A 51,023-nucleotide genomic window follows, 5' to 3' on the forward strand; every position below is an offset into this window, starting at 1 on the left:
GCGATGGCCCCATCGCCAGATGTCACGACTGACACACCGCCTTCGCGAGCAAGCCCGCTCCCACGTTCAGTTCGGCAGGGTGTCAGCGGTTGCCGTCTACTGGATCGATATCGGCCAACTCGGCCTCATCCAGGCCATTGCCGCCGCCGATCTCGTCTTCATCGACGATACTCAAATCGTAATCCGCCGGATGGTCTTCACCTGCTTCCTGCGCATCCCGCGCGCCATCCTCATGGATCAGCGTTTCCGGGCTCATGTCATCATCGGTTGAGTCATGATCGTCAGTGGAAGCACCGGTCATCCCGGCTTCGCGCACCCGTTCGTCGGGCATCAGGTGCTCACGCTCCCGAGGCGGAATTTCTTCGCCGATTTCCGCAGTCGGCTCCTCCTTGTCAAAATCCAGCTCGCGCATTTCGCCCATGCGATCTTCGTTGTCATCAATCGGTTCCGGCTGTGTAGCGCCGTAGGGACGTCGTGATTCAGTCATGGCGATTCCTCATACTGTGGGGCTTATAGTGTGTGGACAGGCATGGCTCCCCAAGATTCAAGAAATTGCCGCCGGCTATCTTTATTGTTGGCGTGACCCGGACGGGCGGTCGAGTGTCAAAACTGCGCATCATTCCTGAGGCTTTCCCTGATGAACGAACTACAAGACTTGCTTGATAACAACGAACGCTGGGCGGATGCGATCAAACAGGAAGATCCCGAATTCTTCGCCAAGCTCGCCCGCCAGCAAACCCCGGAATACCTGTGGATCGGCTGTTCCGACGCCCGCGTGCCGGCCAACGAGATCGTCGGCATGCTGCCTGGCGACCTGTTTGTGCACCGCAACGTGGCCAACGTGGTATTGCACACCGACCTCAATTGCCTGTCGGTGATCCAGTACGCAGTCGACGTGCTCAAGGTCAAACACATCCTGGTGACCGGCCACTATGGCTGCGGTGGCGTACGCGCCTCGATGCAGGACAACCAGTTGGGCCTGATCGACGGCTGGCTGCGCACCATCCGTGACCTGTACTACGAAAACCGCGACGTACTGGCCCAGTTGCCCACGGAAGAGGAACGCGTAGACCGCCTGTGCGAACTGAACGTGATCCAGCAGGTGGCCAACGTCGGCCACACCAGCATCGTGCAGAACGCTTGGCACCGCGGGCAGAGCCTGTCGGTTCATGGCTGCATTTACGGGATCAAGGACGGCCGCTGGAAAAGCCTGAACACCACCATCAGTGGCTTCGAGCAACTGCCGCCGCAATACCGCCTGCGCCCGCTGGGTGCGGTCTAAGGGCTTTTGCGTTCGCGCCACTGCTCCATGAATTGCTGACCCTCGGGATTCAACGGCTCCTTCATGCCGGTGATCCAGCCCCGACAGTTGAGCTCGCCGCACTGGCAGCGAAACTGTCGGAACAATACGTCCTCGGTGTGGGCGTAATCCATGGTCAGCAGGGCGCCAGCGGGAATGGGCTGAACGGACCACAGTTCCAGGTATGTCATGTCGAGAAACGCGTTCGGGTTGCATGAATGCGAAAGCAGGCCGCTGAACCAAGGGTCGTACAAGTGGATACGCGAGGACATCTGCACCGTATGCAGGCGCCGCTCATTCAATGCGTAGCCGGACACCCTGGCGATACACAGGCGGCGGTCAAAGGCGACGCGGGTCTTGATCCCGTCGCCTGAACCGTCTCGGGTACGCACCACTTCATAGTCGCGAGCGCGGGGGTAGCCGTGTTCGGCGAGGGCGGTCGCGAACGGGTAAAGACACTTGCTCACAGCGGTTTTAGCCTTGTCCATGGCTTGAGTTTTCATGACTCTCCAGGAGGGGCTGCATCGACCTGCCGGTGGTGTCTTGACTGCCAGTCTTGCAGCGGATGGGCGCGGCTCAAGACTCGCTTAAGTGGGAACCAATTTCTACTGTCAAATCTGACAGTAGAAATTGGCTATCTTTTATGTAGGAAAATGCCCTTCTTGCAGCCTGCTTCAGAGCGCCGGTGCTTCAATCGCCGGTTCTGGCACGGCGCTTTTCAATTGCCTCAGCTGGGTTTTGATCGCCGGCTGGGCACACTTGGCGTTCGCTTGATCGGGCGTCAGCTCGCGGATAGAGGTGTAGAACAGTTCGCAGGTCTGCTCCTTGCGCGTTACCTGCCAAGTGTTCATGCAGCCTTTGAGCTGTACATTCGGATCGCTGGCGGGCTTCTGGCCCATCGAGGCCTGCCAGCAGGCGGCGCTCAAGTCCTGGCCCATCACCTTCAAACCGGCCTCGTCGGCCTTTTGCTCGTCACCGTCATAGGTGTCGGGGTTGGCGGCATACCAGATGTAGCTCGGGTGATTGGCGCCCAGTACGGCGACCTGGCTCCCGACGGCCGGGCTGATTTGCGCCAGGCCCAGTACGGCAACGGTTTGCCCGTATTGCTGCTTGATCCAGCTGCGCACCGGCGCGCCGAAGGCCACCATCGGCAACGCGCCGCCCGCGTGCTGGCTCAGCTCCTTGACCATCCGGGTCTGGTAGTCGGTGAAGTAACCGTACACACCTTCCAGGTCCTTGCCCGCCGTGGCAGGGGCGGCGATCGGGGCGATGTCGATGATGGTCTGGTATTCCGGCGTCTGGGTCGCCGGGATGCCATTGGCCGTGAGCAAGGTCGCCCAGCGGTCGGTGGTGGCCGACTCCAGGTAGTCCTGGAAGTGGGTCAGGGAATAATCCGGCGGGAAGTGCAGCAGCTCGATGCTCTTGCGGTTTTCCAGGGCCATGCCCAGCGGCAGGAACAGGTACCAGTTGAACTGCCACTTGCCATCGCCATTGAGTTTGCTGGCGCCCTGGTAAGCCAGGTCGGCGGTATCGAGCAAGGTGGTCAACGGCTGGCCATAACCGTCTGGCACACCGCTGAACGTGGCCAGCACCTGGTCATGCTCGGTTTTGACGCTGACTTTGCCCCGGCTGTAACCGTCGCGTTGCAGGCTCTGGTTCAGGTAGTGCTCGACGGTCTGTTCCAGCGTCCAGGGACGAAAACAGATGACGCTGCAATTGTTCGGGTACGCGAACAACTGGGTGACCCGTTGCGGGGTACCCAGCGGTACGGTGATATCAGCCTGTACGACCGCACTCAAGGTCAGTGCGGCCAGGGTGAAGGACAACCTGGTGAGTTTGAACATGGATGGTTCCCTGTCAGCGAAAGCCCGTCTGCGCGGGGTGAATGCCCACCCTCACACAGTAGCGGTTGACCGGGAAAAGCGCGTAGAAAAACTGCGCGCTTGTCGCTTTTGAGCAAGTGCGTCTACACCTTGAAGTGCAGGGCGTTGGTCAGGTCACCCATGGGTTTCTGGCCGCGCGCGGTCATGGCATCGTCACGCTGCTTGAGCCCGTCGAGGGTTTCCAGCTGGAACACCCGGGTGATCAGACGCAGGATCGACGCGGTGTCGTAGACGGTATGGTCCACCGTGCCCTTGCGCGCGAACGGCGAGACCACCAGTGCCGGAATCCGCGTGCCCGGGCCCCAACGATCGCCTTTTGGCGGTGCAACGTGGTCCCACCAGCCGCCGTTTTCATCGACGGTGACGATCACCACCATGTTCTTCCACTGCGGGCTTTCCTGCAGCACCTTCAAGGCGCGGGTGATATGCCGGTCGCCCGAAGCGACGTCGGCGTAACCGGCGTGCATATTCAGGTTGCCCTGGGGTTTGTAGAAGGTCACCGCAGGCAGCTTGCCGGCCTGGGCATCGGCGAAGAACTTGTTGGTGCTGGCGTCATCCCCCAGGCCGCCATCGCGCAGGCGTTTATTGCGCTCAGCCGGGTTTTCCGGGCCTTGCTGCTTGAAGTAGTTGAAGGGCTGGTGGTGGTACTGGAAGTTCGGAATCTTCGGAATGCCGCCCGAGTCCTTGAACTGATCCAGCGTTGCTTGCCACGCACCGGCGTACCAGGCCCAGTCGACGTTCTTTTTCGACAGTTTGTCGCCGATGTGCTCGTGGGTTTGTGGCACCAGCACGTTAGGCAAGTCGGGCTTGGAGTAATCCGGGCGCTCGGGGTCGCGAATCCAGGTAGGCCAGTAAGGCGGGGCCAGGGTGTTCACGCCGAAACCGTCCGGGGTCAGTGCGCTGGGGCCGAATTGCGGCGGGCCGGTCATGGCGCTGGCCGGGGACTTGTCCAGAGGCTTGAGGCGCGGGTCGGTCGGGTCGTCGCTTTGCAGCGTGGCGATCTGTGCCTTGGCCACCGATTGCGCAGCGTTTGGGTACACCGGGGGGGTGGCGCTGATCAGGTATTGGTGGTTGAGGAACGAGCCGCCAAACGCGCCCTGGAAGAAGTTATCGCAGAGCACAAACTCCTTCGCCACGTCCCACAAGCGCAGGGCGTAACGGCTCTGGGCGTAATGGCCCATCAGCAGGCCGCCGGAGTCGCCCCAGGCGACGAACGCATCGTTTTTACCGCCATTGATCTGCATCTGGTTCTGATAGAACACGTGCCACAAATCCCGGGTGACCAGGCTCAGGGGCTGGTCTTCGCCGTTCGGGCCCTTCAAGGCGTAGGGGGCGTTAGGCAGGTTTTCCTGGTATTGCACTTCGCTGGGGTAGGTCACGCCATCGACGGTCTGCGGGCCGATTTGCAACACGCCGCCCCAGGTCGGGGGCAGGGTGCTCAGCAGGCTGCCGTCGCGGTCGCGCTGCTGATAGTCCGCAGGGGCGAGGGCCGACAATGGTTTCTCGACCCCGGGGAAATCCGCAAACAGGTTGTTGAAGCTGCGGTTTTCGGCGTAGATCACCACCACGGTTTTAACCTGTTCGTGCAAGGCCTTGTCCAGCTCTTGCGGCGTCAGCGGGCGATCCACCGGCTTGCCGGGTGCCTCGCTGGTATTGCCGCAGGCACTCAGGGTCGCACCCACGCCCAGCACGGCCGCGCCTCCCAGGAAGCGCCGCCGGCTGGTGTCGACTGGCGGTTTGGCTTCAATGTCTTGGGAAGGGCGGTCTTTGTGCTCGTCGCTCATTGCGGGGAGTCCATGCAGGTTAGTTGTTGCAATATGTTTCGCCGGAACGGTAGCAATGGAATGTGACGGAAAGAAGACAGCGGTGTGATCATGTGGGCATGCTTCCTGATCCCAAGCACTGCTAGACTGGCCCGATATTGCATACCGCAGAGGTGCCCCATGAAACCTTCAACTGCCCTGGATCTCAAGAGGGCTGCCGTGCGTGAAGTAGTAGGACGTTTCCATACCTCCAACCCAGGGGTGTTTGGGTCCGTTTTGTTGGGGACTGATAAAGACGGCAGTGATCTCGATTTACTGGTTGATGCGCTACCGGGAGCGACCCTTTTTGACCTTGGTGGGCTGCAGGTGGAGTTGGAAGACTTGCTCGGGGTAAACGTCGATTTGCTGACGCCTGGCGATCTGCCTCTGAAGTTTCGTGCTCAAGTCTTGGCTGAGGCCCGGCCCGTATGATCTCAAATCGGATTGGCGACTACCTGGAGCACATGCGCCAGGCATCGTCCGACGCGATCACCTTTGTCGAAGGGGTGAGCAACCTGAGTTTTTTGAAGACAAGCGTACCCAACAAGCCGTGATCATGAGTTTGATCATCATCGGCGAAGCGTCGACCAAAATAATGGATCAACATCCAGAGTTTGCAGCCGCCCAACCGCAGGTGCCTTTGCGCAGTATGCGCGGGATGCGCAACCGGATTGCCCATGGTTACTTCGACATAAATCTTGAAGTGGTATGGGACACGGTTCAGCACGCGCTACCTGAGCTGCTGAACAACCTGCCAGCCGCACCCGCCTGAAGAGCGGGTGCAGCTTCAGATAATTAAGGCATCACCGGCGGCAAATATTTAAGCGTCGTGCCCAACGCCCACAGCAGGAACAACACCAGCGGCGTATGCACCAGCAGCTGCACAAACGAAAAACCGATCAAGTCCCGCGCCTTCAACCCCAGCACGCCCAGCAGCGGCAGCATATAGAACGGGTTGATCAGGTTAGGCAGCGCTTCGGCGGCGTTGTAGATCTGCACCGCCCAGCCCAGGTGATATTCCAGGTCGTTGGCGACCTGCATCACGTACGGCGCCTCGATGATCCACTTGCCGCCGCCCGACGGGATAAAGAAGCCCAGCACCGCCGAGTACACGCCCATCAACAGCGCGTAGGTGTCGTGGGACGCAATCGAGGTGAAGAAGGTCGAGATATGGTGCGCCAGGGTCGCGCCGTCACTGCCTTTCACCACGGTCATCAGCGCGGCAATCGAGCCATACAGCGGGAACTGGATCAGCACCCCGGTGGTGGTGGGTACCGCACGGGCCACCGCATCGAGAAAACTGCGCGGACGCCAGTGCAGTAGGGCACCGACCATCAGGAACAGGAAGTTATAGGTGTTCAGCCCTGAGATCGCGCTGATCGCCGGCTTGGTCGAGAATTCATGGAACAACCAACCGGCGGCCAGCAACGCCAGCAGGATGGTCAGCAACGGGCTGTGCTCCAGCCACTCGCCCGGACGGGTCGGCGGTTGCGGCTTGGGCATGTTGAAGGCCGGGTCGATACCGCAAGCCTTGGCGTCACGGGCGGAGTTCGGCCCGGGCGCGGTGGCGTAGGCGATGATCAGCGACACCACGATCAGCGCCAGCAACAGCACGCCGGACTGCCACAGAAAGATGGTGTCGGTGAACGGGATCATCCCGGTGATCGACAGGATCGACGGCGGCAAACTGGCCGGGTTGGCCTGCAACTGCGCCGCCGACGACGACAGCCCCAGCGCCCAAACGGCACCCAGGCCGAGGTAGGCCGCAGCACCGGCCGCGCGGTAATCCATGCGCAAATCCGTACGCCGGGCCAGCGCACGCACCAGCAAACCACCGAACACCAGGGACAGGCCCCAGTTGAGCAACGAGGCGACCATCGAAATCAGCGCCACCCAGGCCACGGCAGAACGGCCGTTCTTCGGGATGCGCGCCAGGCGGTCGATCAACTTTACGGCGGGCGGGGAGCTGGCGACCACGTAACCGCCAATCACCACAAAGGCCATTTGCATGGTGAACGGGATCAAACTCCAGAAACCGTCACCAAACGCCTTGGCGGCCTCGGTCGGCGCGGCGCCCATGCCCAGGGTCGCCACGGCGACAATGATCACGGCGAGGGCGGCAAACACCCAGGAGTCAGGGAACCAGCGCTCGGCGAAGTTTGAACAACGCAGGGCGAATCGGGCGTAGCGGCTGTCTTCGATAGCATCGGCCACGTTCAGTACCTCTATTTGTATTTATTATGGGGGGCGGCAGTTTTGCTGCATGTTCCTCTACGGCTATTCATTTGGGAATGTAGTTATCTTCATTGATCAATGAGTAAAGCAAATATATCCAGCGTGATTGCCATCACTCGGCCCAGCTCATAACCTGCAGTCCATTTCGTTTGCCTGCCGAGCTTTTCCATGACTGCCACCTCTTATCCACAGGCGCAGCGTTTCTCCCGCTCCGACTACAAAACCCTGGGCCTGGCCGCCCTGGGCGGGGCCCTGGAAATCTACGACTTCATCATCTTCGTATTTTTCGCGCTCACCCTCAGCCAGCTGTTTTTCCCGCCGGAAATGCCCGAGTGGCTGCGCCTGCTGCAAAGCTTCGGCATCTTCGTCACGGGCTACCTGGCACGCCCGCTGGGCGGAATCCTGATGGCGCACTTCGCCGATCACCTGGGGCGCAAACGGGTGTTCAGCCTGAGCATCCTGATGATGGCGCTGCCGTGCCTGCTGATCGGCATCATGCCCACCTACGCACACATCGGTTATTTCGCACCGTTGATCCTGCTGGCGCTGCGCATCCTCCAGGGTGCGGCAGTGGGCGGGGAAGTGCCCAGCGCCTGGGTGTTTGTCGCCGAACACGCTCCGGACAACCATCGTGGTTATGCTCTGGGCTTCCTCCAGGCCGGGCTGACCTTCGGCTACCTGCTCGGCGCGCTGACGGCGACGCTGCTGGCGCAAGTCTTCACCCCGGCCGAAATCCTCGACTACGCCTGGCGCTTCCCGTTCCTGCTCGGCGGCGTGTTCGGCGTGATCGGTGTCTGGCTGCGGCGCTGGCTCAGCGAAACCCCGGTGTTCCTGCAAATGCAGGCCCGTCGCCAGGCCGGCGCCGAACTGCCGCTGCGTACCGTCCTGCGGGAACATCGCAGCGCGCTGCTGCCGGCGATGATCCTCACCTGCGTGCTCACCTCGGCCGTCGTCGTACTGGTGGTGATCACCCCGACCATGATGCAGAAAACCTTCGGCATGAGCCCCAGCCACACCTTCGCCCTGAGCGCGTTGGGCATCGTGTTCCTGAATATCGGTTGCGTGTTGGCCGGGCTGCTGGTGGACCGCATCGGCGCCTGGCGTGCGGTGTTGGTCTATAGCCTGCTGCTGCCGGTGGGGATTGCCGTGCTCTATGCGAGCCTGATTGCCGGTGGCGTGTGGCTGGGCGCAGCGTATGCAATTGCCGGCTTGAGTTGCGGGGTGGTGGGCGCGGTGCCGTCGGTGATGGTCAACCTGTTCCCGGCGCAGGTGCGCGTCTCGGGGATTTCCTTCACCTACAACATTGCCTATGCGCTGTGGGCGAGTACCACGCCGCTGATGTTGATCGCGTTGATGCCGACCAGCCCGTGGATCTGCGTGGGGTATTGCGTGGTAATGGGCGCGGTGGGCGCAGTGAGTGCGGCGCATTTTGGCACGCGCCTACCCACCTGATCGTTCCCACGCTCTGCGTGGGAATGCCTCCCTGGACGCTCCGCGTCCGCTCGTGTAACGCGGAGCGTCACGGATGCATTCCCACGCGGAGCGTGGGAACGATCATTACGTCAGGAAGTGCCACATCAGCAGCGTGCCCACCAGGCCCACCACCGACACAATGGTCTGCAACACCGACCACACCCAGATCGTCTGCTTCAGCTGCAAGCCGAAGTATTCGCGCACCATCCAGAAGCCGGCATCGTTGACGTGGCAGAAGAACACCGAGCCGGCACCAATCGCCAGGGCGACCAGTGAGCTTTGCGTCGCCGCCAATCCCGCCATCATCGGCGCGAGGATGCCCGCCGTTGTCGTGGTGGCGACGGTCGCCGACCCCGTGGCCTGACGCAGCGCCACCGCAATCAACCAGGCCAGCAACAGGTACGGCATGTGCGCGCCTTCGGCCACCTTGCTGATGGTCTGGCTCACGCCGGCATCCAGCAGGGTTTGCTTCAACCCGCCACCGGCGCCGATGGTCAGCAGCAGCACCGCGATCGGCGCCAGCGCCTTGCGCAGGGTGTTGCCGACATCGGCCCGCGGCATGCCGCTGGCCCAGCCCAGGCAAATCACCGCGGCAATCACCGCCAGGCCCAGCGCGATCAACGGCTCACCGAGGAACTTCAAGGTCAGTGCCACCGGGCTTTCCGGCGACATGGCAACCTTGGCCAGGGTGCTGCCGAGCATCAGGATCACCGGCAACAGGATGATCAGCAGCGACACACCAAAACTCGGCTGGCGCGGCGCCTTGGGCGGAGCACTGAACAGCGCGCCAATGTCGGCCGGCTCATCCACGTGCATGCGCTTGGACAGCCAGTTGCCGTACAACGGGCCGGCCAGAATCACGGCCGGTACCGCCAGGCAGAAGCCCAGCAACATGGTCAGGCCCAGGTCGGCGTGCAACGCGCTGACCGCAATCAGCGGCCCCGGATGCGGTGGCATCAAGGCGTGCAGGGTGGTCATCCCCGCCAGCGCCGGAATTGCGATTTTCAGCAGCGGCTGGTTCGAACGCTTGGCCATCACGAAGATGATCGGCACCATCATCACCAGGCCCACTTCGAAGAACAGCGGCAGGCCAATCACCATCGCCACCAGCGCCATCACCCACGGCAATGACTTGCCTTTACCCAACCCCAGCAGGGTGGTGGCGATACGATCGGCAGCGCCGGATTCGGCCATCAACGCGCCGAGCATCGAGCCCAGGGCAATGATGATCCCGGCTTCACCGAGAATCGCCCCGGCGCCTTTGCTGAAGGCCTTGGCCACTTCTTCCGGCGGCAAGCCCGCGCCGACACCGGCGATAAACGTACCGATCAGGATCGACAGGAAGGGCGGCAGCTTGGTCGCGCTGATCAACACAATGATGCTGGCGATGGCCAGTAATACGCAGAACATGAGGCGGGTGTCGTGAACCATCCACGCGGCAGTCGATAACTCCAAAACGGGACTCCTTATCGAACAGGTTGGCTAATATGTTTCTTTTTGTTTCCTGCTCGAAAAGCATACCTGATACAACGGTTCCAGAGCGTTCATGTTCAATTTTGGTGCGTATGGCTTAACGCTCAGCTGACGGCGAGATGACAATTTTGCAACTCGTGCCGGTGGTTTTGGCCTATAGCTCTATGATCAACCGGACGACCACCCACGAGGATATTTCATGAGCGCAGGACACAGCCACGCCCAGGTACGCGCCGGCCACGAACGGCTGTTATGGATCGCATTGGCACTGACCGGCAGCTTTATGATCGCCGAGGTGATCGGCGCCTTTATCACCGGCAGCCTGGCGCTGTTGTCCGATGCCGCGCACATGATGACCGACGCCCTGGCGCTAGGGATTTCCCTGGTGGCGATCCAGGTCGCCAAGCGCGCCGCCGACCGCAAGCGCACCTTCGGCTATGCGCGTTTCGAGATCCTGGCGGCAGCGTTTAATGCGCTGCTGCTGTTCGGCGTGGCGTTCTACATCCTGTATGAGGCGTATCAACGCTTGCAGGCGCCCGCTGAGATCCAGTCCACTGGCATGCTGGTGATCGCGGTGCTGGGGCTGGTGGTCAACCTGATTTCCATGCGATTGCTGAGTGCGGCCAGCGGCGAAAGCCTGAATGTGAAGGGCGCTTACCTGGAGGTCTGGAGCGACATGCTCGGCTCCATCGGCGTGATCATCGCGGCGTTGGTGATCATGTACACCGGCTGGGGCTGGGTGGATTCGGTGGTGGCGGCGGCGATTGGCTTCTGGGTGTTGCCCCGCACCTGGACGCTGCTCAAGGAAAGCATGAACGTGCTGCTGCAAGGCGTGCCGGATGGCATTGATATCGACAAGGTGGAGCAGGCGATTCGCGGCGTTCCCGGGGTCAAGGACGTGCATGATCTGCATATCTGGGCCCTCACCAGCGGCAAAAATGTGCTGAGTACTCATCTGGTGGCGGATTCGGCGCAAGGCACCGAGCAACAGATCCTCAGCCAGGTGACGGAGTTACTGCATGAGCAATTCGATATTTCCCACGCCACGATCCAGATCGAGGGCGAAGGTTTTCAGCATGACGAGCATGACGAGGTGCATGCCTGACCGTCACTCACGGTCTTCCAGCACATAACCCACGCCGCGCAGGGTATGGATCAACTTGCGCTCGAACGGGTCATCAATCTTTGCCCGCAGGCGGCGGATCGACACTTCCACCACATTGGTGTCGCAATCAAAGTTCATGTCCCACACGAACGAGATAATTTGCGTGCGCGACAGCACCACGCCGCTCTGGCGCATCAGCAGGTGCAGCAGGGCGAACTCCTTGGTGGTCAGGTCGATGCGCTGCAAACCGCGAAACGCCCGGTGGCGGCCCTGATCCAATTCCAGGTCGGCCACCCGCAACACATCCGGCACCGGCGAATGCACGCTGCGGCGCATCAAGGTGCGCACCCGCGCGAGTAATTCGGGGAACTCAAACGGCTTGACCAGGTAATCATCGGCGCCCAGGTCCAGGCCCTTGATCCGGTCGGCGAGGCGGCCCTGGGCGGTCAGCATCATGATGCGGGTGCTGCTGTTCTGGCGGATGCGTTGCAGCACGCCCCAGCCATCCATCAACGGCAAATTCACGTCGAGCATCACCAGGTCGTAGGCGTGCTGGCGAGACAAATGCAGGCCGTCGGCGCCGGTGGCGGCACAGTCGACGATATAGCCACTTTCGCTCAATCCCTGGTGTAGATAATCGGCGGTTTTAGGTTCGTCTTCGATAACCAGAATACGCATGTCGAGGATCCCGCTGGGCAGTGGAAAAGTTGCCCGGAGCTTAAAGCAAAAGCCCGCGCCAGAGCCGTTGCTAACGGATTTGTAATGTTCTGGCCACTCCTCTGATAAGTACCGAAAGTTACATTGCCCACCTGTTAATTCATGGGCATGGAACTCTTGTTATGCCAACTTTTGTCCGCACGTTTATCGGCGCTTCGGTGCTGTTGCTGATGACGGTCCAGGGCGCAAACGCGCAAACCCTGACCCTCGAATCGGCCCTGCAAACCGCCTTCGCCAACAACCCCGACATGGCCGCTGCGCAGTGGGAAATCGACATCGCCCAAGGCGGTCGCCAGCAGGCCGGTTTGATCCCGAATCCGGTGGCCTCCTGGGATGCCGAAGACACCCGCCGCAACTCGCGCACCACCACCGTAAAACTGAGCCAAACCCTGGAACTGGGTGGCAAGCGCGGCGCCCGGATTGACGTCGCCACCCGTGCCCAGGAGGCGGCCGCACTCACCCTGGAACAGCGCCGCAACGATCTGCGAGCGGAGGTCATCGACGGTTACTACGGTGCACTTCGCGCCCAGGAACGCCTCGACCTGGCCCAGCGCTCATTGGCATTGGCCGAGCGCGGCCTGGTGGTGGCCAATGGTCGCGTCACCGCCGGCAAAACGTCCCCGGTGGAAGCCACCCGCGCCCAGGTGCAACTCTCGGAAATCCGCCTGGAATTCAACCGCGCGCAGATGGGCCTGAGCGATGCCTACCGGCGCCTCGCGGCCAGTACTGGCGCGGCCAGCACCGATTTCCAGGCCGTCGCCACCCAAGCCCAGGCCGCCCCGGCATTACCGTCGCCCGCGCAGCTGCTGGCGCGCCTGGAACAGACCGCCGAACTGCGCCTGGCCGAGCTGCAAATCGTCCAGGGCGAAGCGGCCCTGGGCCTGGAAAAAGCCCAGCGCATTCCCGACCTCGACGTGTCCATCGGCAGCCAATACGACGCCAGCGTGCGCGAGCGGGTCAACGTGGTGGGCGTGTCGATGCCGATCCCGCTGTTCAACCGCAACCAGGGCAACGTGCTGGCCGCGAGTCGCCGCGCCGACCAGGCCCGCGACCTGCGCAACGCTGCCGAACTGCGCCTGCGCACCGAAACCCGCCAGGCCCTGGACCTTTGGCAAACCGCGAATACCGAAGTGCGCTCGTTCAACCAACAGATCCTGCCCGCCGCCCAAAGCGCGGTGGACAGCGCCACCCGCGGTTTCGAGATGGGCAAGTTCAACTTCCTCGACGTACTCGACGCCCAGCGCACCTTGATTGCGGCCCGCACCCAATACCTCGCGGCGACCGCCCAGGCCACCGAAGCCTGGGTGCGCATCGAACGAATTTACGGCGACCTCGCCCGGTTTTGATTTTTTCAGGAGCGTTCCATGAACAACAAACACAGGATGGCGCTGGCCGTTGCACTGATGCTGGCGTGGCCGGCCATCAGCGGTGCGGCAGAGGCGGAAGAGGAAGGCAAGATCGAGCTGACCGAACAGCAGGTCCAGGCCGCCGGTATTCAACTGGCCCCGGCGCAATCCCGGCAGATCAGCACTGTGCTTTCGCTGCCGGGCGAGGTGCGTTTCGACGAAGACCGCACCTCCCACATCGTGCCGCGTGCTGCCGGCGTGGTGGAGTCGGTGCAGGTCAACCTCGGCCAATCGGTGAAGAAGGGCGAGCTGCTGGCAGTGATCGCCAGCCAGCAGATTTCCGATCAGCGCAGTGAACTGGCGGCCAGTGAGCGCCGGGTGGTACTGGCCCGCACCACCTTCCAGCGCGAGCGCCAGTTGTGGCAGGACAGGATCTCCGCCGAACAGGATTACCTGCTGGCGCGCCAGGCGCTGCAAGAGGCCGAAATCGCCCTGAACAATGCCCGGCAAAAGATGAACGCCCTGAGCGGCAGCGCTGTATTGGTCGGCGGCAATCGCTACGAACTGCGGGCGCCGTTCGACGGCGTAGTAGTGGAAAAACACCTGGGTGTCGGCGAAGTGGTGAGCGAGACCAGCAACGCCTTCACCCTGTCGGACCTGTCCCAGGTGTGGGTGACCTTCGGCGTGTTCCCCAAGGATTTGAACAAGGTCCGGGTCGGCAAACCGGTGAAGGTCACGTCCTCGGAAATGGGCACCGAAGTGCTCGGTACCGTGGCCTATGTCGGCAACTTGCTGGGGGAGCAGACGCGCACGGCCACCGTGCGCGTCACGGTGCCGAACCCCGACGCTTCGTGGCGTCCAGGGCTGTTCGTTTCCGTGCAGGTCGCCACCGACACCTACCCGGCCAAGGTCACCGTCCCCCAGGAAGCGATCCAGACCGTCGAGGACAAACCCTCGGTGTTCGTGCGCACCAGCGACGGCTTCATGACCCGGCATATCGAACTGGGCGTCAGCGAAAACGGTTTCGTCGAAGTGCGCCAGGGCCTCGACGCCGGCGCGCAGGTGGCCACCGTCGGCAGCTTCATCCTCAAGTCCGAGTTGGGCAAGGCCTCGGCCGAGCACGCCCATTGACCCTGCGAGTGATTTCCCATGTTTGAGCGCCTTATCCAATTCGCCATCGAGCAGCGCATCATCGTGCTGTTGGCGGTGCTGTTGATGGCCGGTGTCGGTATCGCCAGCTATCAGAAATTGCCCATCGACGCCGTGCCGGATATCACCAACGTCCAGGTGCAGATCAACTCGGCGGCGGCGGGTTTTTCGCCGCTGGAAACCGAGCAGCGCATCACCTTTCCCATCGAGACCGCCATGGCCGGGCTGCCGGGCTTGCAGCAGACCCGCTCGCTGTCGCGCTCGGGCTTGTCTCAGGTCACGGTGATTTTCAAGGACGGCACCGACCTGTTCTTCGCCCGCCAGTTGGTCAACGAACGCTTGCAGGTGGCTCGCGAGCAACTCCCCGATGGTATCGAAAGCATGATGGGGCCGATCTCCACCGGGCTCGGGGAAATCTTCCTGTGGACCGTGGAGGCGAAAGACGGCGCGCGCAAGGAGGACGGCTCAGCCTATACGCCGACCGACCTGCGGATGATCCAGGACTGGATCATCAAGCCGCAACTGCGCAACGTGCCGGGGGTGGCCGAGATCAACACCATCGGCGGGTTTGCCAAGGAATACCAGATCGCCCCGGACCCCAAGCGCCTGGCGGCCTACAACCTGACCTTGGGCGACCTGGTCACGGCGCTGGAGCGCAACAACGCCAACGTCGGCGCCGGCTACATCGAGCGCAGCGGCGAGCAATTGCTGATCCGTGCGCCGGGGCAAGTCGCGTCCATCGACGACATTGCCAACATCGTCATCACCACTTCCGACGGTACGCCGATTCGGGTGCGCAACGTCGCTCAGGTCGACATTGGCCGCGAGCTGCGTACCGGTGCCGCCACGGAGAATGGCCGCGAAGTGGTGCTGGGCACGGTGTTCATGTTGATCGGCGAAAACAGCCGCACGGTGTCCCTGGCGGTCGCGAAAAAACTCGAAGAGATCAACCGTTCGCTGCCTGAAGGTGTGGTGGCCGTCACCGTCTACGACCGCACCAACCTGGTGGAAAAAGCCATCAGCACCGTGAAGAAAAACCTCTTCGAAGGGGCGCTGCTGGTGGTGGCGGTGCTGTTCCTGTTCCTCGGCAATATCCGCGCTGCGCTGATCACCGCGATGGTGATTCCCCTGGCCATGTTGTTCACCTTTACCGGGATGTTTACCAACAAGGTCAGCGCCAACCTGATGAGCCTCGGCGCGCTGGATTTCGGGATTATCGTGGATGGCGCGGTGGTGATCGTCGAAAACGCCATCCGCCGCCTGGCCCACGCCCAGCAGCGCCACGGGCGATTGCTGACCCGCAGCGAGCGCCTGCATGAAGTGTTTGCGGCGGCCAAGGAAGCGCGGCGCGCGCTGATCTTCGGGCAACTGATCATCATGGTGGTGTACCTGCCGATCTTCGCCCTCACCGGGGTGGCCGGGAAGATGTTCCACCCGATGGCGTTCACCGTGGTGATCGCGCTGCTGGGGGCAATGATTCTGTCCGTGACCTTCGTGCCGGCGGCCATTGCGCTGTTCGTCACCGGCAAGGTCAAGGAAGAGGAAAACCTGGTGATGCGCAGCGCACGCCGTGTCTACGCGCCGGTGCTGGATTGGGTGATGGCGCGCCGGCCGCTGGTGTTCGGCCTGGCGGTGCTGGCCATCGTTGCGTCGGGCCTGGTGGCCAGTCGCATGGGCAGCGAATTTATCCCCAGCCTCAGCGAGGGTGATTTCGCCCAACAAGCGTTGCGGGTGCCGGGCACCAGCCTGACGCAGTCGGTACAGATGCAGCAGCAACTGGAAAAGACCTTGATGGCCGAGGTGCCGGAAATCGAGCGGGTATTCGCCCGCACCGGCACCGCGGAAATCGCCTCCGACCCGATGCCGCCGAACATCTCCGACAGCTACGTGATGCTCAAGCCCAAGGACCAGTGGCCCGACCCGAAGAAGTCCCGTGAGGCAATCATTGCCGACATCCAGCGCGCCAGTGCGATTGTGCCGGGCAGCGTGTATGAACTGTCGCAACCGATCCAGCTGCGCTTCAACGAACTGATTTCCGGCGTGCGCAGTGACGTGGCGGTGAAGGTGTTTGGTGACGACATGGCGGTGCTCAACAAGACCGCCGGGGAAATCGCCGAGACCTTGCAAACCCTCAAGGGCGCCTCGGAAGTGAAGATGGAACAGACCTCCGGCCTGCCGGTGCTGACCATCAATATCGACCGCGACAAGGCCGCGCGTTTCGGCCTGAACGTGGGCGATGTGCAAGACACGATTGCCGTCGCCGTGGGTGGGCGCCAGGCCGGGACGATGTACGAAGGCGACCGGCGTTTTGACATGGTCGTGCGTTTGTCGGACGCGCTGCGCACCGATATCGAAGGCCTGTCGCGGCTGTTGATTCCGATCCCGGCGCTGGCGAATAACGCGGCGGGGCAGTTGGGTTTTATCGCGCTGTCGGAAGTCGCCAGCCTGGACCTGGTGCTCGGCCCCAACCAGATCAGCCGCGAAAACGGCAAGCGCCTGGTGATCGTCAGCGCCAACGTGCGTGGGCGCGATATCGGCTCGTTTGTCGAGGAAGCCGGGACGGCCATCGACACTCAGGTGAAAATCCCCGCGGGCTACTGGACCACCTGGGGCGGCCAGTTCGAGCAGTTGAAGGAAGCTTCCGAGCGCTTGCGCATCGTGGTGCCGGTGGCATTGCTGCTGGTGTTCGGCTTGCTGTTCATGATGTTCAACAACCTCAAGGACGGGCTGCTGGTGTTCACCGGGATTCCCTTCGCGTTGACCGGCGGGATCATGGCGCTGTGGCTGCGGGACATTCCGTTGTCGATCTCGGCGGGCGTGGGTTTTATCGCGCTGTCGGGGGTGGCGGTGCTGAACGGGTTGGTGATGATTGCGTTCATTCGCAACCTGCGGGAAGAGGGGCGCTCATTGTCGGTGGCCATCAACGAAGGCGCCCTGACGCGCTTGCGCCCGGTGTTGATGACGGCGTTGGTGGCGTCGCTGGGGTTTATCCCCATGGCCCTGGCCACCGGCACCGGCGCCGAAGTGCAGCGCCCGTTGGCGACGGTGGTGATTGGCGGGATTATCTCGTCGACGCTGCTGACCCTGCTGGTATTGCCGGCGCTGTATCACTGGGCGCATCGGCGTGAAGAACAGGAAGACCGCCCGATGCCTGGCCAATAACCTGTGGTGAGGGAGCAAGCTCCCTCACCACAATGGTTTATTGGCAGATAGCGTTGGTATGAAGGGGAAACACCAACCGAAACACAGTGAAATCTCCGGGCTCGCTGCTGACTTCTGCCCGGCCTTGATGCAGGGTCATGATTGACCGCACGATGGCCAGCCCCAGCCCGGTCCCCCCTTCGGAGCGGGCGCGGCTGCTGTCGACGCGGTAGAAACGCTCGAACAGGTTCGGCAGGTGGTGCGCTTCAATCCCCGGGCCCGGGTTGCCCACCGAGAGCGACACCTGCTGCCCGTGGGTTTCCACCTGCAACGACACCGTGGAAGCGTGTGGCGTATGACGGATGGCATTGGACAACAAGTTGGAAATCGCCCGCTGAATCATCAGGCGGTCGCCATGCACCGAGGCATCACCGTGAAGGCTCAGGCTCAGTTGCTTGTCTTCGGCACTCAGCGCAAACAGTTCCATCACCCGGCGTGCTTCAGCGGCCAGGGACACGGGCGCAAACGAAACCCGCGCCGCCGGGTGGCTGACCTGTGCCAGGAACAGCATGTCGGAAACGATCCGCGCCAGCCGCTCCATTTCTTCGGTGCTGGATTCCAGCACCGCCTTGTACTCCTCGGGAGGTCGCTCCCGGGACAACGTCACCTGGGCCTTGCCCATCAAGTTGGTCAGTGGCGCGCGCAGCTCGTGGGCCAGGTCATCGGAGAACTGCGACAACTGCTGCACACCGCCATCCAGGCGTTGCAGCATGAAATTGATGCCCTGCGCCAACTCGCCCAACTCGTTGGGCAAGTTATCCACAGCCAGGCGGTGGGTCAGATCCTGTGTGGTGACCTTGGCCGCGACGCGGCTGAACTGTTGCAGCGGTGCGAGCCCGCGTTGCACCACCCACCACGCGCCGATGCCGATCAGCAGCAACAGCAGCGGCAGGGCGATCACCGTGGAACGCAGGTAAGCACTGAGCAATGCCTGATCGTCCCTGCGGTCCAGGGACAGCAGCACCCGCACGCGTTCGCCGCTGGACAGGCGCATCAGGCTGGAGGCGCTGAGCACCTGGTTGCCGTTGCTGTCGTCCCAGTTCAGGTAACCGAGGGTCTGGCGTGGTGCGAAGTCGGTCAGCAACGGTTCCTGTGGCTTGGCACCGACGCTTAGCAGCACCGCTTCATCGGGTGCGGTGCCGACGATGGTCAGGTAGAAATTGTCATGCCCCATCACCAGGTCCATCAGCGAATGCGGGCGGGCTTTTATGTCGCGGGTGTCCAGGCCGAGGGCGAGGCTGTGCTGGATCTGCTCCATCTTGCTTTCCAGGCCCTTGCGCGCCAGTTTCTCAAGCTCGTGGGTCAGCGCCAGGTAGGCCAGTGTCGCGAGCAGCACCACCAGGCCCGCGCCCATCAGGCTCACCGTCAGCCCGAGGCGCATCGACAGGCTGCTGGCTTTCATTGGCGGGCCTCCAGCACATAGCCCACGCCGCGAATGGTATGGATCAGCTTGACGTCACTCTGGTCGTCGACCTTGGCCCGCAGACGGCTGATGGAGACCTCCACCACGTTGGTGTCGCAGTCGAAATTCATGTCCCACACCAGGGAAATAATCTGCGTGCGGGTCAGCACTTCGCCGGACTGACGCATCAGCACATGCAGCAGCGCGAACTCCTTGGTGGTCAGGTCAATGCGCCGGGTGCCGCGATAGGCGCGGTGGCGGCGCGGGTCCAGTTCAAGGTCCGACACGCGGAAGACTTCCGGCACCGGTATGTGCTCGCTGCGGCGCAACAGCGTGCGCACCCGGGCCAGCAATTCGGGGAATTCGAAGGGTTTGACCAGGTAATCATCGGCGCCCATGTCCAGGCCCTTGATCTTGTCAGTCAGCCGGCCACGGGCTGTGAGCATCATCACCCGTTGGTTGCTGTCGCGGCGCAGTTGCTCAAGCACTTCCCAGCCGTCCTTGGCCGGCAGGTTTACATCGAGAATCACCAGTTCATAAGCGTGTTGCCCGGCCAGGTGCAGGCCGTCCACGCCGCTGGCGGCGCAGTCGACCACGTAACCGCTTTCGGTCAGGCCCTGCTGCAGGTAGGCGGCGGTTTTTTGCTCGTCCTCAACCACAAGGATACGCATGGGGGTTTACCTTTTACTGATAGAGAGAGACTGAAATTCGAATTTTCCGAAGCCTGAAGGCTGAAGTAGCTACAGGGTCAATCAGCCAGTTTGTGACTGGTTGTTGCGTTGCAGAACGGGCGGGCAAAAAAAACGCCCCATCCGGGGCGTTAAAAATTCATCTCTTTCCAAAGGAGCTACACAAAAGCTTCAGAGATGAATGTGCTCGGTGTGCGCCGTTCAGATCGACTGCTTCTGTGCGTCGGCGGGCGCGGTCTCGGCCACGGACTGTTCACCGTGGACCTGTTGCTGTTGCTGGCGGAACTCGGCGAGGAACTGCCGGGAACGGTCGGCGCCGTCGTCGGCGAGTGCGAGGGTGGAAGTGGCGCCGAGAAAACTGATCAATAACAGGTGGGATGGCTTCATGACGTGTCTCCAAATAAGGCGTGTGCCGTTAGTTGTGACCAGTATATGAAGCGCAACTTAACGAGAAGGTGAGGCGCATATTACAGTTCTGACAGGCTTCAATTTGTGAACAGATGTTAGTCAACGGCAAATGAATGTAAGCATTTGCCGTTGTGTTCATTTACAGAGTTGCCAATGGGTATTCGACAATCAACCGAACTTCTTCCAAGTCCGACTCAAAGGCACTTGAGCGAACGGTCGCCTGGCGCAAACGCAGCGACAGGTCTTTCAAGTTACCGCCCTGCACCACGTACTTCGCCTCGATATCCCGCTCCCAGCGGCGTTGATCGGTCAGCGGGTCGCCGGCCGCGTCACGGCGCATGTACACGCTGTTGGCGTTGCTGTAGTCGGCGCCGGTACCTTTGCCATAGCGGGTCATGAAGGTCAGGCCAGGAATGCCGAAGGCCTGCATGTCGAGGTTATAGGCGAGCATCCACGAGCGTTCCCTGGGCGAGTTGAAGTCGCTGTACTGGATCGAGTTGTTGAGGAAGATCGAGTCCGACATGCGCAGGTAGTCAAAGTCGTCATCGCCGTTGTTGCGCTGGTGCGACAGGGCCAGGCTATGGGCGCCGACCTTGACCCCAAGCCTGGCGCTCCAGATGTTGTTATCGAACTCGCCAAGGCGTTTCTTGCCCTCGTCCACGGCCTTGTAATAGTTGAAGTCGCCAAACAGCGACACGTCATCGTTCAGCGGGTAGCTGGCGGCGCTGCCGAAGTAGTACTGGTCCCAGGCATCCTTCAGGCGGCTGGTGTACAGGCTGACGCTGAGGTGTTTGTTCACCTGGTAGTCGCCGCCGGCATAGCCGATCCAGGGTGAATCCACCTTGCCCGCATAAAACGTCGCGAAGCCTTTATCCATGCCGCTTTGGGTGGGCTGGCTCATGCCGCTCAAGTGCCCGGCCTGCAAGCTCAAGCCGTCAATGCTGGTGTTTTGCGCGGTGACGCCACGGAAGCTTTCCGGCAACACCCGCGAGTCGCCGTAGGCCACCACCGGGGTCAGCGGGAACACGTCACCGGCCTTGATCACGGTATCCAGCAGGCGCACTTTTACCGCGCCGCCGAGCTTGCTGTAGCCGTCCTCGGGGTGGTTGTCGCTGTCTACCGGCAGTACGCCGAACGAGCCCTTGCCGCCGCTGCGACCGGTGCCGGAGTCGAGTTTCAGGCCATACATCGCAAACGCATCGAGGCCGAAACCCACCGGACCCTGAGTGAATCCGGATTCGAACTTGCCGATAAAACCCTGGGCCCAGGCTTCGGAATAGCCATTGCCGGTGGGGCTCGACTGGCCCTTGCGGTCATCGCGGTTGAAGTAGAAGTTGCGGGCCAGCACGTTCAAGGTGCTGCCTTCGATAAACCCTTCGGGTTTTTCTTCCACGGCCATGCCTGACAGCGGGGTGAGCCCCGCCAGGGCGGCAATCATGGAGAGTGAAAATGTGCGGTTAGTGCTCATGTAGCGCTCCTCGGTAGTGGCAGCTATCAGCTTCTTATCGATGGGGCATTCTTGTTGTGATGGTGCCCGGGCAGATAGTTGCAAACACGAGATAACGGCGAGGTGGCGCACAGATTACAATTTTGGAATTTCAATAAAACATAACGGATAAGTAATCTTTCGGTGAACTTTGCGACAGGCTTGGTTAGTTATTCTTGCTCTGAACTTTTAATTCAATAAGTCAGACGAGGACGCCCTCATGAATACCCTGAAAACCACTGTCGCTGCATTGGCCCTGATCGTTTCCGCCGGCGCGATGGCCGAAGGTGGAGGCGACCGCACCTTCGCCCAATTGATGCAAAACAATGAGCAAGCCATGGCCGCCTACGCCGCCAGAAAGGGCAAGCCTGCGCCCGAGGTGCTGGTGTATCGCTACGGCATGAAGCTGGACATTGCCAGGGTGGTGAATGTCACGCCGCCGATCCGCTCGTGCAGCGCGGTGCCGTCACGCATGACCTACGAAGACTCCACCGGCAAGCTCAACACGCTCCACTACCAAGTGATGGGCATCTGCCGTAACAACGGCAGTTGAGGGGCTGAAAAAATATAGTGGGGCAATGGGCTAAAGCTCTCTTAAGAAAATGCCGGCAGCGCCGATGCAGGTCAGATCCCGCCCTCATTTGCCCACCGGTGCCTCCATGTTCAACACCCGTCTCAAGCAGGAGCTGTCTGCTCTTCGCGAAGAATTATCCAGTTTGCAGCAGGTCAAGGAGAGCCTGGAAAGCGAAATGATGGCCCTGACCCTGGATCCCGAAGGGCGCATCGAGTCCGTCAATGCCATCTTCCTTCAAGAGATGGCTTACCAGGCAAGCCAGCTGCAAGGCCGCCTGATCGAGGATCTGGTGCCGGCGCACGTCAAGCACGACACCTTTCAACTGCGCTTCACGAACGCCCTGGTGCGTGGCGAACACTTCGCCGGTTCCGTACGCCTGATGCGCGGCAACGGCAATGAGGCGTGGCTGCGCTCCATCGTGCAACCGGTGCGTGGCAGTGACGGGCGTATCAAGCATATTTCGATGTACTCCAGCGACCTGACCCGCACTATCGAGGCGTCCCGCGAGCACGAAAACCTGATCACCGCGCTGGTGCGTTCCACGGCAGTGATCGAGTTCGACCTCAACGGTAATGTACTGACGGCCAACGACCGTTTCCTCAACGGCATGGGTTACAGCCTGGCGCAGATCCAGGGCAAACATCACCGGATATTCTGTGAGCCGCAGGATGCCGGCAGCGTCGAGTACCAGCAGTTCTGGAAGCGCCTGAACGCCGGTGAATTCGTCGCGGGCCGCTTCAAGCGAGTGGACAGCCACGGGCGGGTGGTGTGGCTGGAGGCTTCGTATAACCCGGTGCTCGACGCCAACGAGCGGCTGTACAAAGTGGTCAAGTTCGCCACGGTGATCACCGACCAGGTCAACCAGGAACAGGCCGTGGCCGACGCGGCCAACATCGCCTACAGCACCTCGCTGCACACCGACAGCAGCGCCCAGCGCGGCACCACCGTGGTCACCCAGGCGGTGGAGGTGATGCGCGACCTGGCCAAGCACATGGAGCAGGCGGGTGAGGGCATTGAAGCGCTGAACGCCCAGTCCCAGGTGATTGGCAGCATCGTCAAGACCATCAGCGGCATCGCCGAGCAGACCAACCTGCTGGCGCTCAACGCCGCCATCGAAGCCGCCCGTGCCGGTGAGCAAGGCCGTGGTTTTGCGGTGGTGGCCGACGAGGTTCGGCAACTGGCGTCGCGTACCAGCAAGGCCACCGAGGAAATCGTCGGCGTGGTGCGCCAGAACCAGGACATGGCCCGCGATGCAGTGGCGCTGATGACCGATGGCCGCCTGCAGGCCGAGCAAGGGCTGGCATTGGCGGCCGAGGCGGGCACGGTGATCGTCGAGATCCAGGACGGCGCCCAGAAAGTGGTCAGCGCTGTAGGGCAATTCGCCAATCAACTGAGCAGCTAGTCACCCGGGCTCATGCTTGAGGTATCGTAGGTTTTTTTTCCGAGCCTTTCGTCCATGAGCCCTAACCATCGCCGTCCCGTCCCGCTGTCCAAGGCCTACCGCTTGCTCAACCACGGCCCGACCGTACTGGTCAGCGCCGCGCACAACGGCCAGCGCAACATCATGGCCGCGGCATGGGCGATGCCGCTGGATTTCGAGCCGCCCAAAGTCGCCGTCGTGCTGGATAAGGCCACCTGGACCCGGCAACTGCTCGAAGGCGCCGGCACTTTCGTGCTCAACGTACCGTGTGCGGCCCAGGCCGATATCGTGCAGACCGTGGGCAACACCACCGGCAGCGAGACCGACAAGTTCGCCGCATATGGCTTGCAGACGTTCAGCGGCGAACACACCGAAGCGCCGATGCTCGAAGGCTGCGTGGCGTGGCTGGAGTGCCGCTTGCTGCCGGAACCGCATAACCAGCAGACCTACGATCTGTTCCTCGCCGAAGTGGTGGCCGCCCAGGCTGATGAGCGCGTATTCAGCGACGGTCGCTGGCATTTCGAAGGGCAGGATGCGCTGCGTACCTTGCACCATGTGGCGGGCGGGCATTTCCTGACGATTGGTGAGCCTATTGATGGGCGACAGCTTTAAGCCCAGTGCCAATTCTTCCGGTAAAGCCTGGTTTTGTGGCGAGGGAGCTTGCTCCCGCTGGAGCGCGAAGCGGTCCCATTGTTTCCTTCCAATACACTTGGTCGGTAGATATACGACTGCTGCGCAGCCGAGCGGGAGCAAGCTCCCTCGCCACAAAGGTTGTGTTACCACTGGGTTTTGCTGAGTGCCTCGGCAAACGCCATCAACTTCGGCGAGTACTGCCGCGATGGCGGATACACCAGCGATATCGCCCGACTGCGCCCGGCAAATTCCTCCAGCAAGGGCACCAGGCGCCCGGCCGCCAGATCTTCCCGCACCGCAAAGTCCATCACCTGGGCGATGCCGAATCCGCCCAGCGCACCGTCCACCAGCGCATCGCCGATATCAAAGATCAACCGCCCCTCGACACTCACGTCCTGCACCCTGCCATCGAGCATGAACTGCCAGTCCACCAGCCGGCTGGTGCGCAGGTTACGTACGGTCAGGCAGTTGTGGTCCTGGAGTTCATCGACGGTTTGCGGCGTACCAAAACGCGCGAGATAAGCCGGGGCGGCCACGGTGACCCAGCGCAGCGGTGGCAGTGCCCGGGCGATCAGGCGTTGGTCCTGGATGTCGCCGGTGCGCAGCAAGGCGTCAAAACCTTCGTCGACGATGTCCACCAGGCGGTCGGTCATTACCGCTTCAATGCGCAGATCGGGGTATTGCAGGGTCAGCTCGCCGATCACCGGCATCACCACCTTGCGGCCAAACAACGAGGGCGTGCTGATCTTCAGCAAACCGGACGGTGAGGCACGGCGGTCGAGCATTTGCCGCTCGGCTTCGGCCAGTTCAGCCAGCAGCGGCGCGCTGCGTTCATACAGCATCTGCCCGTCGGGCGTGAGGCTGACGCTGCGGGTGTTGCGTTGCAGCAGGCGCACACCCAGCTGGTTTTCCAGCCGGGAAATGGCCCGGGACAAGCCCGATTGGGTCAGCCCCAGGTCTCCGGCGGCGCGAGTGAAACTGCGGGTTTCGGCGACGCGCACCAGCAGGCGAACAGCATTCAGATCCATGATTAAAGTCATTACTGAAAGAGTGATAGGGGTATTTATCATCTGTTGGGCATGAAAGAAACTGGCGCCTCTCATTTTCAGGCAGGACACTGTGATGTCTTCTTCTCGACCCTCTGGCTGGATGCTGTTGCTGCTGGCAACCGCGCAACTGATCATCGCCCTCGACGCGACCATTGTGTTTGTCGCGCTGCCCCAAATCGGCAGCCACCTGGGGTTTTCTGCCCAGCAATTGCAGTGGGTGGTCAGTGCCTACAGCGTGGCGTTTGGTGGCTTCCTGTTGCTGGGCGGTCGGGCGGCGGACCTGTTGGGCAAGCGGCGCTTGTACATGCTTGGCCAGTCGCTGTATGCGCTGTCTTCCCTGGCGGCGGTGCTCGGTGGCAGCGCCTTGCTGCTGGTGCTGGCGCGGGCGGTGCAGGGTGTGGGTGGGGCGCTGTTGTTCCCGGCCACGCTGGCGCTGATCAACACCCACTACGCCGAAGGGCCCGCGCGTAATCGGGCGTTTGCCGTGTGGAGCGCGGCGTCTGCGGCGGGCCTGGCATTGGGCGCGTTGCTCGGCGGCGTGCTGACCCAGGCCTGGGGCTGGGAAGCGGTGTTCCTGGTGAACGTGCCATTGGCCGGTGCCTGTGCCCTGGCGGCGCGCTACTGGATTCCCGCCGATGGCGAGCGGGCCCGCGGGCGCAACTTTGATATCAGCGGTGCGTTGACCGTGACGCTGGGCGGCACCTTGCTGGTGTTCTCCCTGGTGCAGGGGCCGGAGTGGGGCTGGGCGGCGCCGTCGACCCTGGGCTGCATGGCCCTGGCGTTGGTGCTGCTCGGGTTGTTTGGGTGGATCGAACACCGGGGCCGTGATCCGTTGATGCCGCTTCGCTTGTTGGGCTATCGCGAGTTGCGCATGGCCATGGTGTTGACGGCGGTGTTCATGAGCAGCTTTGGCGTGCAGTACTACTTTCTGGCGGTGTACTACCAGCAGGTCTACGGCTACAGCGTGTTGCAGGCGGGGTTGGCGTTTTTGCCGGCGACGCTGGTGTGCACCGCGGGCATCTGGCTGGCGGAGCGTTCATTGGCGCGTCTGGGGTTGCGCAACACCCTGGTCAGCGGCCAGTTGGCGGGCGCGGTGGGTATCGCTTTGGTATGTGTGGCGTTGCCGACGGGGGCGGGGTTCTGGTCGTTGCTGCCGGGGATTTTCATCCTGAGTATTGGCCAGGGCATGACCTGGACGGCGATGTGGGTGGCCGCCGGGCTGGGCATCCGGCCGGGCGAGCAGGGCGTGGCGGCAGGCATGGCGTCCACCAGCCAGCAGATTGGCGGTGCGTTGGGGCTGGCGTTGCTGGTGTCGTTGGCGAACGCCGGTGGGTCGATGGGCGCGGCGCAGGCGGGCGGGATTGAGCTGGCGTTGTGGTGGAGCGCGGCGATTGCCCTGGCGGGGGCAGTGCTGGCGTTAGCACTTAAAGAGCGAGCCCCAGCGTCGAATACGATTTCGGCAGCGACATAGTTCAAATGTGGGAGCGGGCTTGCTCGCGAAGGCGGTGGATCAGTCAATGCATTCAGTAGCTGACACACCGCATTCGCGAGCAAGCCAGCTCCTACAGGTTGATCGCATTTCAAGGCGGGATTTCAGCGCCCGAGCATCTTCACCCAGCGCGACGGCGGCATGCCGAAAGTGCTGCGGAACTGGCGGGTCATGTGGCTCTGGTCGGTGAAGCCGGCGGTCAGTGCCGCATCTACCAATGACTGGCCCTGGCCCAGCAGGCTGCGCACCAGGTCCAGGCGGCGCATGGTCAGGTAGCGATAGGGGCTGGTGCCGAACAACAAACGAAAATCCCGCGACAACGCCCAGCGGTCGCGGTTGGCGTATTCCGCCATTTCATCGAGGGTAATCGGCCGGCCCAGGGCACTGTGGATAAATTCCCGTGCGCGCTCGGCGGCCCGGTAGTCGAAGGTCTTGCGATTGACCGTGATGCCCGACGCGTTATTCAGCGCCTGGGCCAGGTCAAACATTGCGTCCTGTTCCTGCAACGGATCAATCGGGCAATCCAGGCTTTGCAGCAACACTTCACTGGCGCGGTACAGCCACGGGTCGCTGGACAATCCGCCGGGGATGAACGGTAACGGCTTGCCGCCGAGCACCTGCTGGATCAGCGCCGGCTCCACGTAAATCATCCGGTATTTGAAACCTTCCTCGCTGCCGGCCCAGCCGTCATGCACTTCATCGGGATGGATCACCATGGTCCGCCCCGGCAGGCTGTGTGTCATGCCGCCGCGATAGTGAAAGCTCTGCACGCCGAACAAGGTGCGGCCGATGGCGTAAGTGTCGTGGCGATGAGGGTCGAAGCCAAACCCGGCAAAATACGCCTCGATACGCTCCAGCCCACTGGCGTGGGGCGCGCGGTGCAGCCAGTCGAGAGAGGGTTTGATCATGGTGTCAGTCGCAGGTCGGGACGCAAATACGTTACCCCAGTGTGACCGGGCTGTCTGCTGCGGTCTTGAACGATTGTGCCACTGCTGAAATTTCGGGGGCAGTACCGGCTTTGCGTTAAGGTATCGCTAATCATTAAAAAATGATTGTTTTACGATAATTAATCGTTTATTTTTCCGCCTCAAATTTCTCAGAGGCTTATCCATGAATTCCCAACGTCTTGCCCAGCTCAGCCAGCGCATGGCATTGCTTACCCTGTTGTTGATCGTCGCCATACTGCTGCTCAATACCGCTGCGTGGCTTTACCCGGTGCAAAGCGCTTCGTTCGGGTTTGGTTTCGCCCTGAGTGGTCAACAGATCGAGGGACGGGCGGAGATCGTTGCGACGTTCCCTTGGTGGCAGACACTGGGCGGCGTCCTGCTCTCCAGCATTCCCTTGATGGCGCTGGTGTCCGGTTTGAATCATTTGCGCCAGCTGTTCCAGAACTATGCTCGTGGGGAGTATTTTTCCAGCGCCGCCGCGCAGCACTTGGGTAAAGTAGGCCGGGCCGTGGCACTGTGGGTGTTGCTGGATTTTCTGTGTGAGCCCTTGCTCAGTGTCTGGGTCACGATGAACGAGCCGGTTGGCCAGCGGCTGCTCACCTTGAGTTTTACCCCGCCCAGCATCGTGGCGCTGTTTCTCGCCGGCTGCATCTCGGTGATCGCGCGTATCCTGTGGCAGGCCAGTGAAGTGGATTCTGAAAACCGCACGTTTGTTTGAGAACAGCATGTCTATTGTGATTGAGTTGGACGTTATGCTCGCCCGGCGCAAGGTCAAGTCCAAGGACCTGGCCGCCGCCATTGGTATCACCGAACAAAACCTGTCATTGCTCAAGCAAGGCAAGGTCAAGGGCATACGGCTGGCGACCTTGGATGCAATCTGCAAGTATCTGGAGTGTCAGCCGGGCGACCTGCTGGTGCATGAACCCGAACCTGAGCTGTAAACGGCAAGGATCTTTAATTCCCTGAAGGATGGATCAACCGATGCTTTTCCCAAGCCTGCCGTACGCCGCGCCTCTTCTGTCGCTGGCCTTGCTCTGGACCGTCGCGGTCGTGACGCCAGGCCCGAACTTTTTCAATACCGCGCAGTTGGCTGCCAGTTGCTCACGTCGCCATGGCGTAGTGGCGTCCGCTGGCGTGGCCACTGGCACCGTGATGTGGGGCCTGGCCGGCGGCTTGGGGATCAAGTCATTGTTTACCGCAGCGCCGATGTTGTACCTCGCGTTCAAGATCATCGGCGGCTGCTACCTGATTTACCTGGGGTTGAAACTGTTCCGGCGCTCGGCACCGGCCATGGCCCAGAACCTGTTGCCCGACGAACCTCGGCGTTCGTTGTTTTCCGCCTGGCGCCTGGGTTTATTGGGCAACCTGTCCAACCCCAAGGCGGCGCTGTTTGTCGCGACGATCTTTGCGTCCACCATGCCCCCATCACCGTCGCCGATGCTGCTGACCCTGGCCGTGATCACCATGGCGACGCTGTCATTCAGCTGGTACACCTGCGTGGCACTGGTGTTTTCCAGTGAACGGATGGCCAACGCCTACAGCCGCTCGCGCAAGTGGCTGGACCGGTTTGCCGGTGGTTGTTATGTGCTGTTCGGCGCCACGCTGGTAGCGAATCGCTGACGGCTCATGGTAAGAAGCCTTACTTTCAAACGTGAGGCCGATCATGAGCAAGCTGCGGGTAGGGATTATTTTTGGTGGCCGTTCGGCCGAGCATGAAGTGTCGCTGCAGTCGGCGCGCAACATCGTCGATGCACTGGACCGTTCGCGCTTCGAGCCGATCCTGATCGGCATCGACAAGGCCGGCCACTGGCACCTCAACGACACCTCGGGCTTCCTGCTCAACGAAGAAAACCCGGCGCTGATCGCCCTCAATCAATCCAATCGTGAACTGGCGGTCGTGCCGGGCAAGGCCAGCCAGCAACTGGTGGAAACCGCCAGCCAGGCCTCGCTGGAACACGTCGATGTGATCTTCCCGATCGTCCACGGCACCCTCGGCGAAGACGGCTGCCTGCAAGGCCTGCTGCGCATGGCGGACCTGCCGTTTGTCGGCTCCGATGTGCTGGGTTCGGCGGTGTGCATGGACAAGGACATCAGCAAACGCCTGCTACGCGATGCCGGGATTGCCGTGACGCCGTTCATTACCCTCAACCGCAGGAATGCGGCGCGTACCACCTTCGAACACGCCCAACAGAAACTCGGATTGCCGATGTTCGTGAAACCGGCGAACCAGGGTTCGTCCGTGGGGGTGAGCAAGGTGGGCAGCGAGGCTGAATATCACGCTGCTGTAGAGCTGGCACTTGGGTTTGATGAGAAGGTGCTGGTGGAGTCGGCGGTAAAAGGCCGGGAAATTGAATGTGCCGTGTTGGGTAACGAGAACCCCATCGCCAGCGGCTGTGGCGAGATCGTGGTGCGCGACGGGTTCTATTCCTACGACAGCAAATACATCGATGACCAGGCAGCCCAAGTGGTGGTGCCGGCGGACATCAGTGTTGAAGCCAGCGAGCGCATTCGTGCGTTGGCCATCGAAGCGTTTGAAACCCTGGGCTGTGCCGGGCTGGCGCGGGTGGATGTGTTTCTGACGGATGAGGGTGAGGTGCTGATCAACGAGATCAACTCGTTGCCTGGGTTCACCCGCATCAGCATGTACCCGAAGTTGTGGCAGGCGGCAGGCATGAGCTACAGCGAGCTGGTGAGCCGCTTGATCGAGCTGGCGCTGGAGCGGCATGCGGGGCGCAAGGGGTTGAAGATTAGCCGGTAGACCAGTAACGCCATCAGGCGTTACTGAGGACTTCTCGAAAAACGTCTGGCCTGATGGCTGCTATGTGCAGCAAGGAACGTGCTGCGCCGGAAGGAGAACGGCGCCCTTGCTCCCATTCTTGAAGCGTTCGTACAGAGACCCCCAGCAGTTCGGCAAACTTGGGCTGTGACAACCCGGTCTTGCTGCGCGCCTCAGCCGCTTGGGTAATTTCGACGTGATGGACGTGACCATGACGCGCTTCCTTGACGTCGATAACGGCAGCCAGCAATTCCTCGCCGATGTTGCGCTTGGCGTCACGTTCCTTCAGCTGTTTCTCAGTGAGTGGCATGGTTCATCTCCTTGGCGATTTTGTAGAGGACATGCGCGGGAATATTCTCGGTGGCACCTTTGCCATAAATCAGCAAGGCAACTAGTGCGCCGCACGCCAATTGCGTTGTGTAAATGATCCGTACTGAGCTGCTCTTGCCCCGGCCTTCCAAGCTCCAGCGTACTTTTCGGCAACCACCAGAACCTGGAATGACAGTACCTGAATCGGGGTGGTTGGCTAGAAAAGCCATAAAAATACCCCGTTCTTCTTCGGTCCAGTAATCGGGCCATAGCTTGCTGAATAATGGTGACTCGATGATCGTTAACACGCAAAAATTCTACGTCTTTGACGTAGCCTCTGGCAAGAAGGGGCGGGGCCAGAAAATGTCAGCGGATGGAGAGGGATTCAAGAAACGTTGTTTCGCAAAAAATGACAGCCCACAGATTTTCTAAGGCTAATAGCTAAGAGAGCTGTGGGCGTCGTCCCATTACACTGCGCGAGCAACCCACGAGTACAACAACGTCTTCCTCTCCGTACTGTCATGGGTCCTTCTGCGATAACTCGCAAACGCCGGCGAGGTGCAATACGTACACACTTCGCTTACCTCAACCTGCTCACGTTTTATCCCTGCCGCCTCCAGCAAGATCAGCGCATAGCGGCTCAAATCAAACCACGCACTCAAGGCCTGCCTGGGTTCTGGCGGCTGAATCTCCGGTGCCAACAAAGGCCCCGGCTGCTCGAACGTCCACGGCGCATTTCCATCCCGCCACAAATGCCCCTGACTCGCCTGCAACTGCGCCACAAACTCGCCACTCACCTCATAACAACAAGGCTTGATCGAAGGCCCAATCGCAATCCGCAACTGATCCAGCGCCACACCCTCGGCGGTAAACCGTTGCATGGCATTGGCGATGATCCCGCCTTGCAGTCCCTTCCAGCCGCCATGAATCGCCGCGACAAAGTCCCCGTCCTCCGAGGCCATCAGCAGCGGCAGGCAGTCGGCGGTAATCACCGCAATCGGCTGCAGATCCCGGCTGAAAACCCCATCGGCTTCAACCGTATTGGCGGCGAGCTCCGGGCGCCATTCAATGGTCGTGGCGCTGTGCACCTGCTTGCAGATGAACACCTCGTCAGGCCGCAACGGATCGTCAATCGAACAAAATCCATGATCGACGCCCATCAGGGCGCCGAGGTTATTTGCCTTGTGCACGCGCAGCTCTCCAATGAGTCAACTTAATCCCCCAGTGCTTCGCCTTCACGGCGTGGATCAGCCCCGCCGATCAACGACGCTTTGCCCTGCGCATCGCGCACCCGGACGATCGCCTGGGCGCCGCTGGTCATGTCGATTTCGCTCAGGGCGTGGCCCTTGTCCTTCAGCGCCTGTTTCAACGGTGCGCTGAACAACCCGGCTTCCAGCTCGGTCGCGCCGTTGCGGCTGCCAAAGTTGGGCAGGCCGACGGCCGCTTGCGGGTCGAGGTTCCAGTCGAGCATGGCCACCAGGGATTTGCTCACATATTCGATGATCTGCGAACCGCCCGGCGAGCCAACGGTGGCCACCAGCTCGCCGCTCTGACGATCAAACACCAGGGTCGGCGCCATGGACGAACGCGGGCGCTTGCCCGGCTCGATCCGGTTGGCCACCGGCTGGCCGTTCTCTTCGGGGATGAAGGAGAAGTCGGTCATCTGGTTATTCAGCAAAAAGCCCTGGACCATCACATGAGAACCGAACGCCGCTTCCACCGTAGTGGTCATCGACACCGCGCCACCCAGGTCATCCACTGCCACCACTTGCGAGGTGGAAATGCGCAGCGGCGAGCGATCCGGCGCATAGGCCACTTCAATCCCGGCCGGCTTGCCCGGCTTGGCGACGCCCATGCTGCGCTCACCAATCAACGCAGCGCGGCTGGCCAGGTAATTCGGAGCGATCAGTCCGGCAACTGGCACCGGCACGTAGTCCGAATCGGCCACGTACTGGGCGCGGTCGGCGTAGGCCAGGCGGTCGGCCTCGGCGATCAGGTGCACCGCTTCGGGCACCGGCTCCAGGCCTGCTGGTGAGTCGCTCTTCACCGGCTTCAACGACGCGAGGGCCATGCGCGGGTCGCGGGCTTCCAGGGCCTGCAACGTGCCGAGGATCTGCGCAATGGCGATCCCGCCCGACGACGGCGGCGGCATGCCGCAGACTTTCCAGCGTTTGTAGTCGGTGCACAACGGCGCCCGCTCAACCGCGCTGTAGCCCTTGAGGTCGGTCAGCGTCAGGCTGCCGGCGTTGCTGTTGCCCTGCACCTTGCGGGTGATTTCTTCGGCAATCGGGCCGTAGTACAGCGCGTCCGGCCCTTCCTTGACGATGCGCTTGAACACGTTGGCCAGCGCCGGGTTTTTCAGCAGCGTACCGGTGGCCTTCGGGCTGCCATCGGCGTTCAGGAAGTACGCGGTCATTTCCGGCGAGCGGGTGATGTAGCGGTCGGCGGCAATCAGGCTGTGCAAGCGCGCGGAGATCGGGAAGCCCTGTTCCGCCAGGCGAATGGCCGGCTCGAATAAGGTTGCCCATTGCAGATGGCCGGTCTTTTTGTGGGCCATCTCCAAGGCGCGCAACACGCCTGGAGTTGCCACGGACCGCCCGCCAATCTGTGCCTCGGGGAAGGCCATCGGCGTACCGTCGGCCTTCAGGAACAACCGCTCGGTAGCGCCCGCCGGTGCGGTTTCGCGACCGTCGTAGGCGTGCACCTGCTTGCCGTCCCACAGCATGATGAACGCACCGCCGCCGATCCCGGACGACTGCGGTTCCACCAGCGTCAGTACGGCCTGCATGGCAATCGCGGCGTCGATGGCCGAGCCGCCCTTGCGCAGGATTTCCCGCCCGGCTTCGGCGGCCAGCGGGTTGGCGGCGGCGGCCATATGGCGCTCGGCGTGGCGGGTGCTCATGTCGGTGCGATAGCCCGAGCCGAGTTCCGGGGCGGGCGGCAGTTCAGGCGCGGTGGCGCTGTGGCAGGCGGCGAGGGTGAGGGCGGCGGTGATCAGCGAGAGGGTGGTAAGGCGTTGGCGGTGGAAAATCGAAAGCACGCGATGACTCCGTTCATTTGAGAATGATCTGTTGTCCGTGGGGAGGGAATGTACCTCAGTGATTTGCTGGAAGGGAGATTGATCTGCATATGGTTGTGCGATACAACTATATCTCTTCATTCGGGCAAGAGGTTTTCCACGTGAACCGTTCCAGGCCAGATCTTATCGATCAGATCCGCTGTGCCTCACGCCTCATGGTGCGAGAGCTGGGTTTCATGCAGCCGAAGTTGGCAGCCAGCCGTTATCCACCGTCGTCGGTGCACACGATTGTTGAAATCGGCGAGCGTGGCGCACTGACAGCGGCTGAACTGGTCACCTTGCTGGGCCTGGAAAAATCGTCGGTGAGCCGCATGGTGCGCAAGCTGATCGAGGCGGGCGAGCTGGAAGAGTTTGCCAACGAGGACGATGCCCGTTCGAAAAAGCTACGGCTCACCACACGAGGCCAGAAGACGTTACGCGACATTGAAACGTTTGCCCGGCGCCAGGTGGGCGAGGCCATTGGCGGCTTGTCCAGCGAACAGCAGCAGGCCGTCAGCCGCGGGCTTGATCAGTACGCCGCAGCCCTGCAAACCCAACGTACCGGCGCCCGGCAGCCGAGGCACTACCGCATTGCCCAAGGCTACCGGCCAGGCATCATCGGGCGTATCGCGCAGATGCACGCCGAGTACTACGCCCAGCATGCGAATTTTGGCCAGCCGTTTGAAAGCCTGGTGGCGGCGGACATGGCCGAGTTGATGGGGCGCCTGGCCAACCCGCGCAACCAAGTCTGGGCAGTGCTGGACGCAGAGCAGATCGTCGGTTCGATCGCGATTGATGGCGAGGGCGAAAACGGCGAGGCGATCCTGCGCTGCTTCATCCTCGCCCCGTCGGCTCACGGCCAGGGCTTGGGTAAACGGTTGTTGAAAGAGGCGCTGGATTTCTGTGACGGGCACCGGTTCCCGGCGGTGCGGCTGTGGACGTTCAAGGGCCTGGATGTGGCGCGCAAGCTTTATGAAAGCGCGGGCTTTGTGCTGGAGTCGGAACAGGAGGGGCAGCAGTGGGGCAAGTCTGTGGTGGAGCAGTGTTTTGTGCGGCAAGGGGTTTGACATACAGCGCCCCAGTAAGAGGCGCTCAGTGCTGATGCCGGTAGCGGGGAATGTTATGCGTCACCTTCTTGTGGTTCGCCAGCCAGGCTGGCATTCACATAATTCTTACCCGGGCACAGCTATGATGCTCGTCCTTATGCAATAAGCCTGACAGGGCGACCCATTATGAATGTGAGCATTCTCTACGCGTTGGCGGCGGCGGCGTTGTTCGGCGCCAGCACTCCGCTTGCCAAGCTCCTGGGGGTGGATACGCCGCCCATCCTGTTGGCCGGGCTGCTCTATCTGGGCAGCGGCCTGGGCCTGGCCATCGTTCGGTTTGCTCGCGACCACGGCTGGAAACAGCCCGGGCTTGCAGCCGGAGAGTGGCCCTGGTTGGTGGGCGCCATTGTCTTTGGGGGCGTGCTTGCGCCTGTGGCGCTCATGTACGGGCTCACCCGCACAGCGGGCGCCACCGCATCGCTGATGCTCAATCTTGAGTCGGTGCTCACGGCCGTGCTGGCGTGGGTCGTGTTCAAAGAGAACGCAGATCGCCGCATCGTGATCGGCATGATCGCTATTGTTCTGGGCGGGATCGTTTTGTCATGGCCGCACGGGACAGCGACGGCTCATGATTGGACGGGGCCGTTGGCCGTGGCTTTCGCCTGTTTTTGTTGGGCCATCGACAATAACCTGACCCGTAAGGTCTCTGCCTCGGATGCGCTGTTTATCGCCGGCAGCAAAGGCTTGGCGGCGGGTGTGGTCAATTGCTGTTTGGCGTTGGCCATCGGGTCGCAACTGCCAGCGGTGGCCACGCTCGGGTCAACCATGGTGGTTGGGCTGCTTGGGTATGGCGTGAGTCTGGTGCTGTTTGTGCTCGCTCTGCGCGGGCTTGGCAGTGCGCGCACCGGCGCCTATTTTTCCACGGCTCCTTTCCTGGGCGCGGTCATCTCGATCCTGATCCTGGGCGAGTCAGTTTCGCTGATGTTCTTGCTCGCGGCCGCCTTGATGGCCATCGGGGTGTGGATTCATCTGATGGAACATCATGCGCACGAGCATCAGCACGATCCCCTCATGCACGGTCATCGCCATACACACGATGAGCACCACCAGCATGTGCATAACTTTGCGTGGGACGGTACCGAGCCACATAGTCATGCCCATGAGCACGCACCGATCCAGCACAGTCATGCGCATTTTCCCGATGTGCACCATCGGCATAAACACTGACGTCGTGGGGCAATAGGGCGGTTTACTTTTCTGCAGGCATAAAAAAACGGCCTACCTTTCGGTAAGCCGTTTTTAGTACTTGGTGGTACACAGTCATTTGAACCACAACCCTAACTTTTTGTATTTTATATATTTATTTTCTTTTCGATCAGTTAGGCATACACATAGGCATACACGCCGTTGGGGGGATGTACGTTCTTCCCTCATATCTGAGCTTGGCATGATGCCACCCGTCTTGACGCAACGAGATCGCGACCTCGGAGACTGATCCATTAAAAACGGCCAATCTGGATTGGACGTTTTAACCGTTTGCCGCCTTTTACAAGTGAGTCCCTTTACATGGGAATGCGGAGCCTTCCCATGTACAGGGACTTGGCCTGAAGAGCGCAGACAAGTAGGGGCAAGTGCGGCAGTTGCTACTCTGTTGCCATGCTGCATGGATTATGCGTTTTATCGTAATCCAATAAGCCGGCGACCTATTGGCCGCCAAACCCTCCGATCAAGCGATCTTTGATCGCGCCGATCGGAGGGTTCACTCGCTTTTTCTCGAAGCCACCTCGTTCCACTTCCCAATTTTCAAATTTGATTAGCGCCACGCTCGCTTTCACCCTCCAGTAACTTCCCGCGATTTCTATAGCGGGCAGCGTCATTTCAGCGTAAGTTCGGATCTTTTCGTTGGGCATGTATGCAGTTGTGTCGACAGCGGCGACGCCGGCGACAACCCACGTGGAACGTGGTCTGGAGCATGGCGACAAAAGTGGCGACAGTCGCCACTTTTTGAGCGCTTTGGTAGTGATGCTTGACCGCCATTTCGAGTGGGTATAAAAATTGGCGCACGGACCGCTGTCGTTGACAGCACCAGCCCAGGTAGCCAGAACCTTCAAGGCTACGCCACTTGCGTGGTGGTTCTCCCAAAGTGCGATTAGCATCCGGCGGCTCGCACGATCACTCCCCAAGAGTGATGGACGCCTACTCGACTTATCTGTCCACTGCGACAGACGATGGACCTTCCTCGCTGCATTGCAGCAACCTCACCTCTCGGCACAATTCGCTGCGCCAGACCGCGCCCGTCTCTTTCTCCTGGAAAGATGCGGGCGCTCTTAACACTGCTGCAAGCCACGTCGTACTAGGCATTGCCGCAACTCTCCTCGTGACAATCGGCATGACAAATCCGATTTATCGCTATCCGCAACGACACAGATAGCCATCTTCGAGAATCACCGTACCGCTTGATGTGGTGCGCTGACCCATGCTAGTCCAATCATCTAAGATTTTTAAACCTAGCGGCCTTGCTCCACGAATGCTAGTTGCGGATTCCCGGTTTCATCGATGACTAATACTCCAAGCCAATGGGCAAACATAGATCCTGTGCAGTAGCTTTTACGACCATTGATGACTAAGCCGCTGGAACCTGCATGCAGAGTAGTTCGAACATCTTGTACGTGCTCACCAGAGCTCTCTGAAATTGCATTGGCGAAGCGGTTGCCTTTTAAAACTAATTTGTAATAAAACTCCTTTTGAGCTTCTGTGCCATGACGCCGTAAATCCTCCAGCAAACAGAAATGGTTCTGTGGAAGTTGCCCAATTGACGAGTCAGATGCGGAGAGCATAGCAATAACTTCCACCACTGTCGCATAGGAAACATCTGCGCCGCCATACTCCCTCGGCACCGTAATTCCCCAAAGACCACTATGAGAAAAAAATCAATCACTTCATTGGGTGCACTTCGGCTCTGACCACGAGCTGAGTCATTACAGATCAGAGCTGCGGCCACCTTGCCTGCAACATCAATAGCATCAGCGTCGTCGCGAATGATATAGGCGTTTGTGCTTTGGTTAGAGAAAGTTGAAAACAGATCTGACATAGCAAAATCTCCTCGATTAATAGCCATCAGAGGCCAGCAGGACTCGTGCCAGAAGAAATCAATGGATGGAGCTAACAAAATCGTCTCAACTGTTGAAAACCAAACATACTGTTAGCCCCCTGTTGCCCAGCCAACACCAAGGCACAATAAATGAATAAAAAATAAGAAAATCACCAGTTATAGAGTTATGAAAATAAAATATAACGATAGCCCACTTTTCTGGATTACATTCTGAGATGTGGTTACGCCTTCTAAAAGACGAGTCATGGCACTGGCGAATTTATCGTAAAGTGTTCACGCAACTCGGTTTAACATTTCAAAACGTAGACGCTATGACACCCGATCCGACAACCACGGCGCTTGTCTCAGCATTAACGGAAGCGGCAATAGCAGGACCAGTTGAATATGCGGCAGCACTTGTATTTATCGAGCGCCCCCCCATGGTTGCTTGCATAGAAGAGGATCCCTTGTATGGCGCGCTCCTTCTCAAATACGGTCTTGAAAGAAAATCTGTACAACCATTGTGGTGGCACGCGCTCGAAAATCGTCACTCCGGTCATTCCTCCCTGCCAGCAGTAATAATTTCCAACAGACTCCATATCGCCAGAGAAGTTGTAGGCGATGCGTGTACTCGTGCTACCCAGGTGGTGGCGGTCGTTGGACGGTGGCAGCAATCGATTCTAAGCAGAACGCCGCACGAGGCTTAACCTAGTGAAATCATCCCATCGAATTGTGCCGACCCCACTTGAAGGTTTTTCCTCGTGGTCGGGCCTGCCGCTCGTGACATATGGCCAAGGAACATTCTGGGCTGCTGGTCGAGGAAGGACGCTTAACAGCAGGTTGAATAGTTCCCAAGGTGAGTCGGTCGAACGAGCAACTATTGCTAATCGCACCTCTGGTCGACTAGCCCCTAGAAAAGCGCTCAGAGGCGCTGTAATCGAACCATATGAGCTTGGTCTAGATCTAGATTGGGAAAGACCTTTCGGAGTAGTCCCTTTCGATAAAAATACCAACGTTCGCTGGGAAGAATATATTTCCATTCATGATCAAAAGATAGCTTGGGTACATGAGCCTTTAGAAAAAGAGCTCGCATTTTATCGACTAACTAGCAATGGCGCCGCAGTTGGTCGATCAGCCGAGCATGCCGTACGTTCAGCTATTAATGAGCTGATTGAGCGAGATGCGTTTATGGCTTGGTGGTATGGCCTGTCGGGCGCAGTGAATATCGATGTATCGGTTGCTCAGCTCTCCAAAGGCTATGATCTGTTAGAAGACGTCCAATGGGAATACGATGCTATCCGGTTGAACTCTCGACCAGGCTATTGTGTCGTTATGGTTTGCGTATTCATAGAAACCCGGAGCAGTCCCTCCGGGGTGGTTGTGGGTTGTGCTGCCGAGCCGGAAGAAAAAGGAATTGTGCTGCCTACGCTAAGGGCATTTGATGAGTGCGTTCAGGCTGTGGACATAATGAGGCTTAATCAATCCGTCACCGGATCAGCACCACCTGGCGTACTGGGGAAATATTATTGCAGTCCCGCACGCGCAATACGCATCAGGGATCATTTGAAAAAATCCCGCCTAAATAACACTATAAATATTCTGGCACAAACGGCTGACATCTTTTTTAGATTATCTCGCAGCGCTGATACTGACTACTGGTTTGCACGAGCTGTATCACCACACACAATTCCCTTTAATCTATCACCCAAGGGTGCTAGACGTCAGCATTTTATGCTCAGAAATATGAAGCTCCGAAGCCCGTCTAAACTCCCCGTCGAGGAGCATCCTCTTGGTTAACAATGATCATCAGAACATTTGGCATGGTAAATTCATTATATTATTTACAGCATATACTATTTCTTCAGTCGGTGATCGGCTGAGCTTTGTCGTACTTCCATTTCTAATCCTGGCAGCAGGTGGCGGCGCAACAACAGTTGCGCTAGCTCTAGGCTCCCGATCGGTAGGGTTCGCCATCAGCGTTCTTGCCGGAGGAATTTTAGCGGACTCGTTAGGCCCCCGGCGAGCACTATTAATCAGCGAAATTTTGCGTTCTATAGTTCAACTAGGAGTAGTGCTAGTTTTCCTCTCACCCTCATTTTCAGCTACTATTCTCTGTTTACTAGCGGGCATCTATGGTTTGGCGGAAGGCATTGCGACACCATCATCACGCGCCCTATTGCCGCGCGTGGTCGCTGACCGTGATCTCGAACAAGCTAACGGCTACATGTCAGTATCCTACACAAGTGGCCATCTAATCGGTCCTGTCATAGCTGGGGTTTTAGTGGCCTCAGATCTCGGAGTTTTGGCTATCGCGATTGACGCAGTTTCGTTTGTTATTGGCGCTGCATTAATCTTTACGTTAGAGGATAAGTCAAGTGGAGTAGCCGCTAATAGTCGTCATTCGGCTCTAAGGCTATTTAATGAAGGAGTAGAAACAGTCTTCGCAAGGCGCTGGCTAATATGGTTGTTTTTGGCGAGCTTGGTATTGCATCTTACGAGCTTGCCTGCGGTTTATGCGCTTGGGCCAGTCTGGTCCGATACCTCCCTCGGCGGGGCGACAGCTTGGGGTACTCTGGTTACTGTGTTTGGTATAGGTGGAGTACTGGGCGGTTTGGTGGCTACTAAGCTACGTTCAAATAGGCCCATCTGCTGGTATTTTATTAGCCTAATTCCTATAGCCGCTCAGCCGATTTTCATTGGGTCAGGATACCCACTATGGGCGATCGCCGCTCTGCAATGCATTGCAGGATTTTCGCTGTCCATTCTCAGTGTAATGGAAGATGTCAGCATCCAGAGGGGCGTGCCTTCAGCTTTAGTAGCAAGAGTTGGCTCCTTAGCGACGTTTGTCTCAACGGTGACGTTGCCAATTGGATACGCACTAGTTGCCTGCATCGCTGATTATCTCGGTATTCAAATGGCGATGATTGGTATGGGGGTTGTTTGCTTTATTTTTGCTGTGTTTAGCTTAGCATTTCCCGGCGTCCGCGAAGTTTTACATCCTCAGCAGCCTGAAGACACACCCCTATCGCGGCCCCCTTCAGGAGTTACCCTTAAATGAATTGGCATTGTGAATATTGCTCGTATGCGTCGCATACTAATAACATCTACATTCGCGAGACGCCATGGAGCATTATTAAAAAGCTGTCCAATGACAGATGGGTAAAAAGAAATGCGGATATTCGACAAAGCCATTTAGAACTGGCCATTCTCTGTGAGCTTTCCAAAAAATTTTCTTGCCACGTCCCGCGAGTTACAGGTAGCTGCATGAAATGCGGCGCGATTGAGCTTGAAAATATTAATTTTGTTGATTCCCAAATTGACGGAAAGGAGGCCGCAACCCTCTGCGCGAAGATGTGTAAACTTATAGCGTATTCGAACGTTGAGGCCGCACTGAATCGCCCCGGGTTTTCTAGACACTCTCCAGGCTCGCTGCGTAACGCTTTTCAAACTCTACCGGTGACAGCTGATTGTTGAAACTGTGGCGTCGTTTTGGGTTGTAAAACATCTCGATATAATCGAACACATCATCCCGAGCATCCTGGCGTGTAGTGTAGATTTTACGCTTGATCCGTTCCCGCTTTAGCAACTGGAAAAAGCTCTCCGCCACAGCGTTGTCGTGGCAGTTACCTCGACGACTCATGCTGGCTACCAGGTTGTTAGCTTTCAAGAAGCTTCGCCAGTCTGAGCTGCTGTACTGACTTCCTTGATCCGAGTGGATCATCACCTCTTGCTTCGGCTTGCGTCTCCAAACCGCCATCAGCAGTGCATCAATGGCTACGTCGCTGGTCATCTGCGACTTCATTGACCAACCAATGATCTGGCGTGAAAACAGATCGAGCACCACGGCCAAATACAACCAGCCTTCATATGTTCGGATGTAGGTAATGTCTGTGACCCAGACTTTGTTGGGTTCTCTGACATCGAATTGGCGCTTCAGTAAGTTCGGTGAGGCAACGGCTGGTTTACCGCCATATTTTCCCGGCCTCCGTCGATACCCAGTCTGAGAACGTAAACCTTCAATGCGCATCAACCTAGCCACCCGGTGACGGCCACAGCTCTCTCCAACCTCTCGCAGGTCATCATGGATCTTGCGATAGCCATAAACACCACCGCTTTCCAGCCAGGAGTGTTTGATCAACCCAAGCAGTCGCTGATCGTCCTTGGCTCGCGCAGATTTTGGTTCTGATAGCCACGCGTAGTAGCCGCTGGGATGAACCTTGAGCGTCAGGCAAAGCCGTCGAATCGCGTAGTGATCCGCTTGCTGCTTAATAAAGGCGTACTTCAGCCGCACTCCTTGGCAAAGTACGCGGCGGCCTTTTTTAAGATGTCTCGCTCCTCCGTGACCCGTTTCAGCTCGGCACGTAGACGACGAACCTCTGCGCTCTGATCATCCTCTTCAACGCGCTGTTCCTGGGGCTTGGTGTAGCGCTTAACCCAGGCATAGAGGCTGTGCACGGACACACCCAATCGTGCAGCCACCTCCGAGACAGGAAGCTGCTTTTCGGTCACTTGCTTGACCGCCTGGATTTTGAATTCTTCGGGATAACGCTGGTTGCTCATGGCACCTCCTAATGGGCCTCATTTTAAGGCTTGGAGGTGTCTACGAAACTAGGGGCGATTCAGTCATGAGTTGGGACATAACCGCATCGATGTGGTGAGTGCCTACATCGGAGGTCGGCGATGAAGTCCAAGTTCGACATAGCGTTGTTTCTGCGCCCGTGCTTAAAGGTGCGCATGCCACGCGGCGGCGGCGTAAGCGGATGGCGAACACATCTTTACTTCGCCCTCACATCTATCCGCTTTCAACTTCAATAAGGCCTCGTCTCGCTAAGATATGTGAGTAGGTCGTGGAAGCGATGCGATCATTTGATCAAAGGTCGCCACCGCATATCTTCCATCAAGGCTTTTCAAGGTTGGCATTTCTGAAGAAAACCCGAATCGCACTCTACCGGGAAGCACTTTATCCATAGCTGAGTACCAGGTCAGCAGAGCTTGTTGGAGGCGCACGTGTAGCTCGAATCCACTCCGTCGGCGGGTGGTGTCTGCTTTTGCTCGTTCTCGCGCGAGCTGAGGATCTATGCGGCCAACAATGTAACAGTCAGCAAAGCCAATACGTCCTTGTGCGATTGTTTCTCTTGTGGCGTCCAACTCTATTCGCCAGTTGTGTTCGCTCGCCTCTCCGATCTGCCAAAGGCTCCAAATGTAGTGGAGCTTGAGAGGGTCGCTGTCACACAAAGCCCACGAAGAAATGTCTTCCATAGCCAACGCTTTTTGCCAGCGATCCACGTTTCGCTCTGCCCAAAAAGTTGCTGCTCCGACTGGATCTTTTATCCGATCCGGCTCGTTTTCAAAACGGCCGTTTTCAGGAATGACATGTTGCCCTCCATGCTTAGCGCACCAAGTCGTTTTTCCGCTGGCGCTGATTCCTTCAACAACCAAAATCATCGTTATGACTACTCCGTTAATTGGTAACCGTCCGGCCAAGTCACCGTATGCGTCCGGCCAAGTCATCTACCCAGCCCCGCAAGGCCAAGACATGGTGTGCACTTAAATTTAAGTGGACACCAGTTCTAGCCTTTTAAGCGGGTATTTCATGCAGCCAACACGCCGTTCCTACTCCAAGTCCTTCAAAGCCCAGGTCATTCAAGAGTGTGCCCAGCCCGGTGCTTCGATTGCCAGCATCGCACTCAACCATAGCCTCAACGCAAACCTCGTCCACAAATGGATTCGTCTGCAATCGCAGAAAAGCACAGCGCTGCAACCTGCATTTATTCCGTTACCCGTGCCGTTGGCCGGGACAAGTTTGCACCCAGCATCATCGAACATCTGCGTTGAAATACAGCACCCGCGCGGCACCGTCACGGTGAACTGGCCCACTGAAAATGCTGCTGCCTGCTCGACCTTTCTCCGAGACCTTCTGCGATGATTCGCATCGACTCCATCTGGCTCGCCACCGAGCCGATGGACATGCGCGCCGGTACCGAGACGGCATTGGCCAAGGTGATAGCGGTGTTCGGTGCGGCGCAGCCGCACTGTGCTTATCTGTTCGCCAACCGCCGCGCCAATCGCATGAAAGTGCTGGTGCATGACGGCTTCGGGATATGGCTGGCACCGCGCCGGTTAAACCAAGGCAAGTTTCACTGGCCTGGCGTTCGCCACGGTTCTGAGATGGAGCTGGATACCGAGCAACTTCAGGCATTAGTGCTGGGTCTGCCATGGCAGCGCGCAGGTTCTGGAGGCTCGATCACACTGCTTTAATGGCTGCCATTAGCCTATCGATCTATCGCCGGGAATTGCCTGCTCTGGCAAAATCGGCCCCATGACTTCGCTGCCCAATCTCGATCACCTGCCCCCTGAACAACTGCGCGCCTTGGCGGCGCAGTTGATGCAGCGTGTCGAGACGCTCGACCACCAGGTCGACACGCTGGGCAAGACGGTAGAAACGCTCGACCAACAAGTTGAGACGATGGGTAAAACCGTTGAGACGATGGGCAAGAAGATCAACCGTGATCAAACGCTGATCGAGAAACTGACCCACGAGATCGCACAACTCAAGCGTTTGAAGTTTGCCAAACGCAGTGAGCGGATGAATCCCGAGCAGGCCAGTTTGCTCGATGACCTGATCGACACCGATATCGCAGCGATTGAAGCAGAGCTTCAAAGCTTGCAGGCCGTGATAACTCCCGCCGAGAAAAAGCAGAAGCCCAAGCGCACCGCATTACCGGCTGAGTTTCCACGCACACTGATCCATCACGAACCGGACAACACTCACTGCCCATGCGGCTGCGCCCTCAAGCGCATCGGCGAGGACGTCAGCGAGAAGCTGGACTACACGCCCGGCGTGTTCACCGTTGAGCGCCATGTGCGTGGCAAATGGGTCTGCGATGACTGCGAAACACTGATCCAGGCACCCGTTCCAGCGCAGGTCATCGACAAGGGCATCCCGACTGCGGGCCTGCTGGCCCACGTCATGATCGCCAAGTTTGCTGACCATCTGCCGCTCTATCGTCAGGAATCGATCTTCGGTCGAGCGGGCCTGGCGATTCCACGCTCAACCCTGGCGCAATGGGTGGGCGTGACCGGGGTTCAATTGCAGCCGCTGGTCGATGCGCTGCGCGACGTGGTAGTCGGGCAGCAGGTCATTCATGCCGATGAAACAGCGGTGCAGATGCTCATGCCGGGAACGAAGAAGACTCACCGTTCCTATGTCTGGGCCTATGCGACCAGCCAGTTCTCAGACGTGGCAGCAGTGGTTTACGACTTCAGCCTCAGTCGTGCCGGAGAGCACGCCCGAAACTTCCTGCAAGACTGGAAAGGCAAGCTGGTCTGTGATGATTTTGGCGGTTATAAAGCCAGCTTCGAACTTGGCGTGACCGAAATCGGTTGCATGGCCCATGCGCGCCGCAAATTCTTTGAACTGCATGCCACGAACAAAAGCACGCTGTCTGAGCAAGCCCTGCGTTATATCCAGTTGTTGTACGAAATCGAGAGCGAAGTCCGCGATCTTGAGCCGGATGCGCGACGCCGGATACGGCAAGAAAAAGCCGTCCCCGTGATGGAAAAGCTGAATGCCTGGATGATTGCCCAGCGCGATCTTGTGCCCGAAGGCTCAGCCATCAGCAGAGCACTCGATTACAGCTTGAAACGCTGGGCAGCGCTGTCGCGCTACCTCGATGACGGGGCCGTACCCATTGATAATAATTGGGCCGAGAATCAGATCCGACCTTGGGCTCTTGGACGCAAGAACTGGCTCTTTGCAGGATCGTTACGCAGCGGCAAACGAGCGGCGGCGATCATGAGCCTGATCCAGTCATCGCGGCTGAATGGGCATGACCCGTACGCGTATCTCAAGGACGTGCTAACCCGATTGCCAACACAGCGGGCCAGTGAAATCGATCAGCTACTGCCGCACCAGTGGATGCCGGGCTGACCTGTGTGAAGTATATTCCGAGCACCCTTACATTTTATAGTGTATCCGATGGAGCTTGTTATGAATGAAAGAGTCCGATATCAGCTATCAGTGTCTGTATTCGTCATGCTCATAAGAGATGGCGAAATCTGTATGCTTAGACGGTGTGGCACTGGTTGGATGGATGGCTCATTCAGCATCCCGGCAGGTGGGCTTGACGCTGGTGAAACACTAGCTGCTGCGGCTATCCGTGAGGCGAATGAGGAGGTGGGCGTTCAGATCTCCCCGGAGAACTTGCACTATGCTCACACTCTCCACAGCAAAACTGAAGGGCGGACGTGGTTAGGACATTTTTTTCAAGCTACAGAATGGGAAGGTATCCCTACTCTGTGCGAGCCCGAAAAACACAGCGATCTTCAGTGGTGTCCAATCACCGTGCTTCCTGCCGAGACCATTCCCTATGTTCGGCAAGCTATACAGTGCGTTATTGCTCAGAATCTGTACTCAGAATACGGCTGGGACTGATAACTTCATTCTTTTTCACGGGTATCCATTCGTGTTGCCTATTTAACTGACTGCGTCAAGGCGATTTCGCTGGACGCTTACAAGTCACCTACCGAACTCCAGCATTAAGAGCGATGGTGTCCGCGTATTTTTTAGCGAACGCGATCGTAAGCGTCCGGCGAATTCGCCTCTACAGTCCAAACAACAAGACAATGGTGCCCACCTCAGTTTTCCGGACTGGTCAATTAATTCGCCGGCGCTGACAAATTTAAGAGCTGGGGAGCGTCTGGCTCATAGGTCTTGCACCTCAATCTTTTAGGATTGCATCCAGCAAATGGGCCGGTTGCTCGACTAGCTTGTCGGCACCGCACTCAATCAGCTCTGTGCGGGTGCCGTAGCCCCAAAGGACGCCAATGGCAAGTAATCCGTTTTGATGGGCGGCGATAATATCGTCGCGTTTGTCGCCGATCATGCAGGCGGATTTAGGACGGATCGCTTTTAACGCCAGCATTGTATCCAGCAAGCGGGATTTGTCGTCCAGTTTACCGTCCGGCGAAGTACCGAAAACGCTTTGAAAATGCCCTCGCAGCCCTGTATCGCTCAGAATGCGCTCGGCAAACCCCTGACGCTTAGAGGTAGCAACATGCAACGCATATCCTTGTGTAACCAGCGAATCAATAACTTGTCTAATTCCGGTATAAACCAATGATCCAGTGATGCCGTACTGCCCATAATGTGTCCGGTACAACTCGACGCCCTGGTCGATCCGGTCATCTCCATAAGGCTCTAGCAGCTGCGCCATTACCTGACTCATCGGCGGCCCCAAGAGGTGCGTGATTCCGGCATAGGGTGTGAAGTCATGGCCTAGAGCCCGAACGGCGTGTGTCAGGCTGACGACGATACCTGGTGCGGAATCAACGAGAGTGCCGTCTAGGTCGAAGATCAGATTTTTCATAGCTTCCTTTGTCGTACTGTGCGCTGCTGGGGTATGCGCCAGGCATAGTGTCTTGCGTGATTAAACCAACTGCCACTTATGCAGACGCAGATGCTCGATCTCTCTCGCCCGGTGCGTCGGAAGGCGCTTGAGGATCCTGCCGTGTTAGCAAAAGAATCGATCCATGTGTAAGGTACTGCCAATACAGAATAACCCTCCCGGCATCCCACCTTGCGCTGAGGTGCTAACGATTTACTGATCGTTGCGATCCGACGATTCACCGGAATTGCTTACCAAAAAACCAGCTAAGTCCTCAGCAGCCTCCTCCGCCAGTAAGCCGACAACGACTGTAATGCCTGCATCTCGTAGCATTCTTATGCCCGCTCCCGAGTTTCTCGGATCGGGATCAAGCAACCCAACAAAAACTTTATCGACCCCGCTGTTTATCAGTGCCCGAGCGCATGACGGAGTTCGGCCATGAAAAGAGCATGGCTCAAGCGTGACAAATGCAGTCACCCCGGAGCAGTCATTCGCTAATCGGCTTAACGCCACCGCTTCCGCGTGATAGAGCCCAGGTGCCTTTGTATGGCCTTGGCTGATCACCACGTTGTCCTTTACCAGCACGCAACCTACTGGCGGGTTTGGAAGGCAGTCAGGTAAGGCTAAGCGCCCTTGGGCAAGAGCAAGCCGCATGAAATCGGCATCAGAGGTAAGACTAGTCATATTCGATTGGTACTCATCCTTGGTGGCCGAATCTTGGCACATTGAATTAGGTATCGCTGTACCCGTGAAACTATCTACTTGCCGCGATACTGCGCGGGCGTCCATTTATGCGGCAGCAGCTCCGAAATTGCACTTGCTCGTTGCGTCGGCATACGCACGAGAATATCTTTCAAGTAGACGTACGGATCATACCCATTGAGTCGCGCCGACTGGATCAGACTCATGATCGCCGCCGCCCGCTTGCCGCTGCGCAGCGACCCGGCAAATAACCAGTTCGACCTCCCAAGCGCCCATGGCCGGATTAGGTTCTCGATTTGATTGTTGTCGATGGGCACAGCACCATCTTCCAGGTTACCAGGGCAATCCAAGTACCAGCGCTTGAAGTTGTTCGGGGTCGAGTTCGACCTCCGTCCCACGATGGATGCCTGGCCAATGAAACTTACCTTGGTTCAAGCGCCGTGCAGCCAGCCAGATACCGACGCCGTCGTGCACCAGGACTTTCATGCGGTTCGCCCGGCGGTTGGCAAAGAGGTAAGCGCAGTGCGGCTTCGCCGCACCGAACACCGCGACCACTCGGGCCAACGCAGTCTCAGTGCCGGCGCGCATGTCCATAGGCTCGGTGGCGAGCCAGATGGCATCGACGCGAATCATTGGGCCAGGCCACGAATAAAACACGCGCAGCCGTCCGGATCCGAGGCTGGCCATTTTACGGTGATAGATTTATCACCCAGAGGTAGCGAGATGATCACCATCTCTTCTGATGCTCGCCTTGGTACCACTTTTACCGGAACGAAAGCCGGCAAGGTTGCAGGCGATTGATCCCGGTAGGTCGGTAGCCACTTGCGGATCACGTTGGCATTGATGCCGTGATGGATGGCTACGCTGGAAATCGTCGCTCCGGGCTGGAGGCATTCCTGGACGACCTGGGCTTTGAATGGTTTGGGGTAAGAGCTTCGTTGGCGCATGGAAATCCTGGCGATAAGGGCGATCGCGTCCGCTTAAAAATACGCGGACACGATCGTCCTTAATGCTGGGATTTTGAAGGTGTGTTCGCCGGGCGCTTACAAAGTATTAAAGCTGACAGTCAGCTCAATTTGGATAAATGCTCACCAAGCAGTGGCATCCCGCAACCTAAATGGTCGACTTCAAGCTAAGCCTATCAGGACGCTCTGCGGACGCTCTTCATTGGCAAGAAGCTAAGAGGCCGTAGTTTTATACGGCTCTGATATTTCCTGTTTCAAGCCCGTCAAGATGATCGGCGTACCACTGCATCATTGTCGTACGTTGCTCCAGGTACTGAGCCTTGTTATAGATCCCTCGGACACCTGACGGCTTGTGACTGAGCTGGGCTTCAATGTGATCCGCTGGAAAACCGTGCTCGTTGAGTACGGTGCTTGCAATATGACGGAAGCCATGTCCGGTCTGTCGTCCTTCGTAACCAAGGCGCCTTAGCGCCATCAGAAAAACGGTATCGCTGCGAGGCTTGGTTCGATCACTTCGACCAGGGAACAGCAATGGGTACGCTCCCGTGATTTTCCGTAGTTCAGTAAGAGCGCTTAGTGCCTGCTTGCAGAGTGGTACAAGGTGTTCACGCCCTTTTTTACGGCCTTTGCGTTCAACGGGGATGGTCCAAAGCCGTTTGTCAAAGTCGAACTCAGCCCAGTATGCCTCTCGAAGCTCGCTGGGGCGGACAGCCATGAGAGTAAGTAGTTGGAGGCCAAGCTGGACATCCCTGGCGTGTGGGTATGATCGTATTGCTCTGAGCAATGCGGGAAGTTCTTCCAGGGAGACATGAGCGTAGTTCTCTGCCTTTCCCGATGACAGAAATTTATGGACCCCCTCTAAGGGGTTGTTCATCGCCCTGCCGGTTACGCGAGCCAGGTCGTAGATGTCTTTGCAGTAAGCCCTCACGCGACTCATCTGCTCGAGGATTCCCTGACGTTCGAGCCCTCTCAAAAGCTCCATCCATTCCATCGACATGATGGAGACATAAGGACGTTTTCCGACAAGAGGGAACACGTGGCGTTCCAAGGCTCCAAGGACTCTTTTTGCTGTGCCGACATCCCAGCCAGCCAAGCGAGACGTATGCCATTCACGAGCCAAGGCTTCAAAGGTTTCGTTTGTTGCTGCTATCTCCGCAGCTTTTCTAGCTTTCTTGGCGGCTATCGGATTTTTGCCTTCTGCTCCATCCGATCTCAATTCGGCAGCTTTTTGCCGAGCAAGCGCGCCGCTGACTTCTGGGTAACCGCCAAGCCCGAGCCACGACCATTTGCCGTCGGGCTTCTTATAGCGAAACTCCCACGATTTCTGCCCGTTAGGCTTTACTCTGAAATACAGCCCCGAGCTGTCTAGCTCACGGTAGGCCCCTGCTTCGGGAGCGAGATTGACTAGTGCGGTATCGGAGAGAGGACGGCGTTTAATATCGCTGCGTTTCATCCGTGTATGCCTCCAGTTCAATTTTTATTGAAGCATACATGGAGGCATACAAGATGTGAAGGATGTAGGTGGATCAGCTTGGACGTCCAGATACAAGAAAACCCGCACGAGGCGGGCTTCTTGAGGTGATTCATAGACTGCTGTAGACGCCTATGGATCGGTACTTGGTGGCTACACAGGGACTTGAACCCCGGACCCCAGCATTATGAATGCTATGCTCTAACCAACTGAGCTATGTAGCCAAGTGGCGCGCATTATTCGCGGAGAACGGGAATGCGTCAAGCGCTTTTTTTGAAAATTTATCTACGCTATCAACTGTTTAACGGGAAACACCGGGTTTGGTGACGAGCGGTTGGGGTTTGCGCAGGTCCCAAGGCAGCGAAGATCAAAAGGTGGGAGCGGGCTTGCTCGCGAATGCGGTGTGTCAGTCAGCAGAGGTATTGGCTGGTCCACCGC

The 51,023-nt window shown here is 58.9% G+C and carries 51 protein-coding genes, 1 tRNA gene and 3 pseudogenes; 27 read left to right on the forward strand and 28 right to left on the reverse strand.

The genetic code is table 11. The features are described from left to right. Positions 1 to 82: 82 nt before the first annotated feature. Positions 83 to 487 (reverse strand): serine kinase/phosphatase, encoded by a 405-nt coding sequence (locus ACW9I6_RS08130; protein WP_457339151.1) that lies wholly within the window; start codon positions 485 to 487, stop codon positions 83 to 85. 150 nt (positions 488 to 637) lie between these two features. On the opposite strand from ACW9I6_RS08130, the gene can reads away from it, so the two are divergent. After that, on the forward strand, positions 638 to 1,282 hold the full coding sequence (gene can / locus ACW9I6_RS08135) for a carbonate dehydratase (RefSeq protein WP_003214385.1): 645 nt from the start codon (positions 638 to 640) through the stop codon (positions 1,280 to 1,282). Here can and ACW9I6_RS08140 read toward each other — a convergent pair. The 3 genes from ACW9I6_RS08140 to acpA all read right to left on the reverse strand — a co-directional run bounded on the left by ACW9I6_RS08140 (position 1,279) and on the right by acpA (position 4,967). Then, positions 1,279 to 1,803 carry an SET domain-containing protein-lysine N-methyltransferase gene (locus ACW9I6_RS08140; RefSeq protein ID WP_457339152.1) on the reverse strand — a complete coding sequence of 175 codons (525 nt, stop codon included), beginning with the start codon at positions 1,801 to 1,803 and terminating at the stop codon, positions 1,279 to 1,281. The two genes, can and ACW9I6_RS08140, sit on opposite strands and share 4 nt — an antisense overlap. Positions 1,804 to 1,974: 171 nt before the next feature. Further along, on the reverse strand, positions 1,975 to 3,144 hold the full coding sequence (locus tag ACW9I6_RS08145; protein WP_177047080.1) for a hypothetical protein: 1,170 nt from the start codon (positions 3,142 to 3,144) through the stop codon (positions 1,975 to 1,977). Positions 3,145 to 3,266: 122 nt separating this feature from the next. Further along, entirely contained in the window at positions 3,267 to 4,967 is a 1,701-nt protein-coding gene (acpA, locus tag ACW9I6_RS08150) for an acid phosphatase (RefSeq protein WP_008437519.1), read from the reverse strand. Between the two features lie 159 nt (positions 4,968 to 5,126). On the opposite strand from acpA, the gene ACW9I6_RS08155 reads away from it, so the two are divergent. The 3 genes from ACW9I6_RS08155 to ACW9I6_RS08165 are packed head-to-tail and all read left to right on the forward strand — an operon-like array spanning position 5,127 to position 5,757. Continuing rightward, complete coding sequence (locus ACW9I6_RS08155; RefSeq protein ID WP_457339153.1) at positions 5,127 to 5,417, forward strand: nucleotidyltransferase family protein; 291 nt, start codon at positions 5,127 to 5,129, stop codon at positions 5,415 to 5,417. Next, positions 5,414 to 5,539 carry a hypothetical protein gene (locus ACW9I6_RS08160; RefSeq protein ID WP_445262613.1) on the forward strand — a complete coding sequence of 42 codons (126 nt, stop codon included), beginning with the start codon at positions 5,414 to 5,416 and terminating at the stop codon, positions 5,537 to 5,539. Before ACW9I6_RS08155 ends, ACW9I6_RS08160 begins: the two co-directional genes overlap by 4 nt. Positions 5,540 to 5,541: 2 nt before the next feature. Continuing rightward, a complete protein-coding gene (locus ACW9I6_RS08165; protein WP_457339154.1) occupies positions 5,542 to 5,757 on the forward strand; it encodes a HepT-like ribonuclease domain-containing protein in 216 nt (71 codons plus the stop codon). Between the two features lie 23 nt (positions 5,758 to 5,780). Here the strand turns inward: ACW9I6_RS08165 and ACW9I6_RS08170 are convergent, their stop codons facing one another. Further along, entirely contained in the window at positions 5,781 to 7,199 is a 1,419-nt protein-coding gene (locus ACW9I6_RS08170) for a short-chain fatty acid transporter (RefSeq protein ID WP_008437512.1), read from the reverse strand. A gap of 189 nt (positions 7,200 to 7,388) precedes the next feature. Between ACW9I6_RS08170 and ACW9I6_RS08175 the strand changes: the two genes are divergently transcribed. Then, positions 7,389 to 8,672 carry an MFS transporter gene (locus ACW9I6_RS08175; protein ID WP_307516465.1) on the forward strand — a complete coding sequence of 428 codons (1,284 nt, stop codon included), beginning with the start codon at positions 7,389 to 7,391 and terminating at the stop codon, positions 8,670 to 8,672. A 105-nt stretch (positions 8,673 to 8,777) separates the two neighbouring features. Here ACW9I6_RS08175 and ACW9I6_RS08180 read toward each other — a convergent pair whose 3' ends face one another. Beyond that, positions 8,778 to 10,148, reverse strand: a complete 1,371-nt coding sequence (locus tag ACW9I6_RS08180; protein WP_008437508.1) for a GntT/GntP/DsdX family permease — start codon at positions 10,146 to 10,148, stop codon at positions 8,778 to 8,780. Between the two features lie 217 nt (positions 10,149 to 10,365). On the opposite strand from ACW9I6_RS08180, the gene ACW9I6_RS08185 reads away from it, so the two are divergent. Further along, a complete protein-coding gene (locus ACW9I6_RS08185) occupies positions 10,366 to 11,271 on the forward strand; it encodes a cation diffusion facilitator family transporter (RefSeq protein WP_457339155.1) in 906 nt (301 codons plus the stop codon). A gap of 3 nt (positions 11,272 to 11,274) precedes the next feature. Here the strand turns inward: ACW9I6_RS08185 and ACW9I6_RS08190 are convergent, their stop codons facing one another. Continuing rightward, positions 11,275 to 11,949, reverse strand: coding sequence for a heavy metal response regulator transcription factor (locus tag ACW9I6_RS08190; protein ID WP_457339156.1), 675 nt, complete (start codon positions 11,947 to 11,949; stop codon positions 11,275 to 11,277). Between the two features lie 161 nt (positions 11,950 to 12,110). On the opposite strand from ACW9I6_RS08190, the gene ACW9I6_RS08195 reads away from it, so the two are divergent. From ACW9I6_RS08195 to ACW9I6_RS08205, 3 genes are read left to right on the forward strand one after another with little or no spacing between them, the layout of a single operon-like run. Further along, entirely contained in the window at positions 12,111 to 13,334 is a 1,224-nt protein-coding gene (locus ACW9I6_RS08195) for a TolC family protein (protein WP_457339157.1), read from the forward strand. A gap of 18 nt (positions 13,335 to 13,352) precedes the next feature. Beyond that, the gene (locus ACW9I6_RS08200) at positions 13,353 to 14,465 is read left to right on the forward strand and encodes an efflux RND transporter periplasmic adaptor subunit (RefSeq protein ID WP_177123014.1); all 1,113 of its coding nucleotides are present in this window, start codon (positions 13,353 to 13,355) and stop codon (positions 14,463 to 14,465) included. 18 nt (positions 14,466 to 14,483) lie between these two features. Continuing rightward, on the forward strand, positions 14,484 to 17,645 hold the full coding sequence (locus ACW9I6_RS08205) for a CusA/CzcA family heavy metal efflux RND transporter (protein ID WP_457339158.1): 3,162 nt from the start codon (positions 14,484 to 14,486) through the stop codon (positions 17,643 to 17,645). 37 nt (positions 17,646 to 17,682) lie between these two features. On the opposite strand, the gene ACW9I6_RS08210 is transcribed toward ACW9I6_RS08205, so the two are convergent. From ACW9I6_RS08210 to ACW9I6_RS08225, 4 genes are all read right to left on the reverse strand, one after another. Continuing rightward, the gene (locus ACW9I6_RS08210) at positions 17,683 to 19,086 is read right to left on the reverse strand and encodes a heavy metal sensor histidine kinase (protein WP_008437501.1); all 1,404 of its coding nucleotides are present in this window, start codon (positions 19,084 to 19,086) and stop codon (positions 17,683 to 17,685) included. After that, entirely contained in the window at positions 19,083 to 19,757 is a 675-nt protein-coding gene (locus tag ACW9I6_RS08215) for a heavy metal response regulator transcription factor (protein ID WP_003214417.1), read from the reverse strand. Before ACW9I6_RS08215 ends, ACW9I6_RS08210 begins: the two co-directional genes overlap by 4 nt. A 219-nt stretch (positions 19,758 to 19,976) precedes the next feature. Continuing rightward, complete coding sequence (locus ACW9I6_RS08220) at positions 19,977 to 20,162, reverse strand: hypothetical protein (RefSeq protein ID WP_023659162.1); 186 nt, start codon at positions 20,160 to 20,162, stop codon at positions 19,977 to 19,979. A gap of 160 nt (positions 20,163 to 20,322) precedes the next feature. Further along, entirely contained in the window at positions 20,323 to 21,651 is a 1,329-nt protein-coding gene (locus ACW9I6_RS08225) for an OprD family porin (RefSeq protein WP_457339159.1), read from the reverse strand. 238 nt (positions 21,652 to 21,889) lie between these two features. On the opposite strand from ACW9I6_RS08225, the gene ACW9I6_RS08230 reads away from it, so the two are divergent. The 4 genes and pseudogenes from ACW9I6_RS08230 (at position 21,890) to ACW9I6_RS08245 (ending at position 24,275) form a co-directional block, all read left to right on the forward strand. Continuing rightward, positions 21,890 to 22,222 (forward strand): DUF2790 domain-containing protein, encoded by a 333-nt coding sequence (locus ACW9I6_RS08230; protein WP_177029308.1) that lies wholly within the window; start codon positions 21,890 to 21,892, stop codon positions 22,220 to 22,222. A gap of 199 nt (positions 22,223 to 22,421) precedes the next feature. Next, positions 22,422 to 23,105 (forward strand): annotated as a pseudogene (locus ACW9I6_RS08235) (PAS domain-containing protein); the annotation flags it as partial. A 111-nt stretch (positions 23,106 to 23,216) separates the two neighbouring features. Next, positions 23,217 to 23,645 (forward strand): annotated as a pseudogene (locus ACW9I6_RS08240) (methyl-accepting chemotaxis protein); the annotation flags it as partial. A gap of 54 nt (positions 23,646 to 23,699) precedes the next feature. Next, positions 23,700 to 24,275 (forward strand): flavin reductase family protein, encoded by a 576-nt coding sequence (locus tag ACW9I6_RS08245; RefSeq protein ID WP_177070212.1) that lies wholly within the window; start codon positions 23,700 to 23,702, stop codon positions 24,273 to 24,275. Between the two features lie 164 nt (positions 24,276 to 24,439). On the opposite strand, the gene ACW9I6_RS08250 is transcribed toward ACW9I6_RS08245, so the two are convergent. Continuing rightward, positions 24,440 to 25,324 carry a LysR family transcriptional regulator gene (locus ACW9I6_RS08250; RefSeq protein ID WP_457339160.1) on the reverse strand — a complete coding sequence of 295 codons (885 nt, stop codon included), beginning with the start codon at positions 25,322 to 25,324 and terminating at the stop codon, positions 24,440 to 24,442. Between the two features lie 121 nt (positions 25,325 to 25,445). On the opposite strand from ACW9I6_RS08250, the gene ACW9I6_RS08255 reads away from it, so the two are divergent. Next, positions 25,446 to 26,816, forward strand: a complete 1,371-nt coding sequence (locus tag ACW9I6_RS08255) for an MFS transporter (RefSeq protein WP_457339175.1) — start codon at positions 25,446 to 25,448, stop codon at positions 26,814 to 26,816. Positions 26,817 to 26,938: 122 nt separating this feature from the next. Here ACW9I6_RS08255 and ACW9I6_RS08260 read toward each other — a convergent pair whose 3' ends face one another. Continuing rightward, entirely contained in the window at positions 26,939 to 27,742 is an 804-nt protein-coding gene (locus tag ACW9I6_RS08260; RefSeq protein WP_076014932.1) for an AraC family transcriptional regulator, read from the reverse strand. Positions 27,743 to 27,944: 202 nt separating this feature from the next. On the opposite strand from ACW9I6_RS08260, the gene ACW9I6_RS08265 reads away from it, so the two are divergent. The 4 genes from ACW9I6_RS08265 to ddlA are packed head-to-tail and all read left to right on the forward strand — an operon-like array spanning position 27,945 to position 30,539. Then, positions 27,945 to 28,499 carry a DUF2975 domain-containing protein gene (locus ACW9I6_RS08265; protein ID WP_087693784.1) on the forward strand — a complete coding sequence of 185 codons (555 nt, stop codon included), beginning with the start codon at positions 27,945 to 27,947 and terminating at the stop codon, positions 28,497 to 28,499. A gap of 7 nt (positions 28,500 to 28,506) precedes the next feature. Then, entirely contained in the window at positions 28,507 to 28,722 is a 216-nt protein-coding gene (locus ACW9I6_RS08270; protein WP_010177071.1) for a helix-turn-helix domain-containing protein, read from the forward strand. A gap of 40 nt (positions 28,723 to 28,762) precedes the next feature. Beyond that, positions 28,763 to 29,401: a LysE family transporter gene (locus ACW9I6_RS08275; protein WP_087693797.1), complete on the forward strand. Its 639-nt coding sequence runs from the start codon at positions 28,763 to 28,765 to the stop codon at positions 29,399 to 29,401. 43 nt (positions 29,402 to 29,444) lie between these two features. Further along, on the forward strand, positions 29,445 to 30,539 hold the full coding sequence (ddlA, locus tag ACW9I6_RS08280) for a D-alanine--D-alanine ligase (RefSeq protein WP_063033162.1): 1,095 nt from the start codon (positions 29,445 to 29,447) through the stop codon (positions 30,537 to 30,539). Positions 30,540 to 30,552: 13 nt separating this feature from the next. On the opposite strand, the gene ACW9I6_RS08285 is transcribed toward ddlA, so the two are convergent. The 4 genes from ACW9I6_RS08285 to ggt all read right to left on the reverse strand — a co-directional run bounded on the left by ACW9I6_RS08285 (position 30,553) and on the right by ggt (position 33,906). After that, positions 30,553 to 30,867 carry a helix-turn-helix domain-containing protein gene (locus ACW9I6_RS08285; RefSeq protein ID WP_087693783.1) on the reverse strand — a complete coding sequence of 105 codons (315 nt, stop codon included), beginning with the start codon at positions 30,865 to 30,867 and terminating at the stop codon, positions 30,553 to 30,555. Then, positions 30,854 to 31,174: a transcriptional regulator gene (locus ACW9I6_RS08290; protein ID WP_087693782.1), complete on the reverse strand. Its 321-nt coding sequence runs from the start codon at positions 31,172 to 31,174 to the stop codon at positions 30,854 to 30,856. Before ACW9I6_RS08290 ends, ACW9I6_RS08285 begins: the two co-directional genes overlap by 14 nt. A 159-nt stretch (positions 31,175 to 31,333) precedes the next feature. Further along, positions 31,334 to 32,056, reverse strand: a complete 723-nt coding sequence (locus tag ACW9I6_RS08295; protein ID WP_087693781.1) for a polyphenol oxidase family protein — start codon at positions 32,054 to 32,056, stop codon at positions 31,334 to 31,336. Positions 32,057 to 32,079: 23 nt separating this feature from the next. After that, the gene (gene ggt / locus ACW9I6_RS08300) at positions 32,080 to 33,906 is read right to left on the reverse strand and encodes a gamma-glutamyltransferase (protein WP_457339161.1); all 1,827 of its coding nucleotides are present in this window, start codon (positions 33,904 to 33,906) and stop codon (positions 32,080 to 32,082) included. 194 nt (positions 33,907 to 34,100) lie between these two features. On the opposite strand from ggt, the gene ACW9I6_RS08305 reads away from it, so the two are divergent. Continuing rightward, positions 34,101 to 34,991: a bifunctional helix-turn-helix transcriptional regulator/GNAT family N-acetyltransferase gene (locus ACW9I6_RS08305; RefSeq protein WP_457339162.1), complete on the forward strand. Its 891-nt coding sequence runs from the start codon at positions 34,101 to 34,103 to the stop codon at positions 34,989 to 34,991. A 165-nt stretch (positions 34,992 to 35,156) separates the two neighbouring features. After that, entirely contained in the window at positions 35,157 to 36,197 is a 1,041-nt protein-coding gene (locus ACW9I6_RS08310; RefSeq protein ID WP_457339163.1) for an EamA family transporter, read from the forward strand. A gap of 476 nt (positions 36,198 to 36,673) precedes the next feature. On the opposite strand, the gene ACW9I6_RS08315 is transcribed toward ACW9I6_RS08310, so the two are convergent. Next, positions 36,674 to 36,880 carry a hypothetical protein gene (locus ACW9I6_RS08315; RefSeq protein WP_457339164.1) on the reverse strand — a complete coding sequence of 69 codons (207 nt, stop codon included), beginning with the start codon at positions 36,878 to 36,880 and terminating at the stop codon, positions 36,674 to 36,676. 597 nt (positions 36,881 to 37,477) lie between these two features. After that, positions 37,478 to 37,867 carry an acyl-CoA dehydrogenase family protein gene (locus tag ACW9I6_RS08320; protein ID WP_177029300.1) on the reverse strand — a complete coding sequence of 130 codons (390 nt, stop codon included), beginning with the start codon at positions 37,865 to 37,867 and terminating at the stop codon, positions 37,478 to 37,480. Positions 37,868 to 38,297: 430 nt separating this feature from the next. Here ACW9I6_RS08320 and ACW9I6_RS08325 point away from each other — a divergent pair, with 430 nt between their 5' ends. From ACW9I6_RS08325 to ACW9I6_RS08335, 3 genes are all read left to right on the forward strand, one after another. Then, the gene (locus ACW9I6_RS08325; protein ID WP_457339165.1) at positions 38,298 to 38,768 is read left to right on the forward strand and encodes a hypothetical protein; all 471 of its coding nucleotides are present in this window, start codon (positions 38,298 to 38,300) and stop codon (positions 38,766 to 38,768) included. Positions 38,769 to 38,841: 73 nt separating this feature from the next. Beyond that, entirely contained in the window at positions 38,842 to 39,858 is a 1,017-nt protein-coding gene (locus ACW9I6_RS08330; protein WP_457339176.1) for a YcaO-like family protein, read from the forward strand. Then, a complete protein-coding gene (locus tag ACW9I6_RS08335; protein WP_177029294.1) occupies positions 39,851 to 41,119 on the forward strand; it encodes an MFS transporter in 1,269 nt (422 codons plus the stop codon). The genes ACW9I6_RS08330 and ACW9I6_RS08335 overlap by 8 nt, the downstream gene beginning before the upstream one ends. A gap of 351 nt (positions 41,120 to 41,470) precedes the next feature. On the opposite strand, the gene ACW9I6_RS08340 is transcribed toward ACW9I6_RS08335, so the two are convergent. Next, positions 41,471 to 42,621 (reverse strand): IS3 family transposase gene (locus ACW9I6_RS08340; protein WP_143007115.1). Its coding sequence is split into 2 segments (ribosomal slippage): positions 41,471 to 42,387 and positions 42,387 to 42,621, totalling 1,152 coding nucleotides; the frame shifts between segments, so codons are not numbered across the junction. 267 nt (positions 42,622 to 42,888) lie between these two features. After that, positions 42,889 to 43,506 (reverse strand): hypothetical protein, encoded by a 618-nt coding sequence (locus ACW9I6_RS08345; RefSeq protein ID WP_457339166.1) that lies wholly within the window; start codon positions 43,504 to 43,506, stop codon positions 42,889 to 42,891. 148 nt (positions 43,507 to 43,654) lie between these two features. On the opposite strand from ACW9I6_RS08345, the gene tnpA (ACW9I6_RS08350) reads away from it, so the two are divergent. From tnpA (ACW9I6_RS08350) to ACW9I6_RS08365, 4 genes are all read left to right on the forward strand, one after another. Beyond that, positions 43,655 to 43,987 (forward strand): IS66-like element accessory protein TnpA, encoded by a 333-nt coding sequence (gene tnpA, locus ACW9I6_RS08350; RefSeq protein WP_457339167.1) that lies wholly within the window; start codon positions 43,655 to 43,657, stop codon positions 43,985 to 43,987. Next, positions 43,984 to 44,319 carry an IS66 family insertion sequence element accessory protein TnpB gene (gene tnpB, locus ACW9I6_RS08355; RefSeq protein WP_457339168.1) on the forward strand — a complete coding sequence of 112 codons (336 nt, stop codon included), beginning with the start codon at positions 43,984 to 43,986 and terminating at the stop codon, positions 44,317 to 44,319. The genes tnpA (ACW9I6_RS08350) and tnpB (ACW9I6_RS08355) overlap by 4 nt, the downstream gene beginning before the upstream one ends. Positions 44,320 to 44,380: 61 nt before the next feature. After that, positions 44,381 to 45,991 (forward strand): IS66 family transposase, encoded by a 1,611-nt coding sequence (tnpC, locus tag ACW9I6_RS08360; RefSeq protein ID WP_457339169.1) that lies wholly within the window; start codon positions 44,381 to 44,383, stop codon positions 45,989 to 45,991. Positions 45,992 to 46,051: 60 nt separating this feature from the next. Further along, on the forward strand, positions 46,052 to 46,495 hold the full coding sequence (locus tag ACW9I6_RS08365; RefSeq protein ID WP_457339170.1) for an NUDIX hydrolase: 444 nt from the start codon (positions 46,052 to 46,054) through the stop codon (positions 46,493 to 46,495). A gap of 286 nt (positions 46,496 to 46,781) precedes the next feature. Here the strand turns inward: ACW9I6_RS08365 and ACW9I6_RS08370 are convergent, their stop codons facing one another. From ACW9I6_RS08370 to ACW9I6_RS08400, 7 genes and pseudogenes are all read right to left on the reverse strand, one after another. Then, positions 46,782 to 47,429, reverse strand: coding sequence for an HAD hydrolase-like protein (locus tag ACW9I6_RS08370; RefSeq protein WP_457339171.1), 648 nt, complete (start codon positions 47,427 to 47,429; stop codon positions 46,782 to 46,784). Between the two features lie 231 nt (positions 47,430 to 47,660). Further along, positions 47,661 to 48,131 (reverse strand): bifunctional diaminohydroxyphosphoribosylaminopyrimidine deaminase/5-amino-6-(5-phosphoribosylamino)uracil reductase RibD, encoded by a 471-nt coding sequence (locus tag ACW9I6_RS08375; protein WP_457339172.1) that lies wholly within the window; start codon positions 48,129 to 48,131, stop codon positions 47,661 to 47,663. A gap of 74 nt (positions 48,132 to 48,205) precedes the next feature. After that, positions 48,206 to 48,481 (reverse strand): annotated as a pseudogene (locus tag ACW9I6_RS08380) (transposase domain-containing protein); the annotation flags it as partial. Between the two features lies 1 nt (position 48,482). Next, entirely contained in the window at positions 48,483 to 48,806 is a 324-nt protein-coding gene (tnpB, locus tag ACW9I6_RS08385) for an IS66 family insertion sequence element accessory protein TnpB (protein WP_457339173.1), read from the reverse strand. Beyond that, the gene (tnpA, locus tag ACW9I6_RS08390; protein ID WP_221602303.1) at positions 48,779 to 49,096 is read right to left on the reverse strand and encodes an IS66-like element accessory protein TnpA; all 318 of its coding nucleotides are present in this window, start codon (positions 49,094 to 49,096) and stop codon (positions 48,779 to 48,781) included. The genes tnpB (ACW9I6_RS08385) and tnpA (ACW9I6_RS08390) overlap by 28 nt, the downstream gene beginning before the upstream one ends. A 247-nt stretch (positions 49,097 to 49,343) precedes the next feature. Continuing rightward, complete coding sequence (locus ACW9I6_RS08395) at positions 49,344 to 50,567, reverse strand: tyrosine-type recombinase/integrase (protein ID WP_457339174.1); 1,224 nt, start codon at positions 50,565 to 50,567, stop codon at positions 49,344 to 49,346. A 165-nt stretch (positions 50,568 to 50,732) separates the two neighbouring features. Continuing rightward, positions 50,733 to 50,809 (reverse strand) — tRNA-Met (locus ACW9I6_RS08400). Positions 50,810 to 51,023: the final 214 nt, after the last annotated feature.

This window comes from Pseudomonas sp. SDO5522_S412, from assembly GCF_054071215.1.

Excerpts from the sequence above, each read along its gene's own strand:
- ACW9I6_RS08225 (WP_457339159.1), bottom strand. The coding sequence starts at position 21,651 with ATGAGCACTAACCGCACATTTTCACTCTCCATGATTGCCGCCCTGGCG.
- tnpC (WP_457339169.1), top strand. The coding sequence starts at position 44,381 with ATGACTTCGCTGCCCAATCTCGATCACCTGCCCCCTGAACAACTGCGC.
- ACW9I6_RS08370 (WP_457339171.1), bottom strand. The coding sequence starts at position 47,429 with ATGAAAAATCTGATCTTCGACCTAGACGGCACTCTCGTTGATTCCGCA.
- ACW9I6_RS08325 (WP_457339165.1), top strand. The coding sequence starts at position 38,298 with ATGTGGTTACGCCTTCTAAAAGACGAGTCATGGCACTGGCGAATTTAT.
- ACW9I6_RS08315 (WP_457339164.1), bottom strand. The coding sequence starts at position 36,880 with ATGCCCAACGAAAAGATCCGAACTTACGCTGAAATGACGCTGCCCGCT.
- ACW9I6_RS08200 (WP_177123014.1), top strand. The coding sequence starts at position 13,353 with ATGAACAACAAACACAGGATGGCGCTGGCCGTTGCACTGATGCTGGCG.
- ACW9I6_RS08275 (WP_087693797.1), top strand. The coding sequence starts at position 28,763 with ATGCTTTTCCCAAGCCTGCCGTACGCCGCGCCTCTTCTGTCGCTGGCC.
- tnpB (WP_457339168.1), top strand. The coding sequence starts at position 43,984 with ATGATTCGCATCGACTCCATCTGGCTCGCCACCGAGCCGATGGACATG.
- ACW9I6_RS08195 (WP_457339157.1), top strand. The coding sequence starts at position 12,111 with ATGCCAACTTTTGTCCGCACGTTTATCGGCGCTTCGGTGCTGTTGCTG.
- ACW9I6_RS08205 (WP_457339158.1), top strand. The coding sequence starts at position 14,484 with ATGTTTGAGCGCCTTATCCAATTCGCCATCGAGCAGCGCATCATCGTG.
- ACW9I6_RS08220 (WP_023659162.1), bottom strand. The coding sequence starts at position 20,162 with ATGAAGCCATCCCACCTGTTATTGATCAGTTTTCTCGGCGCCACTTCC.
- ACW9I6_RS08365 (WP_457339170.1), top strand. The coding sequence starts at position 46,052 with ATGAATGAAAGAGTCCGATATCAGCTATCAGTGTCTGTATTCGTCATG.
- ACW9I6_RS08310 (WP_457339163.1), top strand. The coding sequence starts at position 35,157 with ATGAATGTGAGCATTCTCTACGCGTTGGCGGCGGCGGCGTTGTTCGGC.
- ACW9I6_RS08175 (WP_307516465.1), top strand. The coding sequence starts at position 7,389 with ATGACTGCCACCTCTTATCCACAGGCGCAGCGTTTCTCCCGCTCCGAC.
- ACW9I6_RS08215 (WP_003214417.1), bottom strand. The coding sequence starts at position 19,757 with ATGCGTATCCTTGTGGTTGAGGACGAGCAAAAAACCGCCGCCTACCTG.
- ACW9I6_RS08250 (WP_457339160.1), bottom strand. The coding sequence starts at position 25,324 with ATGGATCTGAATGCTGTTCGCCTGCTGGTGCGCGTCGCCGAAACCCGC.
- ACW9I6_RS08395 (WP_457339174.1), bottom strand. The coding sequence starts at position 50,567 with ATGAAACGCAGCGATATTAAACGCCGTCCTCTCTCCGATACCGCACTA.
- ddlA (WP_063033162.1), top strand. The coding sequence starts at position 29,445 with ATGAGCAAGCTGCGGGTAGGGATTATTTTTGGTGGCCGTTCGGCCGAG.
- ACW9I6_RS08255 (WP_457339175.1), top strand. The coding sequence starts at position 25,446 with ATGCTGTTGCTGCTGGCAACCGCGCAACTGATCATCGCCCTCGACGCG.
- ACW9I6_RS08260 (WP_076014932.1), bottom strand. The coding sequence starts at position 27,742 with ATGATCAAACCCTCTCTCGACTGGCTGCACCGCGCGCCCCACGCCAGT.
- ACW9I6_RS08345 (WP_457339166.1), bottom strand. The coding sequence starts at position 43,506 with ATGATTTTGGTTGTTGAAGGAATCAGCGCCAGCGGAAAAACGACTTGG.
- ACW9I6_RS08305 (WP_457339162.1), top strand. The coding sequence starts at position 34,101 with ATGGTGCGAGAGCTGGGTTTCATGCAGCCGAAGTTGGCAGCCAGCCGT.
- ACW9I6_RS08140 (WP_457339152.1), bottom strand. The coding sequence starts at position 1,803 with ATGAAAACTCAAGCCATGGACAAGGCTAAAACCGCTGTGAGCAAGTGT.
- ACW9I6_RS08285 (WP_087693783.1), bottom strand. The coding sequence starts at position 30,867 with ATGCCACTCACTGAGAAACAGCTGAAGGAACGTGACGCCAAGCGCAAC.
- can (WP_003214385.1), top strand. The coding sequence starts at position 638 with ATGAACGAACTACAAGACTTGCTTGATAACAACGAACGCTGGGCGGAT.
- ACW9I6_RS08130 (WP_457339151.1), bottom strand. The coding sequence starts at position 487 with ATGACTGAATCACGACGTCCCTACGGCGCTACACAGCCGGAACCGATT.
- ACW9I6_RS08230 (WP_177029308.1), top strand. The coding sequence starts at position 21,890 with ATGAATACCCTGAAAACCACTGTCGCTGCATTGGCCCTGATCGTTTCC.
- acpA (WP_008437519.1), bottom strand. The coding sequence starts at position 4,967 with ATGAGCGACGAGCACAAAGACCGCCCTTCCCAAGACATTGAAGCCAAA.
- ACW9I6_RS08270 (WP_010177071.1), top strand. The coding sequence starts at position 28,507 with ATGTCTATTGTGATTGAGTTGGACGTTATGCTCGCCCGGCGCAAGGTC.
- ACW9I6_RS08375 (WP_457339172.1), bottom strand. The coding sequence starts at position 48,131 with ATGACTAGTCTTACCTCTGATGCCGATTTCATGCGGCTTGCTCTTGCC.
- tnpA (WP_221602303.1), bottom strand. The coding sequence starts at position 49,096 with ATGCGCCAACGAAGCTCTTACCCCAAACCATTCAAAGCCCAGGTCGTC.
- ACW9I6_RS08210 (WP_008437501.1), bottom strand. The coding sequence starts at position 19,086 with ATGAAAGCCAGCAGCCTGTCGATGCGCCTCGGGCTGACGGTGAGCCTG.
- ACW9I6_RS08165 (WP_457339154.1), top strand. The coding sequence starts at position 5,542 with ATGAGTTTGATCATCATCGGCGAAGCGTCGACCAAAATAATGGATCAA.
- ACW9I6_RS08185 (WP_457339155.1), top strand. The coding sequence starts at position 10,366 with ATGAGCGCAGGACACAGCCACGCCCAGGTACGCGCCGGCCACGAACGG.
- ACW9I6_RS08145 (WP_177047080.1), bottom strand. The coding sequence starts at position 3,144 with ATGTTCAAACTCACCAGGTTGTCCTTCACCCTGGCCGCACTGACCTTG.
- ACW9I6_RS08155 (WP_457339153.1), top strand. The coding sequence starts at position 5,127 with ATGAAACCTTCAACTGCCCTGGATCTCAAGAGGGCTGCCGTGCGTGAA.
- ACW9I6_RS08190 (WP_457339156.1), bottom strand. The coding sequence starts at position 11,949 with ATGCGTATTCTGGTTATCGAAGACGAACCTAAAACCGCCGATTATCTA.
- tnpA (WP_457339167.1), top strand. The coding sequence starts at position 43,655 with ATGCAGCCAACACGCCGTTCCTACTCCAAGTCCTTCAAAGCCCAGGTC.
- ACW9I6_RS08265 (WP_087693784.1), top strand. The coding sequence starts at position 27,945 with ATGAATTCCCAACGTCTTGCCCAGCTCAGCCAGCGCATGGCATTGCTT.
- ACW9I6_RS08160 (WP_445262613.1), top strand. The coding sequence starts at position 5,414 with ATGATCTCAAATCGGATTGGCGACTACCTGGAGCACATGCGCCAGGCA.
- ACW9I6_RS08245 (WP_177070212.1), top strand. The coding sequence starts at position 23,700 with ATGAGCCCTAACCATCGCCGTCCCGTCCCGCTGTCCAAGGCCTACCGC.